This is a genomic window from Limnohabitans sp. TS-CS-82, assembly GCF_002943475.1.
Window position 1 is genome coordinate 1 of record NZ_PTQX01000018.1, and the last position, 57,022, is coordinate 57,022.

At 56.8% G+C, this 57,022-nt stretch carries 57 protein-coding genes and 1 tRNA gene (1 of these 58 cut by a window edge); 29 read left to right on the forward strand and 29 right to left on the reverse strand.

Features of this window, described 5'->3' with window-relative positions:
* The coding region (locus tag C5F52_RS25590) for an IS3 family transposase (RefSeq protein WP_146100162.1) at positions 1-151 on the forward strand (151 nt) is incomplete at its 5' end.
* A 150-nt stretch (positions 152-301) separates the two neighbouring features.
* Here C5F52_RS25590 and C5F52_RS25595 read toward each other — a convergent pair.
* Both C5F52_RS25595 and C5F52_RS25600 read right to left on the reverse strand, forming a co-directional pair.
* The gene (locus tag C5F52_RS25595; protein WP_104801206.1) at positions 302-1,105 is read right to left on the reverse strand and encodes a tetratricopeptide repeat protein; all 804 of its coding nucleotides are present in this window, start codon (positions 1,103-1,105) and stop codon (positions 302-304) included.
* A gap of 2 nt (positions 1,106-1,107) precedes the next feature.
* A complete protein-coding gene (locus C5F52_RS25600) occupies positions 1,108-1,383 on the reverse strand; it encodes a hypothetical protein (RefSeq protein WP_146100163.1) in 276 nt (91 codons plus the stop codon).
* Between the two features lie 1,630 nt (positions 1,384-3,013).
* Here C5F52_RS25600 and C5F52_RS25615 point away from each other — a divergent pair.
* From C5F52_RS25615 to C5F52_RS25630, 4 genes are all read left to right on the forward strand, one after another.
* A tRNA-Leu gene (locus C5F52_RS25615) sits at positions 3,014-3,098 on the forward strand.
* Positions 3,099-3,243: 145 nt separating this feature from the next.
* Positions 3,244-4,479, forward strand: coding sequence for a hypothetical protein (locus C5F52_RS25620; protein ID WP_146100164.1), 1,236 nt, complete (start codon positions 3,244-3,246; stop codon positions 4,477-4,479).
* 93 nt (positions 4,480-4,572) lie between these two features.
* Positions 4,573-5,694: an NADH:flavin oxidoreductase/NADH oxidase gene (locus C5F52_RS25625; RefSeq protein WP_104801210.1), complete on the forward strand. Its 1,122-nt coding sequence runs from the start codon at positions 4,573-4,575 to the stop codon at positions 5,692-5,694.
* A gap of 44 nt (positions 5,695-5,738) precedes the next feature.
* Positions 5,739-6,740, forward strand: coding sequence for a tripartite tricarboxylate transporter substrate binding protein (locus C5F52_RS25630; protein ID WP_104801211.1), 1,002 nt, complete (start codon positions 5,739-5,741; stop codon positions 6,738-6,740).
* Here C5F52_RS25630 and C5F52_RS25635 read toward each other — a convergent pair.
* Positions 6,732-7,646 carry an NAD-dependent epimerase/dehydratase family protein gene (locus tag C5F52_RS25635; RefSeq protein ID WP_104801212.1) on the reverse strand — a complete coding sequence of 305 codons (915 nt, stop codon included), beginning with the start codon at positions 7,644-7,646 and terminating at the stop codon, positions 6,732-6,734. The two genes, C5F52_RS25630 and C5F52_RS25635, sit on opposite strands and share 9 nt — an antisense overlap.
* A 34-nt stretch (positions 7,647-7,680) precedes the next feature.
* Between C5F52_RS25635 and C5F52_RS25640 the strand changes: the two genes are divergently transcribed.
* The 4 genes from C5F52_RS25640 to C5F52_RS25655 are packed head-to-tail and all read left to right on the forward strand — an operon-like array spanning position 7,681 to position 10,731.
* Positions 7,681-8,712 (forward strand): CDP-6-deoxy-delta-3,4-glucoseen reductase, encoded by a 1,032-nt coding sequence (locus tag C5F52_RS25640; protein ID WP_104801213.1) that lies wholly within the window; start codon positions 7,681-7,683, stop codon positions 8,710-8,712.
* A 19-nt stretch (positions 8,713-8,731) separates the two neighbouring features.
* Positions 8,732-9,742: a tripartite tricarboxylate transporter substrate binding protein gene (locus C5F52_RS25645; protein ID WP_104801214.1), complete on the forward strand. Its 1,011-nt coding sequence runs from the start codon at positions 8,732-8,734 to the stop codon at positions 9,740-9,742.
* Positions 9,743-9,747: 5 nt separating this feature from the next.
* Positions 9,748-10,524 carry a DUF2189 domain-containing protein gene (locus C5F52_RS25650; RefSeq protein WP_104801215.1) on the forward strand — a complete coding sequence of 259 codons (777 nt, stop codon included), beginning with the start codon at positions 9,748-9,750 and terminating at the stop codon, positions 10,522-10,524.
* A 6-nt stretch (positions 10,525-10,530) separates the two neighbouring features.
* A complete protein-coding gene (locus C5F52_RS25655; protein ID WP_104801216.1) occupies positions 10,531-10,731 on the forward strand; it encodes a DUF2788 domain-containing protein in 201 nt (66 codons plus the stop codon).
* Positions 10,732-10,750: 19 nt separating this feature from the next.
* Here the strand turns inward: C5F52_RS25655 and C5F52_RS25660 are convergent, their stop codons facing one another.
* Genes C5F52_RS25660 through C5F52_RS25695 form a run of 8 tightly spaced genes read right to left on the reverse strand, consistent with a single transcriptional unit; the run spans position 10,751 to position 19,226 of the window.
* The gene (locus C5F52_RS25660) at positions 10,751-11,479 is read right to left on the reverse strand and encodes an ABC transporter ATP-binding protein (RefSeq protein WP_236658012.1); all 729 of its coding nucleotides are present in this window, start codon (positions 11,477-11,479) and stop codon (positions 10,751-10,753) included.
* A 1-nt stretch (position 11,480) separates the two neighbouring features.
* Entirely contained in the window at positions 11,481-12,263 is a 783-nt protein-coding gene (locus C5F52_RS25665) for an ABC transporter ATP-binding protein (protein WP_104801218.1), read from the reverse strand.
* The gene (locus C5F52_RS25670) at positions 12,260-13,348 is read right to left on the reverse strand and encodes an ABC transporter ATP-binding protein (protein WP_104801319.1); all 1,089 of its coding nucleotides are present in this window, start codon (positions 13,346-13,348) and stop codon (positions 12,260-12,262) included. The genes C5F52_RS25665 and C5F52_RS25670 overlap by 4 nt, the downstream gene beginning before the upstream one ends.
* Positions 13,349-13,353: 5 nt before the next feature.
* Positions 13,354-14,283, reverse strand: coding sequence for a branched-chain amino acid ABC transporter permease (locus C5F52_RS25675; RefSeq protein ID WP_104801219.1), 930 nt, complete (start codon positions 14,281-14,283; stop codon positions 13,354-13,356).
* A 3-nt stretch (positions 14,284-14,286) separates the two neighbouring features.
* Positions 14,287-15,576, reverse strand: a complete 1,290-nt coding sequence (locus tag C5F52_RS25680) for a replication-associated recombination protein A (RefSeq protein WP_104801220.1) — start codon at positions 15,574-15,576, stop codon at positions 14,287-14,289.
* A 50-nt stretch (positions 15,577-15,626) separates the two neighbouring features.
* A complete protein-coding gene (locus C5F52_RS25685) occupies positions 15,627-16,148 on the reverse strand; it encodes a DNA-deoxyinosine glycosylase (RefSeq protein WP_104801221.1) in 522 nt (173 codons plus the stop codon).
* A gap of 8 nt (positions 16,149-16,156) precedes the next feature.
* Positions 16,157-16,837 carry an outer membrane lipoprotein chaperone LolA gene (lolA, locus tag C5F52_RS25690; RefSeq protein ID WP_369954349.1) on the reverse strand — a complete coding sequence of 227 codons (681 nt, stop codon included), beginning with the start codon at positions 16,835-16,837 and terminating at the stop codon, positions 16,157-16,159.
* A gap of 37 nt (positions 16,838-16,874) precedes the next feature.
* Entirely contained in the window at positions 16,875-19,226 is a 2,352-nt protein-coding gene (locus C5F52_RS25695; protein ID WP_104801222.1) for a DNA translocase FtsK, read from the reverse strand.
* A 102-nt stretch (positions 19,227-19,328) separates the two neighbouring features.
* Here C5F52_RS25695 and trxB point away from each other — a divergent pair, with 102 nt between their 5' ends.
* The 3 genes from trxB to rpmG all read left to right on the forward strand — a co-directional run bounded on the left by trxB (position 19,329) and on the right by rpmG (position 20,829).
* Entirely contained in the window at positions 19,329-20,285 is a 957-nt protein-coding gene (gene trxB, locus C5F52_RS25700; protein WP_104801223.1) for a thioredoxin-disulfide reductase, read from the forward strand.
* Positions 20,286-20,399: 114 nt separating this feature from the next.
* Positions 20,400-20,633, forward strand: coding sequence for a 50S ribosomal protein L28 (gene rpmB, locus C5F52_RS25705; protein ID WP_100131507.1), 234 nt, complete (start codon positions 20,400-20,402; stop codon positions 20,631-20,633).
* A gap of 25 nt (positions 20,634-20,658) precedes the next feature.
* Positions 20,659-20,829 carry a 50S ribosomal protein L33 gene (gene rpmG / locus C5F52_RS25710; protein ID WP_100131508.1) on the forward strand — a complete coding sequence of 57 codons (171 nt, stop codon included), beginning with the start codon at positions 20,659-20,661 and terminating at the stop codon, positions 20,827-20,829.
* Positions 20,830-20,891: 62 nt separating this feature from the next.
* Here rpmG and C5F52_RS25715 read toward each other — a convergent pair whose 3' ends face one another.
* Together C5F52_RS25715 and C5F52_RS25720 are read right to left on the reverse strand one after the other, a co-directional pair.
* Complete coding sequence (locus tag C5F52_RS25715; RefSeq protein ID WP_104801224.1) at positions 20,892-22,103, reverse strand: acyl-CoA desaturase; 1,212 nt, start codon at positions 22,101-22,103, stop codon at positions 20,892-20,894.
* Positions 22,104-22,155: 52 nt separating this feature from the next.
* Complete coding sequence (locus tag C5F52_RS25720) at positions 22,156-23,490, reverse strand: RsmB/NOP family class I SAM-dependent RNA methyltransferase (protein ID WP_104801225.1); 1,335 nt, start codon at positions 23,488-23,490, stop codon at positions 22,156-22,158.
* A gap of 20 nt (positions 23,491-23,510) precedes the next feature.
* Between C5F52_RS25720 and C5F52_RS25725 the strand changes: the two genes are divergently transcribed.
* Complete coding sequence (locus tag C5F52_RS25725; RefSeq protein WP_104801226.1) at positions 23,511-23,747, forward strand: DUF1653 domain-containing protein; 237 nt, start codon at positions 23,511-23,513, stop codon at positions 23,745-23,747.
* A 45-nt stretch (positions 23,748-23,792) separates the two neighbouring features.
* A complete protein-coding gene (gene purN / locus C5F52_RS25730) occupies positions 23,793-24,383 on the forward strand; it encodes a phosphoribosylglycinamide formyltransferase (RefSeq protein WP_104801227.1) in 591 nt (196 codons plus the stop codon).
* 134 nt (positions 24,384-24,517) lie between these two features.
* Here purN and C5F52_RS25735 read toward each other — a convergent pair whose 3' ends face one another.
* Positions 24,518-25,075: an HNH endonuclease gene (locus tag C5F52_RS25735; RefSeq protein WP_104801228.1), complete on the reverse strand. Its 558-nt coding sequence runs from the start codon at positions 25,073-25,075 to the stop codon at positions 24,518-24,520.
* A 109-nt stretch (positions 25,076-25,184) separates the two neighbouring features.
* Here C5F52_RS25735 and C5F52_RS25740 point away from each other — a divergent pair, with 109 nt between their 5' ends.
* The 4 genes from C5F52_RS25740 to C5F52_RS25755 all read left to right on the forward strand — a co-directional run bounded on the left by C5F52_RS25740 (position 25,185) and on the right by C5F52_RS25755 (position 30,447).
* Positions 25,185-26,159, forward strand: a complete 975-nt coding sequence (locus tag C5F52_RS25740) for a bifunctional riboflavin kinase/FAD synthetase (protein WP_104801229.1) — start codon at positions 25,185-25,187, stop codon at positions 26,157-26,159.
* Between the two features lie 117 nt (positions 26,160-26,276).
* The gene (gene ileS / locus C5F52_RS25745; RefSeq protein ID WP_104801230.1) at positions 26,277-29,168 is read left to right on the forward strand and encodes an isoleucine--tRNA ligase; all 2,892 of its coding nucleotides are present in this window, start codon (positions 26,277-26,279) and stop codon (positions 29,166-29,168) included.
* Between the two features lie 26 nt (positions 29,169-29,194).
* A complete protein-coding gene (gene lspA, locus C5F52_RS25750; protein WP_104801231.1) occupies positions 29,195-29,695 on the forward strand; it encodes a signal peptidase II in 501 nt (166 codons plus the stop codon).
* A gap of 2 nt (positions 29,696-29,697) precedes the next feature.
* Positions 29,698-30,447 (forward strand): 2OG-Fe dioxygenase family protein, encoded by a 750-nt coding sequence (locus C5F52_RS25755; RefSeq protein ID WP_104801232.1) that lies wholly within the window; start codon positions 29,698-29,700, stop codon positions 30,445-30,447.
* Positions 30,448-30,463: 16 nt separating this feature from the next.
* Here the strand turns inward: C5F52_RS25755 and C5F52_RS25760 are convergent, their stop codons facing one another.
* Entirely contained in the window at positions 30,464-31,447 is a 984-nt protein-coding gene (locus C5F52_RS25760; protein ID WP_104801233.1) for a quinone oxidoreductase, read from the reverse strand.
* Positions 31,448-31,561: 114 nt separating this feature from the next.
* Between C5F52_RS25760 and C5F52_RS25765 the strand changes: the two genes are divergently transcribed.
* On the forward strand, positions 31,562-32,482 hold the full coding sequence (locus C5F52_RS25765) for a DMT family transporter (RefSeq protein ID WP_104801234.1): 921 nt from the start codon (positions 31,562-31,564) through the stop codon (positions 32,480-32,482).
* 1 nt (position 32,483) lies between these two features.
* Here the strand turns inward: C5F52_RS25765 and C5F52_RS25770 are convergent, their stop codons facing one another.
* Positions 32,484-33,278, reverse strand: coding sequence for an SDR family oxidoreductase (locus tag C5F52_RS25770; RefSeq protein ID WP_104801235.1), 795 nt, complete (start codon positions 33,276-33,278; stop codon positions 32,484-32,486).
* Positions 33,278-34,186: a DMT family transporter gene (locus C5F52_RS25775; RefSeq protein WP_104801236.1), complete on the reverse strand. Its 909-nt coding sequence runs from the start codon at positions 34,184-34,186 to the stop codon at positions 33,278-33,280. Before C5F52_RS25775 ends, C5F52_RS25770 begins: the two co-directional genes overlap by 1 nt.
* Positions 34,187-34,268: 82 nt before the next feature.
* On the opposite strand from C5F52_RS25775, the gene C5F52_RS25780 reads away from it, so the two are divergent.
* The gene (locus C5F52_RS25780) at positions 34,269-36,038 is read left to right on the forward strand and encodes a cation:proton antiporter (RefSeq protein ID WP_104801237.1); all 1,770 of its coding nucleotides are present in this window, start codon (positions 34,269-34,271) and stop codon (positions 36,036-36,038) included.
* A gap of 40 nt (positions 36,039-36,078) precedes the next feature.
* Here C5F52_RS25780 and C5F52_RS25785 read toward each other — a convergent pair whose 3' ends face one another.
* The 10 genes from C5F52_RS25785 to C5F52_RS25830 form a co-directional block, all read right to left on the reverse strand.
* Positions 36,079-36,492 carry a hypothetical protein gene (locus tag C5F52_RS25785; protein ID WP_104801238.1) on the reverse strand — a complete coding sequence of 138 codons (414 nt, stop codon included), beginning with the start codon at positions 36,490-36,492 and terminating at the stop codon, positions 36,079-36,081.
* A gap of 3 nt (positions 36,493-36,495) precedes the next feature.
* On the reverse strand, positions 36,496-37,056 hold the full coding sequence (locus tag C5F52_RS25790; RefSeq protein WP_146100165.1) for an EndoU domain-containing protein: 561 nt from the start codon (positions 37,054-37,056) through the stop codon (positions 36,496-36,498).
* A complete protein-coding gene (locus C5F52_RS25795; protein WP_369954360.1) occupies positions 37,049-38,917 on the reverse strand; it encodes a gamma-glutamyltransferase family protein in 1,869 nt (622 codons plus the stop codon). The genes C5F52_RS25790 and C5F52_RS25795 overlap by 8 nt, the downstream gene beginning before the upstream one ends.
* 3 nt (positions 38,918-38,920) lie before the next feature.
* Positions 38,921-40,543, reverse strand: coding sequence for a gamma-glutamyltransferase family protein (locus C5F52_RS25800; protein ID WP_104801240.1), 1,623 nt, complete (start codon positions 40,541-40,543; stop codon positions 38,921-38,923).
* Positions 40,540-41,814: a DUF3422 family protein gene (locus tag C5F52_RS25805; RefSeq protein ID WP_104801241.1), complete on the reverse strand. Its 1,275-nt coding sequence runs from the start codon at positions 41,812-41,814 to the stop codon at positions 40,540-40,542. Before C5F52_RS25805 ends, C5F52_RS25800 begins: the two co-directional genes overlap by 4 nt.
* Before the next feature lie 111 nt (positions 41,815-41,925).
* Positions 41,926-43,437 (reverse strand): tripartite tricarboxylate transporter permease, encoded by a 1,512-nt coding sequence (locus C5F52_RS25810; RefSeq protein ID WP_104801242.1) that lies wholly within the window; start codon positions 43,435-43,437, stop codon positions 41,926-41,928.
* Between the two features lie 17 nt (positions 43,438-43,454).
* Entirely contained in the window at positions 43,455-43,940 is a 486-nt protein-coding gene (locus tag C5F52_RS25815) for a tripartite tricarboxylate transporter TctB family protein (RefSeq protein ID WP_104801243.1), read from the reverse strand.
* 116 nt (positions 43,941-44,056) lie between these two features.
* Positions 44,057-44,818: a spermidine synthase gene (locus C5F52_RS25820; protein WP_104801244.1), complete on the reverse strand. Its 762-nt coding sequence runs from the start codon at positions 44,816-44,818 to the stop codon at positions 44,057-44,059.
* A gap of 17 nt (positions 44,819-44,835) precedes the next feature.
* On the reverse strand, positions 44,836-46,545 hold the full coding sequence (recJ, locus tag C5F52_RS25825; protein ID WP_104801245.1) for a single-stranded-DNA-specific exonuclease RecJ: 1,710 nt from the start codon (positions 46,543-46,545) through the stop codon (positions 44,836-44,838).
* 4 nt (positions 46,546-46,549) lie between these two features.
* A complete protein-coding gene (locus C5F52_RS25830) occupies positions 46,550-47,602 on the reverse strand; it encodes a hypothetical protein (protein WP_104801246.1) in 1,053 nt (350 codons plus the stop codon).
* A 73-nt stretch (positions 47,603-47,675) separates the two neighbouring features.
* Here C5F52_RS25830 and C5F52_RS25835 point away from each other — a divergent pair, with 73 nt between their 5' ends.
* Together C5F52_RS25835 and lolD are read left to right on the forward strand one after the other, a co-directional pair.
* A complete protein-coding gene (locus C5F52_RS25835; protein WP_104801247.1) occupies positions 47,676-48,947 on the forward strand; it encodes a lipoprotein-releasing ABC transporter permease subunit in 1,272 nt (423 codons plus the stop codon).
* A gap of 8 nt (positions 48,948-48,955) precedes the next feature.
* Positions 48,956-49,639 (forward strand): lipoprotein-releasing ABC transporter ATP-binding protein LolD, encoded by a 684-nt coding sequence (gene lolD / locus C5F52_RS25840; protein WP_104801248.1) that lies wholly within the window; start codon positions 48,956-48,958, stop codon positions 49,637-49,639.
* 42 nt (positions 49,640-49,681) lie between these two features.
* On the opposite strand, the gene nhaR is transcribed toward lolD, so the two are convergent.
* Positions 49,682-50,578 (reverse strand): transcriptional activator NhaR, encoded by an 897-nt coding sequence (gene nhaR, locus C5F52_RS25845; protein ID WP_104801249.1) that lies wholly within the window; start codon positions 50,576-50,578, stop codon positions 49,682-49,684.
* A gap of 127 nt (positions 50,579-50,705) precedes the next feature.
* Between nhaR and C5F52_RS25850 the strand changes: the two genes are divergently transcribed.
* The 7 genes from C5F52_RS25850 to C5F52_RS25880 all read left to right on the forward strand — a co-directional run bounded on the left by C5F52_RS25850 (position 50,706) and on the right by C5F52_RS25880 (position 56,167).
* Positions 50,706-51,221 carry an Rrf2 family transcriptional regulator gene (locus C5F52_RS25850; RefSeq protein ID WP_104801250.1) on the forward strand — a complete coding sequence of 172 codons (516 nt, stop codon included), beginning with the start codon at positions 50,706-50,708 and terminating at the stop codon, positions 51,219-51,221.
* 30 nt (positions 51,222-51,251) lie between these two features.
* Positions 51,252-52,070, forward strand: coding sequence for a TatD family hydrolase (locus tag C5F52_RS25855; protein ID WP_104801251.1), 819 nt, complete (start codon positions 51,252-51,254; stop codon positions 52,068-52,070).
* Positions 52,071-52,074: 4 nt separating this feature from the next.
* Entirely contained in the window at positions 52,075-52,932 is an 858-nt protein-coding gene (locus C5F52_RS25860; RefSeq protein WP_236658013.1) for a 3',5'-nucleoside bisphosphate phosphatase, read from the forward strand.
* 66 nt (positions 52,933-52,998) lie between these two features.
* Complete coding sequence (locus tag C5F52_RS25865; RefSeq protein ID WP_104801322.1) at positions 52,999-53,634, forward strand: L-threonylcarbamoyladenylate synthase; 636 nt, start codon at positions 52,999-53,001, stop codon at positions 53,632-53,634.
* 46 nt (positions 53,635-53,680) lie between these two features.
* Complete coding sequence (locus C5F52_RS25870; RefSeq protein WP_104801253.1) at positions 53,681-54,352, forward strand: site-2 protease family protein; 672 nt, start codon at positions 53,681-53,683, stop codon at positions 54,350-54,352.
* A gap of 2 nt (positions 54,353-54,354) precedes the next feature.
* On the forward strand, positions 54,355-55,551 hold the full coding sequence (locus C5F52_RS25875) for a tryptophan--tRNA ligase (protein ID WP_104801254.1): 1,197 nt from the start codon (positions 54,355-54,357) through the stop codon (positions 55,549-55,551).
* Between the two features lie 22 nt (positions 55,552-55,573).
* Complete coding sequence (locus C5F52_RS25880; RefSeq protein ID WP_104801255.1) at positions 55,574-56,167, forward strand: response regulator transcription factor; 594 nt, start codon at positions 55,574-55,576, stop codon at positions 56,165-56,167.
* A gap of 105 nt (positions 56,168-56,272) precedes the next feature.
* Here the strand turns inward: C5F52_RS25880 and ccmI are convergent, their stop codons facing one another.
* Positions 56,273-57,022: the 3' portion of a c-type cytochrome biogenesis protein CcmI gene (gene ccmI / locus C5F52_RS25885; protein WP_146100166.1), read on the reverse strand. 591 nt of this gene lie beyond the right edge of the window; the window shows 750 of its 1,341 coding nt (coding positions 592-1,341); its start codon lies off the right edge, out of view; it ends in the stop codon at positions 56,273-56,275.

Genomic DNA, 57,022 nt, shown 5'->3' on the forward strand with positions numbered 1-57,022 from the left:
AGCCGAGTATTTTCATCTTGCACCACCAAATAGCGTTGATGAACTTGAAGCTGGCGTGCATGATTACGTCCGCTACTACAACCATGAGCGCATCAAGCTCAGATTGAAAGGACTCAGCCCGGTGGAGTACCGGCTGAGAAGGACCGCTTAGTTGGCGGAAGCGCAACCGTCCAAGTCTTGGGGGTCAGTTCAAACACGGGGCGATTCAGAGTTTGACCTGAGTCTGCCCTAGCGCCAGCACCCCGATAGACGCAGAGGGCTATGGCCTTGCTGGATTCACAGTAAAACCTACCGGCATCTCTCATAAATCGCATTTCTTGTAGTCACTAGTCGCACATTCATTAGCCATTCGTTGGGCTTCCATTACTTGCGCTGAAGTTAGCTTTTTAGCAGCGAGCGCCCTTGCTTCCACGCTCTCAGCATTTCCTTTAATGGCTGCCAAGTTAAACCACATGTGTGCCTTCAAGTAATTTCGCGTAATACCATTTCCTTGGTAATAAAGGATACCCAAGTTGAACTGCGCATCAGAGTTGCCTTGCTGAGCCGAAAGTTGATACCACTTTAATTCTCTTGAGTAGTCTTGGACTAGACCATGTCCGAGTCCATACATTCTCCCTAGGTTGAATTGAGCGTAATCATGCCCTTGTTCCGCCGCAAGTTGATACCATTTGATTGCCTCAGCATAATTTTGCAATACCCCATATCCGTTATCGTATGAAACACCTAAGTTGAATTGTGCGTTAGCATTTCCCTGCTGCGCAGCCAATTGATACCAATTGATTGCTTCCGAATGGTCCTGCACTACTCCATATCCGTATGCGTACATAGTCCCGAGAACATCTTGTGCAGACGCACTGTTTAGCGCTACTGCAAGATGAATCCATTTAAGCGATTCGGCATAGTCTTGCTTCGTACATTTACCAGAGCCGTACATAATACCTAGATTCACTTGGGCATCTATATTGTTTTGAATTGCCGCTTGTCGGAATTTCATAAGGGCCTCAGCGCAATTTCCACGTTTGTAAGCAGCAGAGGCATCCTCGAAATCGTTGGCAAAACTATTAATGCACAGTGTGATGAACCAAATTTTTAACAGCCATTTCATAGTTAATACCTGTTTTCAACTTTTACACCGTAACCTAGCAAAACAAATCTTGAATACTGTTCTGAACATGTACTTTTTGCGAGTTTTGTGGCTTCTTGCTTATTCGATATTACGACATCCCACAACGCTTGTACTTTAAAGGAGAATGAATTAGGGATACATAAAAAGATTATCTTGGAACTGTCTTGCGCCTCATACTGATCGAAAACACTAAGATTTCCTGCTGCGGATATTTTTTTCACATAGTTGTACCTATTATTTTTAGGCAAATCATCCATTACGTCTGCTAATACAAAAGACGAACTAGTTAGCAAAAGAATTGACAAAATAAAACGCATTACAGACTCGTATTTGTTCAAGTGAATTCTCACTACTATACTCATATTGAGTGTTAAATGCAAGGTGTTGTATTGCTGCAAGATCTAAGAAATAAGTAAAGCTCTCTAACTCAACACTCATTGGCCAAAGTACCAAATCGCACAGATCGCTGCGGCAAGCCCTTCTCTTCCCGATCCAAAACGCACAGCGTAATTTAGTGTGTGCAGTTGGGCGACCTGAGCCAGAGTAAATGGGCGGGACTTTGGTTAGGGGCTGTAGTGTCGTGTTGCACGACAGCAGCTAACTCTCATTTTAGAGTTACAAAAAGCAAAACGCACGATGGATTAGATCGTGCGTCTTCAAGCACAGGTTGAATTTATGCTTGGGCTAATTGAACAGCTGTCACATATGTCAATTCACAGAACGGCTTGCGTAATGCTTTTTTACACTGGGGGTTTTATTGATGTAACTGTTCAACCCTCGCCCAGCTGTGGCTAACTCCTTCATTTTGAGCAAGTTAGTTAGACCAATACTCTGCTGGGTGTATGTGTAAGTCGCCCGATCATTGAACTTGACAACAATTTGGTTATCACCGAGTTCATATGAGTGCACACCAGAATCGCGATTCAAGTTTCTATATAGCTCCATTGCCATTTTTATTCCTTTCAGGGTTAGCGTTTGCTGTTTGGGGTCGTCTTAATCGGTACCCAGCCATGTCCTGGCTTGGTAGTCGGTGGCAGCGGCTTACCGTCAGCTACGGTTGCAAAGTTTGGCTGCTTGCCTCCCTTTGGACCTACTTGTTGAAATATGCCGCCACTGTTGCCAGTGGACGAGCCGGGTTTGTGAGTTGCCATGGTTTTTCTCCAAATGTTGGCGTGTTAACCCGGTCATTGAATACCCTGAAAAATGGCGTAAGCGATGTCGTATAGACTTCACAGCACCAACTCCGAAACGAGAGGGCGACAGGTGACCGGTAAAAAAGTTTCCTGTCAAAGGCTGCATTGGGCTCTGAACCCCTTTGTGGCCTTTTTCTTTTTAACGCTCGTTGTAAGCGAACGTTAAGGTGACACTATATCTGGTGTTGAAAACAAGCTCAATACGCTACCGGCAGTGTTTTGGTAGGAAATACTTACTTTTCGAATTTCACTTAAAGAGCATTCGCAAATGCGTATTTTTTGAGCCTATTTGAAGACTAGTAATGGCGGCGAGTTGAATTCAAAATCCAGCTTTGACGCCATCTTTCAAGTAGTTTGAACCGCAAATGCTGGTGGCTCTTGAGCGTGAAATTGCGATGCACAAACTGTGTGCAGTAATAAAAAATTTTCAGCAATTAAAGAAAACGTCAACGATAGTGCCGCTGTTGCACATGTTCAATGCCAATCGAGTTGTTATTGCAGTTGTCGCGAGCGTAAAAACCTGCACAAGTTCTAGTAACTCGTGCCGATACAACAGACAAGCAAAATCTCCCAACTGTCCGACCTCTGCCCAACCCATCCTCACAGCCACCCGTCCACCACCATGACACAAGTTTTCTCACCGCAAGCTCGAACGATGGGAAATCTGTGTCATAATATTGCTCTTCTCTCCCGTGCCCGGGTGGTGAAATTGGTAGACGCAGGGGACTCAAAATCCCCCGCCGCGAGGCGTGCCGGTTCGATTCCGGCCCCGGGCACCATCGGTATCCTTTACCGTCCTGACTCGATAGCGACGCCTTCAAATTTATGAATGACGACGACTTTTCCAACATAGTCAGAAGTGGTGCTGAGCATCATGTCTCTGTTTCCGAGCACACCGGAAACGCCAAAACCCCAAAAAACATCGTGGTTTCTCATGAAGAAGAGACCGAAGCTCGCAAGCGCGCATTTGAAGAAAAAGCGCTTGCCGCTTTAGATGCTGAAAAAGCCCTTGCGGCAGCACTGGCAGAACACACAGAGCATATTGCAACTGACGACGGCGCTGCAGACGCCAACATCCAAAAAGTTGCAGCCAGTCAAGGCGCTGCTAACGTACAAAACGTCACCACCGACAAAATTCAAGACAACATTCAATCGGTTGGCAACGTCAAAGGAATCGCACCTAATGTGCAAAGTGTCTCATCAGACGCGATCGCGGCCAACCTGCAAAGCGTTGGCGGCAGCAATATCGCGGCCAACAAGCAAAACATCGCGGGTGAGAAAGCAATTGAGGCGAATCGCCAAGGCATCCCCACAGATGCCATTACCTCCAATGTGCAGAACATCCCTGTAGGGAACATCGTCGCCAACGTACAAGACATCGGCAACCAATCATTGGCTGCCAATAACCAGGCTATTGCGCAAGACGCGCCGGGGCTCAACCGCCAAGGCATCGCCAACGACCCAGCCGCCGCCGCTAATTTGCAAGCCATCCCCAAAGACGATGTGGCAGCCAATCGCCAATCGCTAGGCCAAGATGGCAACGCCAAAAGCCAACAGGGCATCGCGACAGATGCCACAGGCGCCAATGAACAAAAATTGGCTAACTTGGGTGGGCAAAACAACCAGCAAACGCTCAATCAAGACAGCTTCGCCAACAACCAACAAACCATTCCACAAGGCCCAGGCATAGCGCCCAATAACCAGCCCATCGCAACAGATGCTGCTTCGCTCAATCGCCAAGCCGCACCTCAAGATGGACCAGCGGGTATCAATCGTCAAGGCGTGGACAACAGCAAGATTGAGTCGCACTTCGAGCAACTCCCATCAGGTGAGGTTGAGCGTAAAAAAGTAGACTTTCCCACCGGCATGCAAAGCGGCAGCACTTCTGGTGCCCCAGCAAGCTCAGCCACATCAAGCGCCACCAAGCCCAGCACCCCTGCGGTGGCACCACATGCGCCATTGACGGCAGCGGAACAACAGCGACTGGCCAAGCTCAAACGCGAGCAGATGAACGACGCGTTTCATGGCCGTCTTGCAGGCATCAAACACAACGTAGAGGCCCTCAACGGGCGTTTGACGGATTTCGAAGAAAAAGTGCACAAAGAGGATGGCAAACTTGAAAAAGGCAATCCGGAAGATTTCGACATCGATCTCGACTAACGCCTTGTCACGCATATGCCAGCGTGCACGCTGAACTCTGATTAGGATCCATGCCTGCCTCATCCGCAGGCATTTTTGTTTCTGGAGCGCACCTTGAGTCACCTCTTTTCTGAATTCACCCTCACCTCGCCACGCGGCCCGCTCACCTTGGCCAACCGCGCCATCGTGGCCCCCATGTGCCAATACTCGGCAGACAACGGCCAAGCTACCGACTGGCACTTGGCGCATTGGACCAATCTGCTCAACAGCGGGGCAGCCATGTTCATCATTGAGGCCACAGCTGTGGTGCCCGAAGGCCGCATCACACCCTTGTGCTTAGGGCTTTGGGACGATGTCACTGCTGTTGCCCTGCAAGACAAACTGCATCGCGCACGCAAGCTTGCACCTAACGTGCCGGTGTGCATCCAGCTCGCGCACGCAGGCCGCAAGGCATCAAGCGCCGCGCCTTGGCAAGGCGGCCAGTTGTTAACGCCTGCACAAGGCGGCTGGGCCACAGAAGCGCCCTCTGCTATTCCTCACTTAGCGCAAGAAACTGCCCCACACGAGCTAGACGCTCAAGGACTAGAACGCATCAAACAAGCATTTGCCAAAGCCGCCCAACGCGCCGAAGCCATGGGCATTGACGCCATCGAGTTGCACGGCGCGCACGGCTATTTGTTGCACCAGTTCTTGTCGCCCATCGCCAACCATCGCACCGATGCCTACGGCGGAAACTTTGACAACCGCACGCGCTTTCCCATGGAAGTGTTTGAAGCGGTACGCGCCGTGTTCAAAGGCTCGCTGGGCATGCGCATCTCGGCCTCCGATTGGGTGGACAACGGCTGGACGCCTGAAGAAACGGCCGACTTCTCCTTGCGGCTGAAGCTTGCAGGCGCCGACTTTGTGCACATCTCCTCAGGTGGCGTCGCCGCCCAACAAAAGATTGCCTTGGGGCCAGACTACCAAGTGCCCTTCGCCAAATTGGTGAAACAAAAAACAAACATGCCCACCATCACCGTAGGCCTCATCACCGAACCACAGCAAGCCGAAGACATCTTGGTGCGCGGCGATGCTGATTTGATCGCCTTGGCTCGCGCCTTCCTCTACAAGCCCCGTTGGGTTTGGGAAGCTGCTGCGGCTTTGAACGGCAAAGTGCAAGCCAGCCCACAGTACTGGCGCTGCATGCCGCGTGAAGCGCAAGGCATTTTTGAGTCAGTGCACATGGGCCAGCGCTAAACGCAACCCATCACGGTCACGATAAAAAACAAACAGGAGACAACATGAAACACCTCACACGTCGCAGCCTTCATGCAAGCCTAGTGGCCACTGCGCTCATCAGCACGGGTGCGTTCTTAGCGCCCATCGCCGCACACGCTCAAGCAGACACGTACCCCAGCAAACCCATCACCTTGGTGGTGCCCAATCCACCCGGCGGTTTGGTGGACACCTCGGCCCGTTTGGTAAGCGAGCCTTTGGCCCGCCTCACAGGCCAATCGGTGGTGGTGGACAACAAGCCAGGCGGCAGTGGCAACTTGGCCTATGCCAACGTGGCACGCAGCGCCAAAGACGGCTATACCGTGTTGGTGTCGTACTCGGGTTATCACATTGCCAACCCCATCTTGATGGACAAGCTGCCGTGGGAGTTGAAAGACCTCACACCTGTGGGCCTCATCACCGTGGCCACCAACGTTATTGCGGTTCACCCTTCTGTTCCAGCCAACAACTTGAAAGAGTTCATCGCGTGGGCCAAACAAAATCCCGGCAAGATCAACTACGCCTCGCAAGGCAATGGCTCGGTATCGCACATCGGCACAGAAATTTTCAAGCAGCAAACCGGTATTGAAATGACGCATGTGCCCTACAAGGGTTCGGGCCAAGCCATTCAAGACGTGCTGGCAGGTCAAGTGCAGGTGTTCATTACCACGCCACCGTCTGTGATGGGCCATGTGCTCAACGGCAAACTCAAAGCGTTGGCGGTGACGGGCAAAACACGCCACCCACAACTGCCGCAAGTGCCCACCGCCTCAGAAGCAGGCTTGAGTGGCTTTGAATTGGAATCATGGGTGGCCTTGTACGTGGCCAGCGGCACACCCAAAGACGTGGTGCAAAAGCTCTCAGCTGATGTGAAGCGAAGCATGGAACAACCAGAAACCAAGCAACGCGCCGATGCTGCGGGCGTTGAAGTGCGCTACCTCACACCCGAGAACACCACCAAACTGCTAGAGCGCGACACCGCCAGCTGGGCCAAGGCCATCAAGGCGGGCAACATCAAGTCAGACTAAGCCGTCTTTGACGTCTGCATAGCGCAGCTGCAAACGCAGCTCGCGCTTCATGCGCGTGTTCACCATGCGGCGTGACTCGCTCATGAAACTGAGCTGCATAGCAGGCAGCTCGGTTTGCGCTTGGGCGCGGCTGATGCGTGGTGGCTTGGCCAGGTCATACAAGCCAGCCGCCATGTCAAAGTAATCGCCCATCAACATCTGACTGTCGTCGTTCACGTTGTACACGCGTTGCGGCTGGCCGCGCCAAAGAGCCATTTGACACGCACGCGCTAAATCGTCCGCATGGATGTGGTTGGTGAACACATCGTCAGCCTGCGCCAGCACAGGCGTGCCACGCAACAGGCGTTCACGCGGCGTGCCGCCTTCTCGGTCTGGTGCATAGATGCCGGGGATGCGCAGCACACTCACCCGTATCGCGCTAGAGCGCAAACGGCCCATATGACGCACACGCGCTTCGGCATCCACACGGCGCTGGGCTCTGGGAGTGATGGGGTTCACCATGCGGCTTTCATTCACCCACGCGCCGGCGCAATCGCCATACACGCCGCTGGTCGATCCGTACACCACGCTAAGCGGTGCGCTGCGGCGCATCAGCATTCGTGTCAGCGCCAAAGTGCGGGGGTCTGCGCTGCCCTGCAAGGGCGGCGGGGCCAAGTGCAACACACGCGTGGCCCAGCCTGCCAATCGCTGAAGCGAGGCAGGCACATCCAAATTACCCACGATTGGTGTCACGCCTTGGGCCCGCAAGGCCGCCACACGATCAGGGCTAGAGGTCAGCGCTGCCACCCGCACATGGCGCTGTACGCGCACCACGCGCTGGCCCACATCACCGCAGCCGATGATGAGCAAACGCTCGCGTTTGAAGCGAGAAGGCAAAGCGCCAAGGGGGGATTGATTGGAAGGCAAAATACACCCTATAAAAGTTCAAGGATACCCAAAGATGAGTTTCAACATCACGGTCCAACCCAGCGGCCGCGCATTCACCGCCACTTCTGATGAAACCTTGCTGGCCGCCGGCCTGCTCCAAGGCATTGGCCTGCCCTACGGCTGCAAAGACGGCGCTTGCGGCTCATGCAAGTGCAAAAAGATTTCAGGCGAAGTGACCCACGGCAAACACCAAGAAAAAGCCCTCAGCCCTGAAGAAGCGGCCAACGGCTTTGTGCTCACCTGCTGTGCCACTGCGCACAGCGATGTGGTGCTCGAGTCGCGCCAAGTGGTGGAAGAAGGCGCCTTCCCCATCAAGAAAATGCCCGTGCGTGTGGTCTCGCTGGAGAAAGCCTCACACGACGTGATGATCGTCAAGCTGCAACTGCCAGCCACTGACCCGATGAAATTCCATGCAGGTCAGTACGTGGACTTTCTGTTGCGTGACGGCGACCGCCGCAGCTACTCGATGGCCAATGCACCGCACACCTTTGTTGAAGGCTCTCCAGCGATTGAGCTTCACATCCGTCACATGCCCGGTGGCAAATTCACCGACCACGTGTTTGGCGCGATGAAAGAAAAAGAAATCCAACGCATCGAAGGCCCACAAGGTAGCTTCTTCTTGCGTGAAGACTCTGACAAGCCGTTGGTATTCTTAGCCTCCGGCACAGGCTTTGCGCCTATCAAGGCCATCTTGGAACACATGCAGCACAAAGGCATCACACGCCCTGTCAGTCTGTACTGGGGTGGCCGCCGCCCTGCCGACTTGTACATGCACGACTGGGTGCAAGCGCAAGTCGCTGCCATGCCCAACCTCACCTACGTCCCCGTGGTGTCTGACGCTTTGCCAGAAGACCACTGGACAGGCCGCACAGGTTTTGTACACGCTGCCGTGTTGCAAGACCACGCCGATCTCAGCGGCCATCAGGTGTACGCTTGTGGTGCGCCCATCGTGGTGGACTCAGCCCGCGCAGCCTATACACAAGCAGGTTTGCCGACGGACGAGTTCTATGCCGACTCATTCACCTCAGCGGCTGACAAAGCCTAAACACGAGAAAACCATGACTATGCAAAACCCTCACACATCCCCACGCCGCCAACTGCTTCGTCTCTTGCCTGCCTTGTTGAGTTTGAGTGCAGGGCTTTGCATGTCAAGCGCACATGCGCAAAACTTTCCCAACAAACAAATACGTTGGATCGTGGTCGCCCCCGCAGGTTCGTCGCTTGACGTCATTGCGCGCGCCATGCAAGACAAGCTCAAAGACAACTTGGGTCAAACCGTGGTCATTGAAAACAAACCACAAGCAGGCGGCACCTTGGGCACCAACGAAGTGGCCAAGTCAGCCCCCGATGGCCACACCTGGGTCATGTCGTACAACGGCCCTTTGTCGTTTGCGCCGCATCTGTACCCCAAGCTGCCTTATCAACCGCTGAAAGATTTGCAGCCGGTGATGACCACCACATCACAACCGAACGTGATTGCGGTCAACGCCCAGCTGCCTGTGAGCAATATGCGCGAAACCATTGCGCTGATGAAAACATCGCCAGGCAAATACAACTTTGCATCGGTGGGCAACGGCAGCTCGTCACATTTGACGATGGAGTACATCAAGGTCGTGACCAACACCTATGCGGTACACATCCCCTTCAATGGCAGCCCACCTGCTGTCATGGCCACCATGTCAGGTGAAACACAGTTCATGGCCTCGGTACCCACCGTGATTGCGCCGCAAGTCAAGCAAGGTCGTTTGAAATATTTGGCCGTCACCAGCGCACAACGCTACCCCTTGCTGCCAGACGTCCCCACCGTGGCTGAAAGCGGCGTGCCTGAACTCAAAGGCTTCGAAGCTTTGGCATGGAACGGTGTATTGGTAGCCGCAGGCACACCACGCGATGTGGTGGACCGCATCAACAGCGCACTGAACTCAGCCATCCACGATGCCTCCGTGAAAGAACGACTCAAAGCTGCTGGCCTTGAGCCTGTGGGCGGCACACCTGAGCAATTTGGCAAATTGATTCACGACGAGTCCGTCAAGTGGGCTCCCATCATCAAGCGCTCTGGCGCGCGCATAGACTAAACCCCATGCACCTCATCACCCCACACCCCGATCTGGAAGCCAAAGACATTGAAATGTTCAGGCCCATGCACTGGCTCGCGCTGGCATGGAAAGACATGGAACGCTGCCCCACAGCAGGTGTGACACATGGGTTGATCCTCGCCGTGATCAGTGGGGGTTTGTTTTGGTTTGCACGCCACGAGTTTTGGTGGATCGCAGCCATGCTGTCCGTCAGCATGATCGTGGCGCCCTTACTGGCCATGGGGCTGTACGACATCAGCCGCCGCTTAGAGCGCAACGAAGAAGCCACCTTGGCAGATGCGTTTCGCATTTGGACTTGCGGCGACAAACGTTTGATTCAATTCGGTTTGTTGCTGGCTTTGTCGAGCGCTGGTTGGTTGATTTGCTCAGCTGCTTTGATTCACTGGATGCTACCGGCCAGCGTCCACACACCCACCGACTTCATTCGCTTGGTGGTGTTGCAACCGAACTTTGGTTTGTTTGAGATTTGGGTGCTGATGAGCGCCCTGATTGCAGCCCCCATGTTTGCTTCTACCCTGGTGACCATCCCTTTGCTGATGGACCACCCCACACTCACCGTGCAACAAGCCGTGCTGACGAGTTGGCGCGTGGTGGCTTTGAACCCATTCGCCATGGCGTGTTGGGCTGGCATTTTGTGTTTGTTTACAGCGCTGGGCATTGGCTCAGCCTTTTTAGGCTTGCTCGGTGTGGTGCCCATGTTGGGACACGCCAGCTGGCACGCGTACCGGGACCTGGTTGCTTACGACGCTTCGGCCCACTGAGTTTTTATGACAGAAGAACAATTCGCCCAATTCGGGCTGACCTTTGGCGTGGGCGGCTTCATGCTGTACATGCTGTTCATTATTTTTCAGCTCGCACGTGAATCCAAAGCTGGCAAGTTCGGCACCTTTGTGTTGTTCTTGGTGCTGGCCTTTGGCATGCTGGGCTTTGTGGCCAAGCAAGTGTTGATTTGGATGATGGAGGGCTAAGCCCCTCATACGCAAAGACTTATTCGCCCAAATACGCTTCGCGCACTTTGGGGTCGTGCAGCATCTCATGCGCATCACCACTCAAGGTGATCAAGCCCGACTCCATCACATAGCCACGGTCGGCAATTTGCAGGGCACGGCTGGCGTTTTGCTCCACCAACAAAATCGTCACGCCTTGGGCTGACACCTCTTGAATCACTTCAAAGATCTTGTCCACCATGATGGGTGACAAGCCCATCGAAGGCTCATCGAGCAACAGCACTTTGGGGCGACTCATCAACGCACGGCCCATGGCCAACATTTGTTGCTCACCACCCGACATCGTGCCCGCCAATTGGTCGCGACGTTCTTTGAGGCGTGGAAAGGTGCTGAACACACGTTCGATGTCATCAGCAATGGCAGCGTTGTCATCGCGGATGTACGCACCCATTTGCAGGTTCTCAACAATGGTCATGCGAGTGAACACACCGCGGCCTTCCGGGACCATCGCTAGGCCTTGTTGCACCAAGTCCCAAGGACCTTGGCCGTCGATGGTTTTGCCCGCCAACTCAATGTGACCACCCCCCAAAGGCAGCAGCCCTGTGATGGCTTTCATGGTGGTGGTTTTACCTGCGCCGTTAGAGCCGATGAGCGAGACCAACTCGCCTTCGCGCACCTCTAAGCTCACGCCTTTGACGGCTTGAATGCCGCCGTAGCCGACCTTCACATCGCTGACTTTCAGCAACACAGTTGCGTTGTCGTGTTTCATCTCAATGCCCCTCATGCTCTGATTGCGTGCCTAGATAGGCTTCAATCACTTGCGGGTTGCGCTGCACCTCAGCAGGTGTGCCTTGGGCAATGACCTTGCCGTAGTCGAGCACGGTCACACGGTCGCACAGGCCCATGACCAACTTCACATCGTGCTCAATCAACAACACGGTGCGGTGGTCGCGGCGAATTTTGTCGATCAGCTCGCGCAGCTGCACTTTTTCGGTGGCGTTCATGCCAGCGGCAGGCTCGTCGAGGGCAATGAGTTGCGGATCGGTCGCCAAAGCACGGGCAATTTCCAAGCGGCGTTGATCGCCGTAGCTCAGCGTGCGTGCTTTGTAATCGGCCAAGCTGGCAATGCCAACATAGTCCAGCAGCTCGCGGGCGCGTTGCTCAATCGCCAGCTCTTCCGCTTTGAATTTGGCGGTTCTGAAAATTGCGCCTAGCAAGCCAGAACTGGTGCGCACATGGCGGCCCACCATCACATTTTCTAACGCGGTCATCTCAGCAAACAAACGGATGTTTTGAAACGTGCGTGCAATGCCCGCCTGCGCCACCAAATGCACCTCGGTCGGTTCATACGGTTTGCCAGCCAACTCAAATCTGCCGCTATCGGGCGTGTACAAGCCTGTGATGACGTTAAAGAAAGTGGTCTTGCCAGCACCATTGGGGCCGATCAGGCCATAGACCTGCCCGCGTTCAATTTGCATGCGCACATCGGTCAAGGCCTGCAAACCACCAAAGCGTTTGGAGATACCCGAGACATTCAACACGAGGTCGCTCATCGCGCACCTCCTTGTGGGTTGAGGTTCTTGCCATGTTCAGGTGTGGGCCACAAACCGCGTGGCCGCCACAACATGATGGTGACCATGGCCAAGGCAATCAACAACTGGCGCAAGATGGCAGCGTCTAAGCGGCCATCGGTCATGGCTTGCAAAGGGCCTGCCACATAGCGCAGCACCTCGGGCAAAGCTGCCAACAACACCGCGCCCAAGATGACGCCAGGCAAATGGCCCAAGCCGCCCAGCACCACCATCGCCACAATCATCACCGACTCCATCAGGCTGAACGACTCGGGTGATACAAAGCCTTGGAATGCGGCAAACATCGCACCTGAAACGCCACCAAACGAAGCGCCCATGCCAAAAGCCATGAGCTTTAAATTACGCGTGTTCAAGCCCATGGCCTTGGCGGCAATTTCGTCTTCACGAATCGCCATCCATGCGCGGCCAATGCGCGAATACTCCAAGCGATGACACACCACCACACTCACCACCACCAGCGTGAGGAACAGGTAGTAATACAGCGTGACCGAAGGCAACTCGATGAAGCCCAAATCCAAACGCTTGGACAGCGGGTAGCCAAACACGCTCACCGCATCAATCTGCCCCAAGCCCTTGGGGCCATTGGTGATGTTGACAGGGTGATCAAGGTTGTTCAAAAACACGCGAATGATTTCGCCAAAGCCCAAGGTGACGATGGCCAAGTAGTCACCACGCAGCTTCAAGGTGGGCGCGCCCAACAGCACGCCAAACAAACCAGCCAAACCTGCTGCCAACGGCAACACCAGCCAAAGGCTCAGATGCAAACCATCGGGAAACATCACCGCAATCCACGGAAACACTTCAGTCAAATGCGGCGAAGCCAACAGGCCAAACAAATACGCGCCCACGGCAAAGAACGCCACATAGCCCAAGTCAAGCAGACCTGCATAGCCCACCACAATGTTCAAGCCAAGCGCCAGCAATACATACAACAGCGACATGTCGGCAATGCGCACCCAGGCATTGCCAAAGCTTTGCAGCACCAGCGGCAACACCAGCAGCACAGCGGCCATGAGCCAACGGTTAGAAAAGAGTTTGTGTGTCATGGTGATCAAGCCCTGTCTGCCACGCGTTCACCCAGCAGGCCTGAAGGACGCAGCGTGAGCGTGACGATCAGCACCACAAACGCCAAGATGTCGGTGTAGTGGCTGCCCAGCACACCGCCGGTCAGCTCACCCAAGTAACCTGAACCAATCGACTCAATCAGGCCCAGCAGCAAACCGCCCAACACTGCACCGCCTAAGTTACCAATACCGCCAAACACCGCTGCTGTAAACGCTTTGAGGCCAGGTAAGAAACCCATGGCGTGATGCGCCGTGCCGTAGTTCATGGCCCACATCACACCGGCAATGGTGGCCAACACCGCGCCGATGATGAAGGTGGCAGAAATCACCACATCCGGCTTGACGCCCATGAGGCTGGCAACGCGTGGGTTCTCAGCGGTGGCGCGCATGGCGCGGCCTAACTTGGTGCGATTGACCAGCCACGACAACACGGCCAAGGCCACGACGGTCAGGCCCAAGATCATCAACTGCGTGGGCGTGATCACAGCCTCGCCAATTTCAAACGGCGTGGTGGGCAAGAGCGTGGGGAAGGGTTTGTAGTTGGGCTTCCACACAATCATGGCCAGCGTTTGCAACAAGATGGACATGCCAATCGCGGTGATGAGCGGGGCCAGCTTGGGCGCATTGCGCAACGGGCGGTACGCAATTTTTTCAATCGCGTAGTTCAATGCGGCCGCGGCGATAGACGCCACCACCATCGAAATCAGCAACAACACCCAACCCGGTGTGTCGGGCATGAGGGGTTGCAAAAGACCGATGACCGACCAGCTGCACAAAGCACCCACCATCAACACCTCGCCATGCGCGAAGTTGATGAGGTTGATGATGCCGTAGACCATGGTGTAACCCAAGGCCACCAGCGCGTACATGCTGCCGAGCACCAAGCCGTTGATGACTTGTTGAAGCAAGACGTCCATTTGTTATTTACCTGCTTGTTTGTTTTTGTCGCGCAAGTGGCGCAATTTGTCGGCTATTTTAATCTCTAAACCGCGCTCCACAGGGCGGTAGAAGCCCGTATTTTCCAGACCTTCGGGCATGTAGTTTTCACCTGCGGCAAAACCGTCTTCTTCGTCGTGGGCATAGCGGTAGCCCTTGCCCCAGTCCATGTCTTTCATCATTTTGGTGGGGGCGTTGCGCAAGTGCATGGGCACGGGGCGCGTGCCGTCTTTTTTGATGAGCGCTTTGGCTTCGTTGTAGGCCTTGTACACCGCGTTCGACTTAGGCGCCACGGCCAAATACACCACGCATTCAGCCAGCGCCAGCTCGCCTTCGGGTGAGCCCAAACGTTCGTACACCTCAGCTGCATCCAGCGCCAAACGCAAGGCGCGCGGGTCGGCCAAACCAATGTCTTCGGCAGCCATGCGAATCAAACGACGCGCCATGTATTTGGGCTCGGCCCCACCATCGAGCATGCGCACCAACCAATACAAAGCCGCATCAGGGTCTGAGCCGCGCACCGATTTGTGCAGCGCGCTGATGGTGTCGTAAAACTGTTCGCCACCTTTGTCATAGCGACGCATACGCTCGCCCAACACGCGCATGAGCCATGCATCGTTGATTTCTTCTAACTTCTCACGATTGGCCGCCACCGATAAGGTCTCAAGCGTGTTGAGCAATCGGCGGGCATCGCCGTCGGCATAGGCAATCAGGCGTTCAAGCGCTGCATCTTCTAAGGCTGGCACTGCACCAATGGCTTGTGCTTTGGCAATGATTTGCGTCAGGTCGTCCACACTGAGCGACTGCAGCACATACACCGCCGCACGTGACAGCAAAGCCGAGTTCACCTCGAACGACGGGTTCTCGGTGGTCGCGCCAATGAAAGTGAAAAGCCCTGACTCCACATGCGGCAAGAACGCATCTTGCTGGCTCTTATTAAAGCGGTGCACCTCGTCCACAAACATGATGGTGCGTTTGGGGTCGAGCGAATCGCGGGCGGCGATGGCTTGCTCGACCGACTCTCGAATTTCTTTCACACCGCCCAGCACAGCGCTGATGGACAGAAACTGCGCATCAAACGCATCGGCCATCAAACGGGCGATGGTGGTTTTGCCCACGCCGGGTGGCCCCCACAAAATGCAGCTGTGCGGCTGGCCCGATTCAAACGCCACCCGCAACGCCATGCCCTCACCCAGCAAATGCTGCTGACCAATGACGTCGCCCAGCGTGCGTGGACGCAAGCGTTCGGCGAGGGGAATGTGGGTGGAGGACACGCTTAAAAAGGCTTTGATTTGTACAGGCTCAGAGTGTAGCGAAGGGCTTGCTACGAAGGCAGCAAACCCGCCGCCTGAAACACCTCACGCCAAGCCTCTAACTTGCGTGCAAACGTCCAACTCGCATTCGCGGGACTGGTTGACGGCAAACGATGCACAGGCAAGCACAAAGCGCGGGTGAGCTTGGCGTGTTTGAAGCTTTCGCCGCCGTTGTGTGCAATCGCCACGAGCGCCGGGCAACGTGTGCGCAGGCTTTGCAAATCGTTGGGTTGTGCGTTGTGAATGTTGGTGTCTAGGCTGCCCTCGCGCTCGCAGGCGGCGTACACATCCCACAAGCCCACACCTTGGCTGAGCAACCACTGCGCACGTTCGGCATAGGGCATGACCAAGACCTCTGCCACATGGGGCGACAACAGCGTGCCCATGATTTTCCAAAACTGATTTTGCGGATGGCCGTAATACTGCTGCGCGCGCAGCGAGGCCACACCAGGAAAGCTGCCCAACACGACCAAGCGTGTGTTGACATCCAGCAAAGGCGGCAAGCCTTGCAACACGAGCGTGGCCTGTGTCATGTCGACGCTTAAGGGCGGATGACGCTCACGCCTTTGGGGACTGCAAAGTTGAACTGCGCTGCACCCAAGCTGGCAGGGTTGACCTCGAAGCGTTCAAAACTGAGCACCGAGCGTTGGCCCATGGCGTCAAAAATTTCGATCTTCCCGAGGCTCACTTGCGCACCCTCGGCACGCAAGCCTATGCGCACCGATTGGATGGTGCTCTCGCGGTTTTTGGGCGTGGCTTGCACCCACTGCAAACCATCGGTATCCGTTTGCGCTTCTAAGCTGAACTCTTTTTGCAAGGTGCTCAAATCCACGGCCGTCGCGACCAAAGCAGCAGGCGTGCTGCCTAAGGCGTGCGCTTGTTTACGTGCGGTCACTTGCTCTAGGTCGGCGTCGTACAACCACAGGGTTTGGCCATCGGCCACGATGACTTGGGGAAACGGTTTGACGTAATCAAAACGAAAACGTGTGGGGCGCACAAATGAAAACTGACCCGTTGATGTTTTGCTGCGCACCGTGGTTTGCCCAGCTTTGGCAGGCGGCGTGACCACTTGCGTGAATTCAGCGCGGCCACTTTTGGTGGACTTCAAAAACGTTTCAAGTGTGTCAAGGCTACTCGCATAGGCAACGCTTGCGCTAAACGCGCAGATAGCCAGGGCTGCACCACCATGACGCATGATGCGTTTTGAAAAAGCTAAATTCATTTTTATTCCACTCATCGTCTGAGCCCGTGAATGAAGCTCATTCATCCCGCTTAGGCACCAAAATTTCGCGTTGACCATTGCTGCTCATGGCGCTTACCATGCCGGCCTTCTCCATGTCTTCCACCAAACGTGCGGCGCGGTTGTAGCCAATCTTCAAGTGGCGTTGCACCAGCGAGATGCTGGCCTTGCGGTTCTTCAACACCACCTCAACCGCTTGGTCATACATCGGGTCTTTTTCGGCCGACACTTCACCAAACAAATCGGGACCTGATGGGTTGCCATCACCATCGACTGTGCCGCCTTCGAGCACACCCTCGATGTAGTCGGGTTCGCCTTGACTCTTCAAGTAGTTGACCACGCGGTGCACTTCTTCGTCACTCACAAACGCGCCATGCACACGCACGGGGAAGCCTGTACCACTGGCCATGTACAACATGTCACCCATGCCCAATAGTGCTTCAGCGCCCATTTGGTCGAGGATGGTGCGGCTGTCAATTTTGGAGCCCACAGAGAACGCGATACGCGTGGGGATGTTTGCTTTGATCAGACCGGTAATCACGTCCACGCTGGGACGTTGTGTAGCCAAAATCAAATGAATACCGGCAGCACGCGCCTTTTGGGCGAGACGTGCAATCAGCTCTTCAATCTTCTTGCCCACCACCATCATCAAGTCGGCCAACTCATCAATCACCACCACGATGTGTGGCAGGCGTTGCAATGGCTCAGGTTGCTCGGGTGTCAAGCTGAAGGGGTTGTAAATGAACTCTTCACGCGCAGCGGCTTCGTCAATCTTGGCGTTGTAACCCGCGAGGTTACGAACGCCCAATTTACTCATGAGCTTGTAGCGTTTTTCCATTTCGCCCACGCACCAGTTCAGGCCGTGTGCAGCTTGGCGCATGTCGGTCACTACGGGGGCTAGCAAGTGCGGAATGCCTTCGTAAACCGACATTTCCAACATCTTGGGATCAATCATCAGCAAGCGCACATCGCGGGCTTCGGCCTTGTAGAGCAAGGACAAAATCATGGCGTTGATACCCACCGATTTGCCTGAGCCCGTGGTACCCGCCACCAAGACGTGAGGCATTTTGGCCAAGTCGGCGACGATGGGGTTGCCCACAATGTCTTTACCCAAGCCCATGGTGAGCATGGACTTAGATTCGTTGTACACGTCCGAGCCCAAAATTTCACTCAAGCGAATGGACTGGCGTTTGGCGTTAGGCAATTCCAACGCCATGTAGTTTTTGCCAGGAATGGTTTCGACCACGCGAATAGAAACCAAAGACAAAGAACGCGCCAAGTCTTTGGCGAGGTTCAACACTTGCGAGCCTTTCACACCTGTCGCGGGTTCAATCTCGTAGCGGGTAATCACAGGGCCGGGCGATGCTGCCACCACACGCACTTCCACGCCAAAGTCTTTGAGTTTTTTCTCAATCATTCGGCTGGTCATTTCCAGCGTTTCGGGGGCCACGGTGTCTTGGCGAATCAGTGGGTCGTCCAACAAGTCGACCTGCGGCAAACGCGAATCGGTGGCGGCATCGGTGAACAAGGTCTTTTGACGCTCCTTGGCAACGCGGGCGCTCTTGGGCACTTCGATGATTTCAGGCTCGATGTGCACGGTGATGGGCGGATGCTCTTTGATTTCCACACGCTCTTCAAACACCACTTCTTCACGTTCTCGTGCAGCGACCAGACCGTAGGCCACGTCTTCTTCGCGCTCGCGACGCTCGCGCCATGTTTCGTACCAACCGTCTAGCAAAGCGCCAATATTTTCAGCAGTTTGCCCCCATGAGAAGCGAAACACCCACGACGCACCGACCACGCCAAAGACAATGAAAATCAAACCCGAGCCGTTAAAGCCCAACCAGTTCAAACTGGATGGCCCCACCAAGTAACCCAACACGCCGCCGCTGCTGTGGCCGGGCAAGCGGTCTTCAAAGCGATACATGCGCGTCCACTCAAGACCGGCACTGGAAATCAACAGCAAGGCCAAGCCCATCCAAAACGCAAAACGCGTGTAGCGCCAGCCGGTGTGCTCAGGGGCGGGCTCGTCTTCGTCGCGCAAGCGGTTGGCCAAAGCGGACAGCCAAGCCACCAAAGCAGCGGCGTAGCACCACCACACCGAATAGCCGAGCAAGAAAAAGCTCAGGTCGCCAAACAAAGCGCCCACACGGCCGCCAAAGTTGTGCACCATGCTGCCTGCACCCGACGTGGTCCAAGCAGGGTCTAGCGGTGAATGGGTGAGCAGCGCCAGCAACCAAAAGGTCATGAGCACGAAGCCAGCCGTCAGCGCAATTTCTTGGGCAAAGCGGCGAAAACCTGTGGGCTTGTGGTCCGCATCGGCACTCGAGGCGCGCGGGTCATTCTTTAATGTATTGAGCGAATAAGTCATGTCTAGAGGCAGAGCTTACCCGAGAGGCAACCTTGACTTCTCAGGGATAAAGCGAGGTTCTTACAATCTTGTCTTTATTGTCACTTCGATTGCGTCCCTCAGATGTCTACCACCCAACACGCCCAAGTTTTGATTCTCGGCTCCGGCCCTGCTGGCTACACCGCCGCTGTTTATGCAGCCCGCGCCAATTTGAAGCCCCTGTTGATCACCGGCATGGCCCAAGGCGGCCAATTGATGACCACCACCGAAGTGGACAACTGGCCAGCCGACGTGAACGGCGTGCAAGGCCCAGAGCTGATGCAACGCTTTCAGCAACACGCGGAGCGCTTCAACACCCAAATCGTGTTTGACCACATCAACAAGGTCGACTTCTCCAAGCGCCCCTTCACCTTGACCGGCGACAGCGGCACTTACACCTGCGACAGTCTCATCATTTGTACCGGCGCTTCTGCCAAGTACTTGGGCCTGCCTTCGGAAGAAACCTTCATGGGCCGCGGCGTGTCTGGTTGCGCTACATGTGACGGTTTTTTCTACCGCGACCAAGTGGTCAGCGTGGTCGGCGGCGGCAACACCGCTGTGGAAGAGGCCCTGTACCTCTCCAACATTGCTTCTAAAGTGCACTTGGTGCACCGCCGTGACACCTTCAAGGCCGAAGCCATCATGATCGACAAGCTCATGGAAAAGGTCGCCGCAGGCAAGATCGTGTTGGAGACCAACAGCACCTTGGACGAAGTGCTAGGTGACGCCTCAGGCGTAACCGGCATCCGTTTGAAGAGCACCGCAGACGGCAGCACCCGCGACATCGCCACCCAAGGCTGCTTCATTGCTATTGGCCACTCACCCAATACCGGCATTTTTGAAGGCCAACTGGCCATGAAAAACGGCTATTTGCTGACCAAGAGCGGCTCTGAGGGCTTTGCCACTATGACCAGCGTGCCCGGCGTCTTTGCCGCGGGCGACGTGCAAGACAACATCTACCGCCAAGCCATCACCAGCGCCGGCACGGGCTGTATGGCCGCCTTGGACGCCCAACGCTTCTTGGAGCAAGGCGCCCACTAAAACGCGCTACAATCTCAGGCTTTGCTGAATTCAGCGAAGAGATGGGTTACCGCCACCCTTTTTGGCGAGGTGAGGCGCTCGTGGGAACGACCGCCGTTGATATGGAGTGTCCACATGGCACGCGTATGTGAAGTAACGGGCAAAGGCCCAATGTCTGGGAACAATGTTTCCCACGCAAACAACAAGACAAAACGCCGTTTTTTGCCTAACCTGCAATACCGCCGTTTCTGGGTAGAGACTGAAAACCGTTGGGTTCGCTTGCGCGTTTCTAGCGCAGCTCTGCGTTTGATCGACAAAAACGGCATCGACGCCGTGTTGGCTGACTTGCGTTCGCGCGGTCAAGCTTAATTCCAGTTACTGAAAGGACACGATCATGGCATCCAAAGGCGGACGCGAAAAAATCAAGCTGGAATCGACAGCCGGCACAGGTCACTTCTACACGACCAGCAAAAACAAGAAAACAATGCCCGAGAAAATGTTGATCATGAAATTTGATCCCAAAGCTCGCAAGCACGTTGAATACAAGGAAACCAAACTGAAGTAATTCAGATTGGCCCAATAAAAAACCCGCCTAGGCGGGTTTTTTATTGTCTGTGCGTTGTGTGTTTACACGCGTGCAGCACGCAAGTGCATCGAGAACTCTTGCAAGGCAGCAATACCACTGGCCTCGGCGCGTTTGCACCAAGCTTGCAGGTCAAGCGCCAACTGCGCACGGTTGTGGTTGGTGTTGAGCCACAACTGGCGCAGCTCTTCACGCATCTTCACCATCGTGTCCACATCAGGCAAAGCTGCGCGGGCTAAGGCCAATTGGGCCACCACTGCTGCAGGCACCTTCTCGGCATCGCGGTGCATCCAACGCTTGGCAGCAGCCAACACTGAATCAGCAGGCAAAGTGGACATGCTGGACAGCTCTTGGTTCATGGCCAAGCGCAGCTGACGGGCGTAATTGGCCATCACTTCGTAGCGGTTGGCAATGACGGCTTCCAAGGTCTTTTCGTCGGCCACTGGCTTGATGTCGCCAAAGGCGAGCTTTGGTGGTGTCTTCTTAACAGTCGCCAAACCCACAGTTTCCAAGATGCGGATGTACAACCAGCCCAAGTCGAACTCATAGGGCTTGACCGACAACTTGGCCGATGTGGGATAAGTGTGGTGGTTGTTGTGCAACTCTTCGCCACCAATGAGGATGCCCCAAGGCGAAATGTTGGTGCTGGCGTCTGGCGCCTCAAAGTTGCGGTAGCCCCAGTAGTGAGCTGCACCGTTGATGATGCCGGCGGCTGTGACGGGAATCCACATCATCTGCACGGCCCACACGGTCAGGCCCAAAGCGCCGAACAACGCCAAGTTGATGACGAGCATCAATGACACACCCAGCACTGAATGCGGGGTGTAGACATTGCGCTCAATCCAATCGTTGGGTGTGCCGTGGCCAAAGCGCTCGAGGGTTTCAAGGTTTTCGGCTTCTTTGCGGTACAGCTCAGCGCCTGTGAACAACACGGTTTTGATGCCGTGCACGTGAGGGCTATGTGGGTCTTCCGCTTGCTCGCACTTGGCGTGGTGCTTGCGGTGAATGGAGGTCCACTCTTTGGTCACTTGGGCCGTGGTGAGCCACAACCAGAAACGGAAGAAGTGAGACGCAATCGGATGCAAATCCAAAGCGCGGTGTGCTGAGTGGCGGTGCAAATAGATGGTCACGCTGGCAATGGTGATGTGCGTGAGCACCATCGTGACGATGAAAACTTGCCAGCCAGAAAAATGCAGCAAGCCGTAGCTCAGCCAGTTCAACGTGGCGTCAAGCCAAGCCCAATTGGGTAACAACATGTAATGTCTTTCAACGTGTAGAGATCAACTGTCAATTTTAAGGTTTTGGGCCTTATTTAGCTACCCAAACCGCAGCAAAAAACCCGTCTGTCGCATGTATATGGGGCCAAAGGCGCAAATACAAACCGTCTGTCGTACACAAAGAGGCCGCATTGGCTACTTTTAGCTCTGTCAGAGTGTCGGCTGCTGACAACGGCACAAAGTTGGGGTGAGCTGCACTGAAGGCTTTGGCGATAGCCTCGTTCTCTTCGGGCAACACGCTACACGTGGCGTACACCAAGCGGCCACCCGACTTCACCAAACGCGCAGCGCTGGCCAAGATGGAGGTTTGCTTGACCGTCAACTCTTCAACGGCCTTGGGTGACTGACGCCATTTCAGGTCAGGGTTGCGGCGCAAGGTGCCTAGGCCCGAGCAAGGTGCATCCACCAACACGCGGTCAATCTTGCCGCTTAGGCGCTTCACACGCTCGTCACGCTCGTGCGCAATGGCGGAGGGGTGAACGTTTGACAACTTGCTGCGTGCCAAGCGGGGCTTGAGCGATTCCAAGCGATGACCAGAGGTGTCAAACGCATACAAGCGGCCAGTGCTGCGCATGGACGCGCCGATGGCAAGCGTCTTGCCGCCTGCGCCTGCGCAAAAGTCCACCACCATCTCGCCACGCTTGGCGTCGAGCAACAGGGCCAACAGCTGTGAGCCTTCGTCTTGCACTTCAATCGCGCCACGCGCAAACGCGTCTAGGCCAGACAAGGCGGGTTTGCCTTCGATGCGCAAACCCCAAGGCGAGAACGGTGTGTCCACAGCCTTGATGCCCGCGAGCTTCAACTCGTGCTGCACATCGGCACGTTTGTCGGTGAAGGTGTTCACGCGCAAGTCCAGCGGTGCGCCGCCGTTGAGGCGTTCGACCAAAGGCCAAAAGCCCTCGCCCACTTGGGCCTTGAGTGGCTCTACCAACCACTCGGGCATGTTGTGGCGATGACGTTCCATCAGGTCGGTGGGGTTCACCGCTTCGCAGGCTTCGAGCCATGCGGCTTCTTGTTTGTTCAACGCGCTGAACAAAAAGTCGAGCGGGCTGTTGTTGGCGTGCTTGGCGCTCTTGGGCGCATTATTGGCAGGCGCTTGGTCTTTCAAGTGCTGTGCAAAGCCAAGGATGGCCAAGCGGCGCTCTTTGGGGCCAGAGCCCGAAGGGGCAAAGTGGTCGTAACGCAGCTTGTTGCGCAACACGTTGTAGGTGGTTTCGGCCAAGGCCGCACGCTCGCGCGGGCCGAAGGCATAGGTTTTACGGTAGTCACGGAAAAACTTAGACACCACCGCATCAGCAGGGTGGTCAAACTTCAAAGTGAGGCGAACAAGCTCAGTACAAGCTTCGAGGAGGGCTTTTGGATGCATAGGGTGTATTGTCCCATCCTATGAACGACCAAGACCTCCCCCCAATGCAAGAAACTCCCATCGGCCTCTACCGCCACTACAAAGGCGGCCAATACGAGGTGATTGGCACCGTGCGCCACAGCGAAACGCTAGAACCCATGACCCTCTACCGCGCCCTCTACGGCGCACACGGCCTGTGGGTGCGCCCTGCTGCCATGTTTAACGAACAGGTGCTGATTGACGGCGTGATGCAGCCGCGCTTCGTCAAAACCAACTAAGCCTTGTATGCAGCGGTGTTACACACCCCGCGATAATTCGCGGCAATGAAAAACATCGTCATCTTGATCTCTGGCGGCGGCTCCAACATGGCCGCCATCGTGCGCACCGCGCAAGCCCAAAACTGGGCCAAGCAATTCAACGCACGGGTGAGTGCCGTCATCAGCAACAAAGCCGACGCCAAAGGCTTGGCCTTTGCCAAAGAACACGGTATTGCCACATCCGTCATCGACCACAAAGCCTTCGCCGACCAGCCCCAACCCCGCGAAGCCTTTGACGCCGCCTTGATGACCGAGATCGACAAACACCAGCCCCACCTTGTTGTGCTGGCTGGCTTCATGCGCATCCTCACGCCAGGTTTTGTGGCGCACTACGAAGGCCGACTGCTCAACATCCATCCCTCGCTCCTGCCCGCCTTCCCTGGCCTGCACACGCACGAGCGCGCCATCGAAGCCGGCTGCAAATTTGCCGGAGCCACCGTACACCGCGTCACCGCCGAGCTAGACCACGGCCCCATCCTCGCGCAGGCGATAGTGCCCGTGCTGCCCGACGACACGGCAGACACATTGGCTGCGCGGGTGCTGACGCAGGAGCATTTGATTTATCCGAAGGCGGTAGCGGAACTACTGGCGGATTAACGTAGACAGAGTGAGGAAGTTCGCAGCTGAGAGGGGGATGGGCAGCTGACGATTTCTGGTACTCCAGCATGAGGAAGCTGCCCATCCCCCTCTCAGCGGAGCAACAGCCCACTCGCCGGAACGAACGCAACAAATCAAACCAAGAGCCGAGAACTCTTAGGCACATGCGCCATCAAAAACTCCATCTGATCCGCCAAGATACGGCGGTTGCGCAAGATGAAGTCCTCCCACAACGATGGCTCATAAGGTGTGTACAGCAGCGGCATACGCGCTTGCTCTGGCGTGCGGTTACCTTTGCGATGGTTGCACGATTTACACGCCGTCACCACATTCATCCACACATTGGGGCCGCCTTGGCCCACGGGGCGAATGTGTTCGCGGGTGAGTTCTGACTCGTGAAAGTGGTCGCCGCAGTAGGCGCAAACGTTGCGGTCGCGGCTAAAAAGCTTGTCGTTGGTCAGACCCGATTTCAAATCAAACGGGTTGATATTGGGCACACCTTTCGTGCCGATGATGCTGTTGACCGTGATGATGGACTGCTGGCCCGTGATGGCATTGGTGCCGCCATGAAACACCGCCACCTCGCCGCCAGATTCCCAGCGCACTTCGTCGGCCGCGTAGTGGAGGACCGCTTCTTCCAGCGATATCCATGACTGCGGTAGCCCTTGGGCAGACAGTTTCAAGACCTTCACACCTCACCTCCATTCGCTGCAATAACGACCGTTCGGGAATGCACATCTATCGCTGACAATATACCTTTATCGGGTGACAGTTTTGTGTTCGTCGCCCCACACTTAAACCATGCAAATTTTTCGAGGTTTTCATCACCCCCAGTTGGCTTCAGCCTGTGCGCTGACGATTGGCAACTTTGACGGCGTGCACCGTGGCCACCAAGCCATGCTGGCCCTGCTGAAAAATGAGGCACGTCACCGCGGCGTACCCAGTTGCGTGATGACGTTTGAACCTCACCCGCGCGACTTCTTCGCCAAGCAACACCAACAGCCCGACCTCGCCCCCGCCCGCATCGCCACCCTGCGCGACAAGCTCAACGAGCTGGCAGCTTGCGGTGTAGACCAATGCGTGGTGCTGCCGTTTGACCAAAGCTTTGCCTCGCAAGAGCCACAGGCTTTCATCGAAGACGTGCTGGTCAAAGGCCTAGGCGTGAAATACGTGCTGGTGGGTGACGACTTCCGCTTTGGGGCCAAACGTGCGGGCGACTACGCCATGCTGGATGCGGCAGGCGGAAAGCTGGGCTTCGACGTGGCCCGCATGAACAGCTACGAGGTGAAGAACCTACGCGTGTCCAGCTCTGCCGTGCGCGAGGCCATGGGCCGTGGCGCGATGCAAGAGGTAGCGCAGTTGCTGGGCCGCCCTTATGCCATTTCGGGCCACGTGGTGCATGGCCGCAAGCTGGGCCGCGAGCTGAACTGCCGCACGCTCAACCTGCGCTTCAGCCATTGGAAGCCCGCCGCCAGCGGCATCTTCGTGGTGCAGGTACATGGTTTAGCCGACCAGCCCTTGGCAGGTGTGGCCAATTTGGGCATTCGCCCCTCGCTCGACCCGACCGATGTGAACGGCGGCCGCGTGCTGCTGGAAACCCATTGCCTCGACTGGCCCGCCAGCCTAGGCGCTGAGGGGGGCTACGGTAAAATCATCCGCGTGGAACTGCTGCACAAACTACACGACGAGCTGAAGTACGACGGTCTGGATGCCTTGATGCAAGGCATACACAAAGACTGCGACGATGCACGCGCCTGGCTCGCAGCCCGAATTTGACGGGGCGTGCAGCCCCCTCTTGCTGCACATTGCCCCGCATCTGCCTGATTTAGCTAGCTGCCCAGCTTTTGGGTTTAGCAGCCAGCCCCCTCTTAATGCCTCCGACCTGAGATAGCCATGACAGACAAAGCCACCCCAACTTCCACGGACTACCGTTCCACGCTAAACATGATGGACACCCCGTTCCCCATGCGTGGCGACTTGCCCAAACGCGAACCCGCTTGGGCCAAGCAATGGAACGAGCAAGGCTTGTACAAAAAACTGCGCGTGGCTCGCCAAGGTGCACCGCTGTTTGTGCTGCACGACGGCCCGCCCTACGCCAACGGCAAACTGCACATCGGCCACGCACTGAACAAAGTGCTGAAGGACATGATCGTCAAGTCCAAGCAATTGGGCGGCTTTGACGCGCAATACATTCCCGGCTGGGACTGCCACGGTTTGCCCATCGAGAACGCCATCGAAAAACTACACGGTCGCAAACTCAGCCGCGACGACATGCAGGCCAAGAGCCGCGCATTCGCCACCGAGCAAATTGACCAACAACGCGAAGACTTCAAACGCTTGGGCGTGTTGGGGGACTGGGAGCGCCCCTACCGCACCATGGACCCTGCCAACGAAGCCGGCCAACTGCGCGCCTTCAAACGCGTGATGGAACGTGGCTTTGTGTACCGTGGCCTGAAGCCCGTGTACTGGTGTTTTGACTGCGGCTCATCTTTGGCCGAGTTTGAAATTGAATACGCCGACAAGAAGAGCGACACGCTCGACGTGGCTTTCTTGTGCGCCCAGCCCGAAAAACTAGCTGCTGCGTTTGGTTTGCCCAAGCTCTACAAAGAAGCGTTTGCAGTCATCTGGACCACCACCGCGTGGACCATCCCTGCCAACCAAGCGCTCAACATGCACCCCGAAATCAACTACGCCTTGGTGGACACCGAGCGTGGTTTGTTCTTGTGCGCGGCTTCGTTGGTCGAGAAATGTTTGGAGCGTTGGAAGCTCGAAGGCAAAGTGGTGGCAACAGCTACCGGCGATAAGCTGGGCTTGATTGAATTCAACCACCCACTGTCACATGTGGACGCTGGCTACAAACGCACAGCCCCCGTCTTCTTGGCCGACTACGTGGGCGAGAGCGACGGCACAGGCATCGTGCACAGCGCACCTGCCTACGGCGTGGATGACTTCAACTCATGCATGGCCAACGGCATGAAGTACACCGACATCTTGAACCCCGTGCAAGGCAACGGCGCGTATGCCGCTGACTTCCCGTTGTTCGGTGGCCAGCACATTTGGAAAGCTGTGCCCGTCATTCTGGAAACCTTGCAAAACGCAGGCCGCTTGATGGCCACACAAACCATCACGCACAGCTACCCCCATTGCTGGCGTCACAAAACGCCCGTCATCTACCGCGCGGCAGCGCAGTGGTTCATCCGCATGGATGCGTTTGACAGCACCACCGAAAAAACCACGGGCAAGTTCATCACCGACAAGTCCAGCAAATCGCTGCGCGAACTCGCGTTGCACGCGATTGACCAAACGCACTTCTACCCAGAAAACGGCCGCGCACGTTTGCGCGACATGATTGCCAACCGTCCCGACTGGTGCATCTCGCGCCAACGCAGCTGGGGTGTGCCCGTGCCGTTCTTCTTGCACAAAGACAGCGGCGAGTTGCACCCACGCACAATGGCCATCATGGACCAAGCAGCCGACATCGTTGAAAAAGGCGGCATCGAAGCATGGAGCCGCGTGACGGTGGAGGACATCCTCAACCAGCCCGGCGACGATGCAGCCAGCTACACCAAGAGCACCGACATCTTGGAAGTGTGGTTTGACTCTGGCTCGACCTTCCAACACGTGCTGCGCGGCAGCCACAAAGATGCTTACGACCGTGCGCCGCACCACGACCAAGGGCCAGAAGCTGATTTGTATTTAGAAGGCCACGACCAACACCGCGGCTGGTTCCACAGCTCGTTGTTGCTCGGCTGCGCCTTGTACGACCGCGCGCCCTACAAAGGCCTGCTGACCCACGGCTTTGCCACCGACGGCCAAGGCCGCAAGATGAGCAAGAGCTTGGGCAACACCGTCGCGCCACAAGAAGTGAGCGACAAGATGGGCGCAGAAATCGTGCGCTTGTGGGTGGCCAGCACCGACTACTCGGGCGACCTGAACATCGACGACAAAATCTTGGCTCGCGTGGTCGATGCGTACCGCCGCATTCGCAACACGCTGCGCTTCTTGCTCGCCAACGTGAGTGACTTTGATCCAGCCAAAGACGCCGTGGCATTTGACGACTTGTTGGAAATCGACAAGTACGCGCTGTCTCGCGCTGCCCAAGTGCAAGCCGAAATTCGCGCGCACTTCGACGCGTATGAGTTCCACCCCGTGGTGTCGAAGTTGCAGCTTTACTGCTCGGAAGATTTGGGCGCGTTCTATTTGGACGTACTCAAAGACCGCCTGTACACCACAGCGCCTAAATCACTCGCACGTCGCAGCGCACAAACCGCGTTGCACCAAATCACCCACGCCATGCTGCGTTGGATGGCCCCGTTCCTCAGCTTCACCGCTGAAGAAGCGTGGACCACGTTTGGCAAGTCTGAGTCGATCTTCTTAGAAACCTTCACTGATCTCGGCGCAAGCAATGCGGTGTTGATGGACAAGTGGGGCAACATCCAACAAATTCGCGAAATCGCCAACAAGAAAATCGAAGACAAACGCACAGAAGGATCTGTGGGTGCGTCACTGCAAGCTGAACTCATCATTCACTGCGACGACGCAACATACGACACCTTGGCTTCATTGGGCGACGACTTGAAGTTTGTGTTCATCACATCAAAGGTTTCTTTGGTGAAGGTTGAGGGCGCAGGTTTGACCGTTGAAGTCAAAGCCAGCGAAGCCACCAAGTGCGAACGCTGCTGGCATTACAGCGACGACGTGGGCCACAACCCCGCTCACCCCACCCTGTGCGGCCGTTGCGACAGCAACTTGCACGGTGACGGCGAAGTGCGTCACTTCGCCTAAACGGCGCACGATAGAAAGCACAACACATGGCACGCCACACCTTCATTCGCAACACCACCTCTTACTGGGTGTGGCTAGGGCTAGCCGCTCTGGTGTTGATCGCCGATCAATTCACCAAAGTGCTCATCGTCAGCACGTATCAGTTGGGTGAAGGTTTTCCCGTCAGCAGCTTTTTCAACATCGTGCGCGTGCACAACGAAGGCGCTGCGTTTTCGTTCCTCGCCACGGCGGGCGGCTGGCAGCGTTGGTTCTTCACTGGCCTTGGCGTGGTGGCCACCATCGCCATGGTGTGGATGCTCAAAAAACACCCCGGTCAAAAACTGTTTGGCTTCGCCATTGCCTGCATCTTGGGCGGTGCCGTGGGCAATGTGATGGACCGCGTGTTGTATGGCTACGTGGTGGACTTTTTAGATTTTTATTACGCGGGCATTCACTTCCCTGCGTTCAACATTGCCGACTGCGGCATCAGCGTGGGCGCCGCCTGCCTCATCTTGGATGAAGTGCTGCGCGTGCGTCGCGGAAACTGAACATGCAAATACTCGCCCCCAGCACCGTGAGCGTGGCCGAGCTGCACAACGCCGTCACGCGCAAAGGCTACGGCATGCTCAATGCCGCCAGCGTGGCCGAATGGGCGGGATGCTCGCTGGAAGAGCTGCAAGCCCTGTCCCCCAGCTGGGACCACATGCCGCCAGACAATTACCTCAAGGATGGTGGCCGCTACCGTCGCCGCTTGCACAGCAGCTTTGTGTTTGAAAACGACGCACTGCACCCAGTGCCCCACCGCGCGCACTGGCAGTCACTCGACTACAACGCGCTGCACGGTGGCATGGAACGCTGGTTTGAACCCATGCACGAGGCCACAGTCAACACATCTGCATGGACCCAACTGCTCACCGCGTTTGCGCACACAGCAAGCCAAGTGCGCGGCACGCCCAACACCAAGTGGTGCATCGAAGCGCATCAGTTCCGCATTGACACCACCGATGGCATTGGCCGCCCCACACCCGAAGGCGCGCATCGCGATGGCGTGGATTTTGTGGCGGTGTTCATGGTCAACCGCACCCACATCAAAGGCGGCGAGACCCGCGTGTTTGAAGCCAACGGCCCACAAGGCGAGCGCTTCACCCTGAGCGAGCCTTGGTCCTTGATGTTGTTAGACGACACCCGCGTGATTCACGAAAGCACGCCCATCCAGCCATTGGCTGAGGGCGGCCATCGCGATACGCTGGTGCTCACCTGCCGCGCAGACAAGTTTCAGGACGCTGAACCCAGCGTCTGAAACCTCTGCGCTGTCATCACAAAGTGATGATGGTGCAACCCGTGGTCTTGCGGGCTTCCAAGTCGCGGTGCGCTTGGGCAATATCGGCCAAGGGGTAAGTTTGGTCGATGTGGATCTTCACCTTGCCGCTGGTCACGGCTTCAAACAAATCGTCAGCCATTTCTTGCGTGCTTTCGCGCGTGACGATGTGGCTGAACAAAGTTTGACGTGTGATGTAGATCGAACCTTTAGGGCCCAAGATGCCAGGAGCCATCGGCGCTGGTGCACCTGATGCGTTACCAAAGCTGGCCATCAAACCAAATGGTGCGATGCAATCGAGTGACTTGTCCCACGTGTCTTTACCCACTGAGTCGTAAACCACTTTCACGCCTTTGCCGCCTGTGATTTCTTTCACGCGCACCAAGAAATCTTCGGTGTTGTAGTTGATGACGTGCGCTGCACCGTTGGCCTTGGCCAATTCGCATTTGGCATCGCTTCCTGCCGTGCCAATCAGTTGGTAGCCCAAAGCCTTGGCCCATTGGCAAGCGATCAAGCCCACACCGCCAGCGGCTGCGTGGAACAAGATGAAGTCACCTTTGTGCAAGCCACCTTGTGGCAAGGTACGCTTCAACAAATATTGCGCGGTCAAACCTTTGAGCATCATGGCTGCGCCGGTTTCAAACGAAATCGCATCTGGCAATTTGCACACGCACTTGGCGGGCATCACGCGCTCTTCGCAGTAGCTGCCGGGTGGTTGGCTGGCATACGCTGCACGGTCGCCCACTTTCAAATGGGTCACGCCTTCGCCCACGGCTTCGATGATGCCTGAAGCTTCCATGCCCAAGTGCAAAGGCATAGGCAGTGCATACACGCCGCTGCGTTGGTACACGTCGATGAAGTTCAGGCCGATGGCTTTGTGGCGAATGCGGATTTCGCCAGGGCCAGGTTGGCCCACGGTCACGTCAACGAGCTTGAGCTCTTCGGGACCGCCGTTTTTTTCGATGATGACTGCTTTGGTCATGGATTGATGCTCCAGATATAGGTGAAATTTTTCAGACGCTGAATCCTGCCATGAAATGGGTGCCTCTCCTGTCGCACAGGTTATTGGGGGGGGCTCGGGTACAGTCTTGCCCTTATGTCAGTTGTTCCTCACACCCTCACGCTGCGCAATGCGGCGCTTTTATTGATCCCGCCTCTTTTGTGGGCTGGCAACGCCGTGATAGGCCGCATGATTGCGGACCTCATTCCGCCCATCACCCTCAACTTCTTTCGCTGGGCCTTGGCCTTTTTGCTGGTGCTGCCCTTGGCGCACAGCATGCTGCGCCGCGACAGCCCCTTGTGGGCGCACTGGAAGCGCTACACCTTGCTAGGCCTTCTGGGTGTGGGCTTGTACAACAGCTTTCTGTATTTAGCGCTGCAAACCTCCACACCCATCAACGTGACTTTGGTCGGCTCGAGCATGCCTGTGTTCATGTTGCTGGTGGGTGCGTTGTTCTTCAAGCAAACAGTGCGCAAGCGGCAAATGACAGGGGCAGTGCTGTCCATCCTCGGTGTGATGGTGGTGCTGTGCCGTGGTGACTGGCATGCACTGGCCAATGTGCATTTGGTCATCGGCGATGTGTTTGTGCTCATGGCAACGGCCGCGTGGTCTTGGTACAGCTGGTTGTTGTCGGGCACCCAAGAACCCACAGAAGCGCGCAGCAACTGGGCCAACTTCCTGATGGCGCAAATGGTGTTTGGCTTGTTCTGGTCTGCCGCGTTCAGCGGTGCTGAGTGGGCGGGCCTGACGGGCATTGCCGATGCACACATCAGCTGGAGCTGGCCGTTGGTGGCTGCGCTGGTTTATGTATCAGTCGGCCCAGCGGTGCTGGCCTACCGCTTTTGGGGCTTGGGCGTGCAACGCGTGGGGCCCAACATTGCGGGCTTCTTTGTGAACCTCATTCCCGTGTTCACCGCCACCTTGTCAGCCTTGGTGTTGGGCGAAATGCCGCAGCTGTATCACGCGGCAGCATTTGTGCTGATCATTGGCGGCATTGTGGTGTCGTCACGCAAGTAACTCAGAACGTGCCCGCGTAAGCGCCACCATCGGTCAAGATGTTTTGGCCCGTCATGTATCCCGCTTGTGCCGAGCACAAAAACGCGCAGGTATCACCAAACTCTTGTGGGTTGCCAAAGCGTTGGGCAGGAATGGTTTTCTTGCGTGCCTCGGCCACGGCATCCACAGATTGACCCGTTTTTTCTGCGGCACCTTTCATGGTGCCCTTGAGTCGGTCGGTGTCGTACGCACCGGGCAGCAAGTTGTTGATGGTCACATTGTTGGCCGCCAATTTTTGTGTGCGTGCCACGCCCGCCACAAAACCCGTCAAACCTGAACGCGCACCATTGGACAAGCCCAAGATGTCGATGGGTGCTTTCACCGCGCTTGAGGTGATATTGACGATGCGGCCAAAACCTCGCTCTGCCATGCCATCGACCGTGGCTTTGATCAGCTCAATCGGCGTGAGCATGTTGGCATCGACCGCCTTGATCCAATCCTCGCGCTCCCAGTTGCGGAAGTCACCGGGTGGCGGGCCACCTGCATTGGTCACCACGATGTCAAAGTTTTTACCAGGTCCACCTGCGACGGACCAAATGGCTTCGCGACCTTGCTCGGTGGTGATGTCTACCGCCACAGCGAGGATGGTGGTGCCCAGTTTGCGCAGCTCTGTCGCAGCAGCTTCTAACGCCTCAGCACCGCGCGCGACGATGACCACGTTGACGCCTTCGCATGCGAGTGACTGCGCACAGCCAAAGCCCAACCCTTTGCTTGCGCCACCCACCAATGCCCATTTACCTTTGAGACCTAAATCCATCACTTACTCCCATACTTCGAAACAATAAATACGCCACTCACCACAAGCAGTGTGCCTGCACCAATCCATACGTTCAATGGTTCGTCCAACAGCAACACGCCTAACGCAATGGTAGACATGGGGCCAATCATGCCGGTTTGTGCGGTCAACGCTGCGCCGATGCGCTCAATCGCCATCATCACCATCAACACAGGGGCCACAGTACAAGCCACCGCGTTCAGCACACCCAACCACAGCACCTCCACAGGTACCGCCGCCGCAGACAAGGGGCGCAACAACAAGAACTGCGCAATGCAGCACAGGCACGCCACACTGGTGGCCCAACCCACCAAGCGCAACGAGCCAATGCGCTGCACCAACTCACCGCTGTACAGCAAATACACAGCGTAGCTGATGGCGCTGGCCAAAATTAATCCACCGCCCAAGGCCACGTTGGCGCCAGACAGTGTGAGCTCATGCGCAAACACCAACAACACGCCGCAGTAACTCACCCCCATCGCCAAGATGCGAATGGGGCGAATCGGTTTTTTGTACAGCACCCATCCCAGCAACATCACCAACGTGGGGTTGAGGTACAGAATGAGTCGCTCAAGGCTGGCCGTGATGTATTGCAAGCCCAAGAAATCAAGGTAGCTCGACAAGTAGTAACCCACAAAGCCAAGACCCACGATGTCGATCACATCGCGACGCGTGAGCGGGTTTTCGCGCGCAATGGCTTGACGCTCCGCCCACAAGCCTATGGCAATGAAGAACGGCAGTGCAAACAGCATGCGGTACATGATGACCGTCACGGCATCGACTCCGTACACATAAGACAGCTTGACGATGATGGCTTTGCCGCTGAATGCAATGGCGCCGGCGGAGGCCAAAAGAAGGCCCGACAAAGCAGGACGTTGGACAGAATTCATTCGTAAAAATCACCAGTAAGTCATGAGTTTATGTGAGCAATAAGCACGGGCGTGTCACAAACGCTCGGTACCATTGAGGGGTATGTCATCCCTTGAACTCACCCTGCTGTATTTGTGCGCTGCCGTGGTCAGCGTGGTGGGTTGCCGGCTGCTGCATTTGCCCGCCATGTTGGGCTATTTGTTTGCAGGCGTGGTGATTGGCCCCAACGCTTTGGCACTGGCCAACGACTCGGCGGCAATTGAACACTTGGCAGAGTTTGGTGTGGTGTTTTTGATGTTCGTCATCGGACTGGAATTCAACCTGCCCAAGCTCATGCGCATGCGCAAGCTGGTGTTTGGTTTGGGACTGGGCCAAGTGGTGCTCACGCTGGTGGGTGCTTTGTTGTTCAACATCGCCGTGGGCTTTGCACTCAAAGAGTTAGGCTACATCTGGCGTTTGAGCTGGCAAGCAGCTTTGGCACTGGGCAGTGCGTTGGCCATGTCAAGCACCGCCATCGTGGTCAAACTCATGGCAGATCGTGTGGAGCTGGAGTCACCGCACGGCCAACGCGTGATGGGCGTGCTGCTGTTTCAAGATTTGGCCGTGGTGCCGCTGCTGGTGCTCATCCCCGCACTGGCCGATATGGGTGAACACAACCTGTGGAAAGTGTTGTCCATCGCCATGCTCAAAGCTGCGGTGCTGGTGGGCTTGCTGTTGTGGGGTGGCCAACGTGTGATGCGCAGTTGGTTGCACTTGGTGGCGCGCCGCAAGAGCGATGAGTTGTTCATGCTCAACCTCTTGTTCATGACGCTGGGCTTGGCGTGGCTCACCGAGTTGGCCGGTTTGTCACTGGCCATGGGCGCCTTCTTAGCCGGTATGTTGATTGCCGAAACCGATTTCAAACACAAGGTGGAGGCAGACATTCGCCCCTTCCACGATGTGTTGCTGGGCTTGTTCTTCATCACCATCGGCATGAAGCTCGATTGGGAAGTGTTGATCGACAGTTGGGCTTGGGTGCTGCTGCTGTCCATCGTGCCTTTGTTCCTCAAAGCAGGTTTGGTGTTTGTGTTGGCCCGCATCACCGGTGCGCCTGCAGGCGTGAGCCTGCGCACCTCGTTGTACTTGGCGCAAGCGGGTGAATTCGGTTTTGTGTTGTTGACACTGGGCCTGCAAAACGCGCTCATCCCCGCTGCGTGGATGAGCCCCATCTTGGCGTCCATGGTGTTGTCGATGATTGCCACGCCCTTCTTAGTGATGAATGCCGACCGCATCGTCAACCGCCTCATCAGCAACGACTGGCTGCTGCAATCGTTGGCCCTCACTGGCATGGCTCAGCGATCGCTCAAGGTAGAAAACCACGTCATCGTGTGCGGCTATGGTCGCAGCGGTCACAACTTGGTGGACTTGCTCAAGCTCGAGAACATTCCCTACGTGGCCCTCGACTCTGACCCCGATCAAGTGCAAATGGGCCGCGACCATGGCCACCATGTGGAGCTGGGTGACGCCACCCGTTTCTCAAGCCTCATGTCCGCAGGCTTGGTACGTGCCTCTGCGGTGGCGGTGACTTACCCCGACCTACCCTCGGCGCTCAAGGTGTTGGCATGGGTCAAAGAACACGCACCGCATGTACCTGTGATCGTGCGCACCCATGACGACGAACACCTTGAAGACCTGCGCGCAGCAGGTGCCGCCGAAGTGGTGCCCGAAGTGATTGAAGGCAGCCTCATGCTGGCCAGCCAAACCTTGGCCCACATTGGCATTCCCCTCAAACGTGTGATTCGTTTGGTGCAAGGCCAACGTATGACGCGCTATGCGCTGATGCGCGATGTGCTCAAGCACAAAGAGGGGTTGGGGGATACGGAACCGCGTTGACGTAGCGGATGTACGACAACTTGGGTGCCGCGCACACGAATCAATGCTTGATTGGCTGTGCCAAAAAATCACGCCATGCGAGCAACATGGCCTTCACTTCAGGCCAAGTGAATCGACCTTCGGGCTGGTTCCAATACGCCAAGTCATCTGAATCCACATTGCTCTGATTGAACTGCACGCCGTTGATGGCCATGTCCACATGGAACGCATTGCCATCGACAAACCATTTTTCTCGCGCGTCATCTTCGATTTGCGTCATCGCGTGCAGCACCTCATCGCAGTGCGCCACGTCAGCCATGTCACTGGTCAACCAACTGCACACAAAGCGGTTGAGCGGATGCTGGTGGTCTCCCGTGCCGTCGTCACTCACCCACTCACACGCGGGGTAGTGCACGGACTGTGCGGCGCTGCCGGGCACAGGCGCTTGTGTTTGGATGAAGCAACGCAGTGACATGAATCAGTTGCGTTTGCTGTACACGGGATACGCCGTGACGCGTGGTTCTAGATAACCTTCCACACGCACACCGCTGGGCGTGAGCGCGCTCCATTTCTCACCACGAATGGTTTTGGTGGGGCTGAACCATGCGGCATTCACCTCGCTCACCACTTGCTCAGCGGTCCAATCTTTGGGGAACATGGTGTTGGGCATGGGGTTGCCGTTGCGATCGGTCTTGGTAATCCACTGGCCTGCACGCTGTGGGTCTGCCATTTGCACTTGGGCGCGGTACACGCCGGTGGCATCAGGGGAAGAAGCACTGCCTTCAATCACGCGCACATCGCCATTGAGCAAGGTGTGGCCGCCTGTGGGCTCACCGGTGCGACGTTTGTAATCTGCACCGATGATGTGTTTGAAATCAATGGGGGAGTTGCTGGCAGGCATGGCCTCTTGCACCACGGCCACTGACTTGGCTTTTTCATGCGACGCCGTGTTCGATGAACTGTGCGACCCTTTGTAGGAAAAGAACGCCGACAGCGCGACGATCACCAAAGCCACTCCAACACGAATCAATTTATTCACCCATCACCTCACCTTCACGTCGTGGGTCAGCGCCGCTCACCCACACGAATTTTTCATTTCTGTTTTGTTTGACCACGGCTTGCAAGCCGCTGGTCAATGCAAGTTCCCTCACCTCGTGGCCGCGCTCGCGCAAAGCCGCAAGGGTAGCAGGCGCAAAGCGCCCGCCTTCCAACACCAGTGGGCCGCCCACGCTGCCAAAGTTGGGCAACGCAATGGCTTGCTGCGGGCTCAGGCCCCAGTTCAACACGCCCACCAAAGTTTTGGCGGTGAAGTGAATGATCATCGCACCGCCGGGGCTGCCCACACTCATCACCAACTGGCCCGTGGCTTTGTCAAACACCAAGGTGGGTGACATGGACGAACGCGGGCGTTTGTTGGGCTGCACACGGTTGGCCACAAGGCGGCCCTGCGTATCACGCGGGGCAAAGCTGAAATCGGTCAGCTCGTTGTTGAGCAAAAAACCTTTCACCATTTGGCGCGAACCAAACGCGTCTTCGATGGTGGTGGTCATGGCCAGCGCATTGCCGTAGCCATCGACGATGCTGATGTGTGAGGTGCCGTACTCAGGCTGATCCACCATGGGTGCCAAGCTGCTGCGTTGCGCACGCACGGGCACACCGGGCAAGGCTTGCGGCATGGCCGTGGGGCGAATGAGTTTGGCACGCTCGCGCAGATACGCAGGGGCCAGCAAGCTTTGCCATTCGCCGCTGGGGGCCGGCGCAAAGTCAGGGTCGGCCACATACAAGGCACGGTCGGCAAAGGCCAAACGCGAAGCCTCGGTGTACAGATGCAACCAGCGCGGGTCGGGTGTGCCATCCACGGCCTCAGTCGGTGGCGACATCAATGACGCGGGCGTGTGCTGCAACATGCCCAGTATTTGGCCAATGGCAATCGCACCCGAGCTGGGCGGTGGAAAACCACACACGCGGTACACACGGCTCGCGGCGGCATGGTCAAAACACACAGGCGTGCGCTCTTTGGCTTGGTAATTGGCCAAGTCGCTCAGTGCCAAGCGTCCTGGATTGCTGGGGTGCTGCTGCACTTTGCGCACCACGGCCTCGGCCACCTCGCCGCTGTAAAACGCTTGCACGCCCTCAGTGGCGATGCGTTGCAACACAGCGGCCAACTCTGGGTTGCGCAACACATGGCCGATCGCGTGCGGCTCGCCATTGGCTTGGTAAAAATAAGCGCGAGCGGTAGGGTCTGAACGCAAATACGCATCCGCCTTGAGTTGCGCGTGCAAACGCGGGCTGATAGCAAAGCCCTGATTTGCAAGCGCAATGGCAGGCTCAAACAATTTGGCCCATGGCAGTTTTCCGTGTTGGGCGTGCGCTTGCGCCAACATGCGTAACACGCCAGGCGTGCCCACCGAGCGACCACCCACCACGGCCGCGTGAAACGCCAGAGGCTGGCCCTCGGCATTGAGCAGCATGTCTTCGGTGGCTGCTGCGGGGGCAGTTTCACGGCCATCAAAGGCCTGCACTTTGGCATTTACAGTTGCGCCATCACCCGCTGTGCTGTGCAGCAAAAATGCACCGCCACCCAGGCCACTGGATTGCGGCTCGACCAAACCCAACACCATTTGCACGGCGATGGCGGCATCGACCGCCGAGCCGCCTGCTGTCAACATCTCAAAGCCTGCTTGTGTGGCCAAGGGGTTGGCCGCCGCCACTGCAAATTTTTGGGTGACGACATCGGCTTTGCGCGTGAAGCCTGTGGCGATTTCGGGTTGCAGTGGTGCACCGCTGACAGCGCTGGGCGATGTCCAACCACCAGGCTGCGTAGCGCATGCGACCAACAAGGCCAACACCGCGGCCAGCACAGCACCACGTTTCAAATGCACGTTGTCTTGCGCACCCACGGTTTAAAAGCCTGCCACCAAGCCATCACGCCGTGCATCGCTGGCGGCGACGTAGCCTTCGACCTTGGGATCGCCTGCACGCCAGATGAATTGACCCGCACCAAAGTCTTGGTAGCTGTCGTTGATGACCCCCACTTGGTGGCCACGCGCCTGCAAGCCCTGGACTGTGTCGTGGTTGAGCGACGCCTCGACGTTGATCTCCAAGCCCGCGTTGTAACGCCAACGCGGCGCATCACACGCAGCTTGCGGATTTTGTTGGTAATCCAACATACGCACCAGCGTTTGCATGTGACCTTGCGGTTGCATGTTGGCGCCCATCACGCCGTAGCTCATCACGGGCTGACCATCTTTGCTGAGGAAGGCTGGGATGATGGTGTGGAATGGACGCTTGCCAGGTGCCACCACATTGGCGGGGTTCAAACCCTGCGCGTTCAAGCTGAAACCGTGACCACGGTTTTGCAAGCTGATGCCAAAGTTGGGTTCGACACAGCCCGAGCCAAAGCCCATGTAATTGCTTTGGATGAAGCTGACCATCATGCCGTTCTCATCCGCCGTGCTGAGGTAAATCGTGCCGCCCTTGACGGGGTTGCCTGCACCAAAGTCTTGGGCGCGCTTCATGTCGATCAATCGGGCGCGGCTCTTGAGGTAAGACGGATCCAGCATTTGTGCGGGTGTGACGTCCATCGCGCTGGGCTCGGCCACGTAGCGGTACACATCGGCAAATGCCAGCTTCATGGCTTCAATCTGCAGATGTTGCGAATCCACGCCATCCACCTTCAAGCTCGCCATGTCAAAGTTTTCCAAGATGCCCAAAGCAATCAGTGCCGCAATGCCTTGACCGTTCGGTGGAATTTCATGCAGCGTGTAGCCGCGGTAATTTTGTGCAAGAGGTGTCACCCACTCTGCCTTGTAGTTGGCAAAGTCACGCGCCGTGATGCTGCCACCGTGTTCGGCTGAGAAACGTTCAATCGCTTGCGCAATCTCGCCGCCATACAAGGCTTGGCCTTTGCTTTTGGCAATGGCACGCAAACCTTTGGCAGCCGCAGGAAATGTGAACAGCTCACCCACCTTAGGCGCACGTCCCCACGGCAAAAAGTTTTGCGCAAAGCCGGGTTGCATGTGCAACTCCGGCGTCGCAGCCGCCCATTTTTGTTGCACCACCACGGGCAACAAATAACCGCGCTCAGCAATTTCAATCGCCGGTTGCAACAGGTCTTCAAAGGGCAATTTGCCAAAGCGTTCGCTCATCGCCACCCACGAAGCCACGGCGCCTGGCACGGTGACGGAATCCATGCCGCGCTTGGGCGGCGTTTGCGCATCGTTGCCGTATTTGCGTTTGAAGTACTCAGGCGTCCACGTTTGCGGTGCGTGGCCCGAAGCATTGAGCCCATGCAATTTTTGGCCATCCCACAAAATACAAAACGCATCCGACCCCAAGCCACAACTCACAGGCTCGGTCAGGGTGATGGCGGCTGCGGCTGCGATGGCTGCATCAACCGCATTGCCACCTTGCCACAACATGCGCAAGCCCGCTTGGGCCGCAAGCGGGTGCGATGTGGACACCACGTTACGCGCAAACACCGGCAAACGCGTGGAGGTGTAGGGGTTAGAAAAATCAAAATTCATTTTTTGAACACCTTGTTGTGTAAACGGCGCATCGACCACCAAACGACCAAGCCCACAAAAGGCAAAGCGCAAGCTGCGGTGACATCAGACGAAAAAGGCCAACCTATTTTTTCGGCGCCCTTGGCCAAATAGCTCACCAAACCCGTGAAGTAATAGGTGATCGCCGCCACGGACAAGCCCTCCACCGTGGACTGCATCTTGAGTTGCAAGTCTTGGCGTTGGTTCATGGTGGTGAGCAAGGCTTGGCTGCTTTGTTGTTGCTCAAAGTCGACCCGTGTGCGCAACAAATTGCTCATGCGTGAGACGCGTTCAGACAATGCGTTTTGACGACGCGAAGCCCAGTCACAGGTGCTGCGTGCGGGCGACAGGCGACGCTCCATGAATTCAGCAATGGTTTGCATGCCGGGCATGCGCGACTCGGCAATGTCACGGATGCGGCGATCGACCAGCTCAAAGTAAGCGCGCGTGGCCGAGAAGCGTGAATGCGTGCTGGCGTATTGGCCTTCCACTTCGCCGGCCAAACGCGTGAGACGGTCCAACAGCCCTGCTTCATCGGCACTTTTGGCATTGCGAATGGCGTTGGCGAGTGCAGCCAATTCGCGCTCAGCATCGGCCAGTGCATGCGAAGCCTCGCGTGCTGCCGGCACCCCCAACAAAGCGGCCATGCGGTAGGTTTCGATCTCTAGCAGCTGCTGCACCAAACGACCTTGGCGACGCGGCGTGAGTGAGCCCGTCAACAACACAATGCGTGAGTAGCCATCGGGGTGCAACTGAAAATCGGTGTACACCTCGCCGTGCCCTTCGGCCACGGTGGAAGCAACCAAGGTGTCCTCATGCAGCACCTTGGGCATGTCTGTGTGAATGTCCAAGGTAGACGACGGCACAAGCCACACATGCAAACGCGCCAAGCACTCACCAGGCAACTGGGCCAACCATTTTTGGGGGACAGCTTGCACAGCTGTCATGGGCTCTGACTGCGCAAACACATCCGAGCTCACAGGGCGCATGAAGGTCCATGACACAAACTCGGTGTGCAGCTCCCAGCGCATGCGAAACGAGCCCAAATCCATACGAACATGGTTGGTCTGGGCATCAGGCGCGGGTAAATGGTGATCGTGCAGCAACTGCGCCAAGTGGTCGCGACTCGCTTGCGCACTGGCACGGTCCACCCACATGACCACGCGCGAAATCACCTGCGGTGCCTGCATGGGCTCTGGGGGACGTGCGTGCACTTCGTTGTGCAGGGCCAGTCGTTGGGGGTGGTCGATCATTGATCACTTTCAAAAACGCATTGAACGGCCAATATAAACGAAGCTCAAGCTTGCCCCAACGAAAAACGGCACCCGAAGGTGCCGTTTGAAGGTGAAACAGTTTGAACTGAATTACTCTTCCACGAAGGCTTCTTCGCGTTTGGACTTGATGGAGGGCAGCAGCACGATCACCAAGAGCAAGGCCGCCGCCGCCAACAAACCAGCTGACAAGGGACGTGTACCGAACACAGTCCAGTCACCACGTGACAGCAACAAGGCGCGACGCAGGTTTTCTTCCATCATCGGCCCTAGGATGAAGCCGAGCAACAAAGGCGCAGGCTCTACACCTAACTTCATGAAGAGGTAACCAATCAAGCCAAAGCCAGCCACCATCCAGATGTCGAAGGTGTTGTTGTTGGTCGAGTACACACCGATCGCGCAGAACAGCACGATGGCAGGGAACAAGAAGCGGTAAGGCACTGACAACAACTTGATCCACATGCCAATCAAAGGCAAGTTCAAGATCACAAGCATCAAGTTACCAATCCACATCGAGGCAATCAGACCCCAGAACAACTCGGGGTTGCTGGTCATCACCTGTGGGCCGGGTTGGATGTTGTGAATGGTCATCGCACCCACCATCAAAGCCATCACGGCGTTGGGTGGAATACCCAAGGTGAGCAAGGGAATGAACGAGGTTTGTGCACCTGCGTTGTTAGCCGCTTCAGGCGCAGCCACACCGCGGATGTTGCCTTGACCGAAGGGCACTTCACCAGGTTGAAGTTTGGTTTTCTTTTCGATCGTGTAAGCGGCAAACGCAGCCAACAACGCACCGCCACCAGGCAACACACCGAGCATCGAACCCAAGGCCGTGCCACGGAGCACCGCAGGCATCATGTTCTTGAAGTCTTCCTTGGTGGGGAACAAACCTTCCACCTTGGCCGTGAACACTTCGCGGTCTTCTTCGGGACGCGACAAGTTCGAGATGATCTCGCCGTAACCGAACACGCCCATCGCCACCACCACAAAGCCCACACCGTCGGTGAGTTCAGGGATGTCAAAGCTGAAACGTGCCACGCCAGAGTTGACGTCGGTACCGATCAAGCCCATCAAAAGACCCAACACGATCATGGCAATAGCTTTGAGCAAAGAGCCCGAAGCCAACACCACCGCGCCCACCAAGCCCAAGATCATGAGCGAGAAGTATTCGGCAGGACCGAACTTGAACGCGAGTTCTGTCAAAGGAGGCGCGAAGGCCGCCAAGATCAAAGTACCCACAGAACCGGCGAAGAACGAACCCAAACCAGCAGCCGCCAAAGCGGGGCCTGCACGGCCTTTGCGGGCCATTTGGTAACCGTCGATGGTGGTCACCACCGACGACGATTCACCGGGCAAGTTCACCAAAATCGCGGTGGTCGAACCACCGTATTGAGCACCGTAGTAAATACCGGCCAACATGATCAGCGCCGACACAGGGGGCAGCGCGTACGTGGCAGGCAACAACATAGCGATGGTCGCCACTGGGCCGATGCCTGGCAACACGCCAATCAACGTGCCCAAGATACAACCGACCAAGGCGTACATCAGGTTAACCGGCGTGAAGGCCACGCCAAAACCTAGTGAGAGGTTTGCAATCAAATCCATTTTTTATTTCTCCCGGCTCAACCAGTGATGAAGGTGGGCCATACAGGCATTTGCAATTTCAGCAGCACGATGAAGGCCAAGTAGCTACCAGCAGACAAGATGGTGGCCAAGATGAGGACATCTTTGAACACAAAGGTCTCACCGGCTTTGCTGGCAATGATGACCAAGGCGTAGATCGCAGCAATCAAACCCATCGCTGGAATGCCAAAGCTGGGCAAGCCAGCCAACAAAATGCCAAACACAACGTTGGAACCCAAGATGTAAACAATGGGCTTCCACGCAAAAGCACCTACGGGCTCACCGTCTTCGGTGTGTTCCACCAACGAATAAAACGTGATGAAGGCACCCAACACGGCCAAGAAAATGCCGAGTAACAAGGGAAAGTAGCCAGGCCCCATGCGAGCGCCGGTACCGATGTTGTAGTTGGTTGCGCCCCAAGCGAAACCAGCACCGACCAATGTAAACATCAGGCCGGAGAAAAAGTCTTTTTGACTTTTGATCATTTCTTCTCCTCTATTCAAAAGCAAATATGCGATGAATTATGGAGTTGCAGAGGGGCCTAATCCGATGTGGGTTCCACCTATTTTTGAAGAAGAAAAATCAGGGGTAAACCCTTGCCTCATAAGGCTTTGAGAGGCTTGAACACACGCAGCCACTTGGTCGCTGGCAGCGGCCAACGCGCCTGAATCGCCTCGGCACGTGCCATCAATTCGGCGCGTTTGGGGCCGCTAGGTGTGCGTTGCGCCAGCACTACCGTGTTGCCCTCGCGTGTGGGCTTGAAAGCCCACAATGCATCCGCACCAAACGCAGCAGCCATCTTCTCGACACTTTGCGCAAAGCTGGAGCTGCGGCCAAACAGATTGACCGTCATGCAACCCTCGTCGGTCAACAGGCTGCGGCAGTCGGCATAGAACTCGGCACTGTCCAGCACGGGCGAAGCAGCTTCGTGGTCGTACAAGTCAACTTGCAGCGCATCGATCTGGCCACGCCAGTGGTCGTGCTTGGCCACCTCGGCGGCATCGCCCAACACCACTTGCAGCTTGGCGCTGTCAGCAGGCAACTTGAACCACAGGCGGCACGCAGCCACGACTTGCGGGTTGAGTTCAATCGCGGTGGTTTTCATGCGCAGGTGTTTGAACGAAAACTTGGTGAGCGATGCCGCGCCCAACCCCAACTGCATGGCGTGCAACTTGCCAACTTTGTCGATGTCCACAAACAAGAGCCACGCCATCATGCGTTGCACGTATTCAAGGTCGATGTCAAAAGGTTTGTCGATGTTCATCGAGCCTTGCACCCACGGCGTGCCGAGGTGCAGGTAGCGTGTGTCACCGTAGTCAGAGAAATTAACTTCTGGGAGTTGGATTTTTTTCTTAGTTGCCATTGCGTTGTCTTCGTTATTTATCCAGCCATGCCTTCGACCACAAAGCGCACGCGCTTGTTGCCCTGCCATTCATCCGCCTCTAAGCGAAACGCCAAATGCGCCAGAGGCGGCAAGGGATCCACACGGCCAAACCAAATGCCATCCACAGGCTGACCCTGGTGGCGCAGTTTGAGCGCCAAATGTTTTTCTCCCACCAAGCGCTGACCCAACACTTCGACCTCTTCGCTGAAGGTAGGCGGCGCAAAGCCTTGGCCCCACACTTCGCGAGCCAGTGTGTCGGCCAACTCGGGGCGGCGGTATTCGGGCAGCAGTGGGCCATCGGTTTCTAAGCGGCGTTGCAAGGTGGCTTCATCAAGCCACTCTTGCGCGACTTGTTGCAAGGCTTCTTCAAAGGTGGCGAGGTTGTCTTCTTCCAAAGTGCAACCCGCCGCCATGGCGTGACCGCCAAAGCGCAGCAACACGCCGGGGTGGCGTTTGGCCACGAGGTCGAGTGCATCGCGCAAATGAAAACCGGGGATGGAGCGGCCTGAGCCTTTGAGCTCGTGCCCTTTGCCCGCCGCTTGGCTGGGCGCAAACACAAAGGTGGGGCGGTGGTGCAAGTCTTTGAGCTTGGCCGCCACGATGCCCACCACACCTTCGTGAAAGTCGGGGTCGAACACACACAGGGCTGAGGGCGGCTCTTCTTCGGGGTCAAACATTTCTTGCGCCAGCTCTAGGGCTTGCTCGCGCATGTCGCCTTCAATCTCGCGACGCTCGCGGTTAATGCGGTCAAGCTGCGTGGCCAGCTCGGTGGCTCGGCCCACGTCATCGGTGGTGAGGCATTCAATACCCAGCGTCATGTCAGACAAACGACCGGCGGCATTGATGCGCGGCCCCACTGCAAAACCAAAATCTTGTGAGGTGCATTTCTCGCTGGTGCGGCCGGCCGCTGCAAACAACGCGGTCATGCCCGCAGGCATTTGACCTTTGCGCACACGCGCCAAACCTTGGGCTACCAGACGGCGGTTGTTGGCATCGAGCTTCACCACATCGGCCACGGTGCCCAGCGCAACAAGTGGCAACAAGGTGTCTAGTTTTGGCTGTTGTTCTGCCGTGAACACACCGCGCTTGCGCAGCTCTGCGCGCAAGACGAGCAACACATAAAACATCACGCCCACACCGGCGAGTGCCTTGCTCTCAAACGTGCAACCGGGTTGGTTGGGGTTGACGATGGCGTCAGCCTCGGGCAACACAGCCGCAGGCAAATGGTGGTCGGTGACGAGCACTTGCAAACCCAACTTACGAGCCGTGGCCACGCCCTCGACACTGGCAATGCCGTTGTCCACAGTGATCAGCACATCTGCGCCACTGGCTTTGACACGCTCGGCAATCGGTGGCGTGAGGCCATAGCCATCCACCACACGGTCGGGCACGATGTAGCTCACGTGCTTCGCGCCCAGCAAGCGCAGTCCACGCAGGGCCACAGCGCAGGCGGTGGCTCCATCGCAGTCGTAGTCCGCCACGATGCAGAGTTTTTTGTTGTCTGCCATCGCATCGGCCAACAACACGGCGGCGACTTCGATGCCTTTGAGCCCAGTGGGCGGTAACAGTTGCGCCAGCGACGCGTCGAGCGTGGCCGCATCTTGAATGCCGCGTGCTGCATAGAGACGCGCCAACAACGGATGCACGCCCGCTTGCTCAAGCGCCCAAATGCTGCGCGGTGGCATGTCGCGTGGGATGAATTGCATGGGCTTAGTCTTTCAGGGGCGCAACGGCCAACACGGTGTCTAAAGAAGTAGGAGCGAAGCGCGTACGCACGCGTTGCCACAGCGATGGCGCGGCGCTGTCGTACACATGAAACTCATGCTCGCCGCACAACACCAAACGCTGCGGTTCGCCTGCGGCCACACGCGCCAGCATGGGTGCGATGACGTGGGCATCGACGTGTTGCCACGAGTCCAGCCAACCAATAAGGTCTTGCTGCAACGCGCTTTGACGCAGGGTGTGAATGACAGCGGGCTCTTGCTGTGCGAGCTTATTCGCATTGCTGGGCAACGCGCCCGTGCCATGTACCCAAAACGAGTTGATGGTCAAACTGCGGCCGTCATTGACGGGATGGGTGTAAAGCAACATTTGCATTTCGTTTTGTAAACGACGCAACAGTTTGGCGGCAGGGCTGAGCGCATCGGCGGCCACATGGCTGCCCACCAACCACGGGTCGATGTTGCGACCAATCACACGGTCTAGCGAAGCGGTGGGCAAGTCAGCAAACAGTGGCGATTGCGCCAGCCACAGGCCTGGCTTATAGGGATGCAAGGCAATGCCATCTTCCGCGAAGAAGCTTTGCATGGCTTTGAATAGCGTGGCGTCTGTGGCTTCGTCGATTTGCAAATAGGCGGGGTCGCCCAGCGTGACTTGGCCATTGCTCACGTGCCAGTTGCACAGGGTGATGAAGGCCCAGCCGGATGGCGATGCGGTGGGCGCAACACTGGCGTGAGTGTCTTGTCCATCCAGCGCAGCCGCCGCTCGCGCAGCCCACGGTAAACAACCATCCTGCGCTAGCCAACCCATGGCGAGCGCCCAAGCACGTTCATGCGGCGGCGACAAGGTGGCGAGCAATGACTCTTGCACCTCATCTACTTGCACATCCACGCGTCGAGCCTGCGCCAGCCACGCACGCAAATTCGGCAACTCAGCCTTAGCCAACACCGAGGCCTCGGGGCCATGGGTGGTCCACAGCGAGAAGGGAATCAGGGTTGTGTCGCGCGCGGCGTTGGGTGGCACAGAGGTCAGCACAGAAGTCATAACCTCGATTGTCCGTGATGCCGCCAACCGGTTTAAAAAGGCATGCTTTTCACTACGGGATAATCCAGCCCACATGCAAACCACTTCTTCCAAACTCCCCTACGAACTGCTGATTGGCTGGCGTTACACGCGCGCTGGCAAAGTAGCAGGCCGCAACGGTTTTATTTCGTTCATCTCAGGCGTGTCCATGCTGGGCATCGCGCTGGGCGTGGCCGCGCTCATCATCGTGTTGAGCGTGATGAACGGTTTTCAAAAGGAAGTGCGCGACCGCATGTTGGCCGTGGTGTCGCACATCGAGCTGCTCGCGCCTGGTGGCGAAGGCTTTGCGGATGTGAATGCGCTCATCACCCAAGCCAAACAAAACACCGAAGTCGTGGCCGCAGCCCCGTTCGTGTCACAACAAGCCCTGATGGCACGAGGCGAAGACATGCGCGGTGCGATGGTACGTGGCATTGACCCCGAGCCAGAAACACAGGTGAGCGACTTCACCTTGCAAATTCCGCCCGAGGTACGCGCCACTTTGCAGCCCGGCAGCTTCAACGTGGTGTTAGGCGGCGAGCTGGCCATGGCTATGGGTGTGCGCGTGGGTGACCAAATCACCCTGATCGCGCCAGGCGGGCAGGTGACACCCGCAGGCGTAATGCCGCGCTTGAAGCAGTTGCACGTGTCTGGCATTTTTGATTCGGGCCATTACGAATACGACGCGTCTTTGGCGCTGCTCCACATTGACGACACACAGCGCATCTTCCGCCTCGAAGCGCCCACGGGCGTGCGCTTAAAAATCAAAGACAGCCAGCAAGCCCGCAGCGTGGCCTATGACTTGGCAATGCAACTCGGCCCGGACGTGATCGTGCGCGATTGGACACGCCAAAACCGCACGTGGTTTGCTGCAGTGCAAGTGGAAAAACGCATGATGTTCATCATCCTTACCCTCATCGTGGCGGTGGCGGCGTTCAACCTCGTCACCACGCTGGTGATGACGGTGACCGACAAACGCGCGGACATTGCCATCTTGCGCACACTTGGTGCGAGCCCCAAAAGCATCATGGCCATCTTTGTGGTGCAAGGCGCAACGGTAGGCGTGTTGGGCACATTGGGTGGTTTGCTGCTAGGCCTGAGCGTGGCCTTCAACATTGATGTCATCGTGCCTGCCATTGAAAACCTGTTGGGCGCCAGCTTCTTGCCACGCGATATTTACCTCATCAGCCGCATGCCCAGCGACCCGCAAGCGGGCGACATTTGGCCGATAGCCATCATCTCCTTAGTGCTGGCTTTCCTCGCCACCATCTACCCCAGTTGGCGCGCCAGCCGCGTCAACCCAGCTCAAGCCTTGCGCTACGAATGAGGCTTGCTATGACAAATACACCCGTTCTCACTGCCCACAACATCAGCCGCCGCTTCACCGAAGGGCCGCTGGATGTGACCGTGCTGCAAAACGTCGACCTGTCGGTGAATGCCGGCGAAACCTTGGCCATCGTTGGTTCATCGGGCTCTGGCAAAAGCACCTTGCTGCATGTGTTGGGTGGCTTGGATGAGCCCAGCTCTGGCAGCGTGTCGCTGATGGGGCAACCCTTGGCAGGCCTGAGCGCTGCAGCCTTGGGCGATTTGCGTAACCAACACTTGGGCTTTGTGTATCAGTTTCACCACCTGTTGCCAGAGTTCAGCGCACTCGACAACGTGGCCATGCCCCTGTGGATTCGCCGCATGGACCGCGCCGCTGCCAGCGCCCAAGCGCAGGCCATGCTCGAAGCCGTGGGCCTTGGCCCCCGCATGCACCACCGTCCGGCAGAGTTGTCAGGCGGTGAACGCCAACGCGTGGCGATTGCCCGCGCCTTGGTCACGCGCCCCGCGTGTGTGCTGGCCGATGAGCCCACGGGCAACCTTGATCGCAACACGGCTGACAACGTATTTGCACTCATGCTGCAACTGGCCCGCGAGCACAACACCGCCTTTGTGCTGGTGACACATGACAACGCCTTGGCAGCGCGCTGCGACCGCCAGCTGCACTTGAGTGCAGGCGTGCTGCAACCCAGCTAACGCACGGCAGGCGCTTCAAGCGTTCAACGAAGGTCTGCTAATTTAGCCGCTGAACAAACGGCCTCGCGCGTTTTGCGTGATCGCCGCCACACACGGGTGCGAAATGCGGCGCTCCACCGACACCGCAAAAAACTCTTCCACCAACTCATCGCTGCGGCCCATCACCTCTACCCCGTAATGGGCCACGGTCTCGTCTTCCAAAATGCCGGGCGACATGAACACCCCCCGCCCCTCGCGGCCAAACGCCGTCATCAGCGCGCCATCGTCAAACTCACCCACCACGCGCGGTTGAATTTTGTGGCGGACCAGCCAACCGTCCAATTGCTGCCGTACTGAGGACGATGAGCCTTGAATCAACATGGGCGCGTCATGCAAACACTGCGGAAACTTGCCTTTCAAAGTGGCGCGCAACGCTGGCGTGCAAAAAAAACTCATGGGCGTGGTGCCCAACTCGTGGTTAAACGCTTTCACGCTGATGCGCTTAGACAGCGGCTCATCGGCAATCACCAAATCGAGCCGGTGCAACGCCAGCTGCGCCAGTAGGTCTGGAAACTTGCCTTCGCTGCCAATCAAGCGCACCGGCTCGGCTATAGACAAAGCGGGCTCAAGCAGCCGGTAGGCCACTGACTTGGCCACTGAATCAGCCACGCCCACCCGAAACTCCAACGTCCTCACGCCCGCTTGGGTGTTGGCCATGGCGGCTTTCAGCTCGGAGCCCAAGGCAAAAATATCGTCGGCATAACTCAACGCCTTGCGCCCGTCTTCGGTCAGCTCCAGCTGGCGACCGCTTTTGCGAAACAGCTTGCGACCCAAGCTTTCTTCGAGCAACTTGATTTGCCCAGACAGGGTTTGTGGCGTGGTGTGCAACTGCTCACCCGCGCGCATGATGCCGCCCGCACGGGCTGTGACCCAAAAATAATACAAGTGCTTGAAATTCATAGACCCTATTAAACTTCGTTTTTTTCGAATAAATAAAACAATAAATACGAATTTACACGAAGTGTTTTTGTGTTTAAAGTCCCCCTCAGCTGACAGACGTCAGCACCAGAACCGATAGGAGGATTCCATGCGTTTGAGTACCAAGAGCCGTTTTGCCGTCACCGCCATGATTGACATGGGTTTGCGCCAGCACCAAGGCCCTGTGTCATTGGCCGCCATCAGCCAGCGCCAGCACATCTCGATCTCCTACCTCGAACAAATCTTCAGCAAGATGCGTCAGCACGGGCTGGTGGAAAGCACGCGCGGCCCCGGCGGCGGCTATACCCTTAACCGTGATGCCAACCACATCAGCGTGGCCGACATCATTTATGCGGTCAACAGCCCCGACGAGAAAGAGCAGCTGCCTGCCGATGCCGAGCAAAACGGCTATGTGTCGGCCGAAGAGCTGTGGTCCACGCTGAATCAAAAAATGGATGACCACATGCAGTCCATCAGCTTGCACAGCCTCATTGCGGCTCAGCTATCCAAAGGCGTCAGCGCGCCCACCAACAACTCGCCCAAGCGTGGTGTGTTTGCGCAAAAACCAGCTGCATCGCCCCTGCCCAAAGTGCCTAATTCAGTCTTTGCGCTGGGAAATGCCTAAGGCTAGCCAGCCTGGCCTTGGCACTGATTCATGTGGATTGACACGCACGCGCACTTAGACGCTGCCGAATTTGAGCCCGACCGAGCTACCGTGCATCTGCGAGCACGCGCGGCGGGCGTGACCATGTGTGTGATTCCCGCCGTTGAAGTAGCCAACTTTGACACCGTGCGCTTGCTGGCCCACGCCCAGCAAGACGCTTATGCCTTGGGCATTCACCCGCTCTACACCCCCCAAGCCACCGAGGCGCATGTGGCACAACTCGATGCGGCGCTGCACACCCACCGCCACGACCCACGTTTGGTGGCCGTGGGTGAAATTGGCCTCGATGGTTTTGTGCCTGAGCTCAACATCCCCGAAGCACTGGCCCAGCAGCAACGCTTTTACAAAGCCCAACTCAAGCTCGCGCAGCAACACCAGCTGCCCGTCATCTTGCATGTGCGCCGCAGTGCCGACCTGCTGCTGAAAGGGTTGCGCGACACGCCGGTGGTGGGCGGCATAGCCCATGCGTTCAATGGCAGCGTGCAACAAGCACAAGCCTTCATCGCCTTGGGCTTCAAGCTCGGCTTTGGCGGCGCACTGACCTATGACCGCGCCTTGCAACTGCGCCGCTTGGCCACCGAGCTGCCGCTCTCAGCCATCGTGCTCGAAACCGATGCACCCGACATTCCCCCGCATTGGCTGTACACCACCGCCGAGCAACGCGCTGCAGGCCAACCCCAAGGCCGCAACGAACCCGCCGAGCTACCGCGCATCGCCCAAGTGCTGGCCGAGCTGCGCGGCATTCCCTTAGAAGCGCTGGCCGCTGCCACCAGCGCCAATGCGCGAGAAGCCTTGCCACGCCTACAATGAAGGCGTGACTTCCTCCATCCTCAACGCTGACCTGCACTGCCACTCCGTGGTCTCGGATGGCACGCTCACACCTGAGCAGTTAGCTGCTCGTGCCAAAGCCAATGGTGTCGAGTTATGGGCCTTGACCGACCACGACGAAGTGGGCGGCCAAGACCGCGCACTCGCTGCAGCGCAGGCCGCTGGTATGAAGTACCTGACAGGCGTGGAAATCTCCATCACCTTCGCCAACAAAACCGTGCACATCGTGGGCCTCGGTTTTGACGCGCATGACGAGCAGCTCCAAAAAGGCCTACTCCAAACACGCGGTGGTCGCGGCGAGCGTGCCAAAGAAATGTCAGAAGGCCTAGCCAAAGTTGGCATTCACGGCGCGTACGAAGGCGCCCTGAAATACGCAGGCAACCATGAGCTGATTTCTCGCACCCACTTCGCCCGCTTCCTCGTTGAAACCGGCGCCTGCCAAGACACCAACGAGGTGTTTCGTCGCTTCTTGACCGAAGGCAACCCTGGCTTTGTGCCTCACCGCTGGGCCTCGCTCAAAGACGCGGTGCAATGGATCGTGCAAGCCAAAGGCATGGCAGTCATTGCTCACCCAGCACGTTACGGCTTCACGCCCAACGAGGAGTTTGCGCTGTTCACCGAATTCAAAAACCACGGCGGTCAAGGCGTCGAAGTGGTCACGGGCAGTCACTCGGTAGCTGAATATGTGACCTATGCCGACATGGCCAAAGAGTTTGATTTATTTGCCTCACGCGGCAGCGATTTCCACAGCCCCGACGAAAGTCGCATTGACCTTGGCACCCTGCCTTGGCTGCCAGGCCAACTCACCCCTGTGTGGGAAGTACTGGCTGACCGCATTCAATAAGCGCATTCCCTTCACAACTCAGTGGTGCTGGCCACCACACTTGCTCACTTTTCGGCTTACCCGCTCATGGCTCAGTTTCTTCAAGTCCACCCTGATAACCCACAACCCCGCTTGCTCAAGCAAGCCGTGCAACTGCTGGAGCGCGGCGGCATCGTGGCCGTGCCCACCGACTCCAGCTACGCCTTGGTCTGCCACTTGGACGACAAAGCCACTGTGGAGCACATGCGCCGTATTCGCCAAGTCGACGACAAGCACCACCTCACCTTGATGTGCCGCGACTTGTCTGAGCTGGCCAACTACGCCAAGGTCGACAACCGCCAATACCGCTTGCTCAAAGCAGCCACGCCCGGTGCTTACACCTTCATCTTGGAAGCCACCAAAGAAGTGCCCCGCCGCGTCAGCCACCCACAGCGCAAAACCATTGGCCTGCGCGTGCCGCTGAACAAAACCTTGCTCGACTTGCTCGAACTCCACGGCGCACCACTGCTCGCCACCACGCTCATCCCCCCCGGCGAGACCGAACCGATGAACGATGCCGAAGCCATTCGCGACCGCTTTGAGCACGACCTCGCCGCCGTGATTGATGCAGGCGCCTGTGCACTCGAACCCACCACCGTGGTGGACCTCACCCCCATGGACGGCGGCGGCGACCCCGAGGTCATCCGCGAAGGACGCGGCCCACTGAGCACTTTGGGCCTGTAAGCCGCTCCGCAGCTAGACCCAAAGTGTTGAATGCGACAATGACGTTGTGAATTTCCCTGACCTGATTCAAACCATTCTTATTTACGGCCTGCCCGTGGTGTTTGCCATCACGCTGCACGAAGCTGCCCACGGCTATGTCGCGCACTTACGCGGCGACAACACGGCTTGGATGATGGGCCGCGTGACGCTCAACCCCATGCCGCACATCGACCCCATGGGCACACTGGTCATGCCCATCGTGTTGTTTTTGGCCACGGGTGGTAACTTTCTATTTGGTTACGCGCGCCCTGTGCCTGTCAATTTTGGCCGTTTGCACCATCCCAAACGCGACATGATTTGGGTGGCGCTGGCTGGCCCTGCCATCAACTTCCTGCAAGCCTTTGTGTGGGCCTTCGCCATGTACGGCTTGATTGCTGCGGGTGTGGAAGAACGCTATTTCATTGAGGTTTGCAAAGCCGGTGTGAAGGTGAACGCCGTCATGTTTGCCTTTAATTTGTTCCCGCTGCCACCGCTCGACGGGGGTCGCATCGTGGTGGGCTTGCTGCCTTGGAAGCAAGCCGTGTGGTTCTCACGCGTCGAGCCTTATGGCTTTTACATCGTGATGGCCTTGGTGGTGTTGAAAGTCGTCGACAGCTTGTGGATGGCACCCATCATGACCCTGACCTTTGAGTTGCTGAGCCTCATGCTCAGTCCATTTGAATTTTTACTGAAGCCTTGAACATGAAAGAACGCGTTCTCTCCGGCATGCGCCCCACGGGTGCTTTGCATTTAGGCCACTACCACGGCGCTTTGAAAAACTGGGTGCGTTTGCAGTCTCAGATGGATTGCTTCTACTTCGTGGCCGACTGGCACGCCCTGACCACGCACTACGAAAACCGTGAGGTGATTGAGAAGAACGTGTACGAGATGGTGATCGACTGGCTCGCCGCCGGCCTAGACCCCAACGCTTGCACCATCTTCTTGCAAAGCCGCATTCCTGAGCATGCCGAGTTGTTCACGCTCTTGGCCATGGGTACACCGCTGGGTTGGTTGGAACGCGTGCCCACCTACAAAGACCAACAAGAAAAACTCAAGGACAAAGACTTGGCCACCTATGGCTTCTTGGGTTACCCCTTGCTACAAGCCGCAGACATCTTGATTTACAAAGCCAAGCATGTGCCAGTGGGCGAAGACCAAGCCAGCCATGTGGAGCTGACGCGCGAAGCCGCGCGCCGTTTCAATCACCTCTATGGCCGCGAAATCAACGCCGAAGAAAAAGTGCAGGCTTCGCTGGCCAAACTTCCCAAAGACAGCATCAAACGCTTTGAGAAGTCCCGCAAGGCCTACCAAGAAACAGGAGACGCCAAAGCCATGGAAGGTGCGCTCGGCTACATCGCTTCAGCGCCCGAACTCGACGGGCAAGACCGCGAGCGCTTGGAAGGCTACTTCAAAGGCACAGGCAAAGTCATCTTGACCGAACCCCACGCACTGCTGACCGAAGCCAGCAAGCTGCCGGGCCTGGACGGCGCCAAGATGAGCAAGAGCTACAACAACTCGATTGCCATTCGCGAAGACCGCGCCACGATTGAGCAAAAGGTCAAGCGCATGCCCACCGACCCCGCGCGCCAAAAACGCACCGACGTGGGCAACCCCGACAAATGCCCTGTGTGGCAATTCCACATGGTCTACAGCGATGCGGCCCAACGTGAATGGGTGACGCAAGGCTGCAAAACAGCTGGCATTGGTTGCTTGGAATGCAAACAACCCATCATCGAAGCCATCTTGCGCGAGCAGCAACCCATGCTCGAGCGTGCTGAGCCCTACATCAGCAACCCGAAAATTGTGCGTGAGATTGTGGACGCAGGTACTGAAAAAGCTCGTAAAACAGCGCGGGAAACCATGCAGGATGTTCGCTCCGCAATGGGGCTAAACTACTAATATTGATTCAGGAGTAATAAAAATGAGTATGTACATCATTGACGACCATCCTTTGGTTCGCCAAGCCATCGCCATGTTGTTGCGCCGTATGCGTCCCGCATCGAAAGTCATCGAATTAGAAAAGTTCAGCGAATTGCAAGCTGCCATCATCAAAAACGGTGAGCCTGAGCTGTTTGTGCTCGACTTGTTGTTGCCTGGCGTGAAAGGCACCTCAGCCGTCAAAGACATCAAGACCATGTATGGCACTGTACCTTTGGCTGTGATTTCTTCGATGCCTGCTGGCGAAGCTGAAGAGACCTGTATCGAAGCTGGTGCTGACATTTACATCGAGAAGTCCACCCCTGCCAACGAAATTTCTGCTGCCATCCATGGCTTGTTTGCGGCTGAAAACGGCGACGAAGAAGCTGTGGTGGCTGTGGGCGAGACCAAGCTGTCTAAGCGTCAAAAACAACTCATCGTCATGCTGGACCGTGGTTTGAGCAACCGCGATATTGCCGCCGAGTTGGAGATCAGCGAACACACGGTCAAAGTTCACTTGTGGCGTTTGTTCCGTCGCTTGGATGTGAAGAGTCGCACCCAAACACTGCACTTTGCCCGCATGAACGGTTTGCTGTAACTAGCTAACACCCATCAAACAAAGGCCCCGCAGTTTTTGACTGCGGGGCCTTTGTCATTGCGCAAACCTAAAAGTAAATTCAGGCGTGCGTTTTAAGCGTGTGATTTACGGCGTCGTCTGCAAGGTGTCACGCACCATCAAGTTCAGGCCTTTGCTGCCGGGCTTCACGGGCGTGAGGCTCACGCCATAGTCACCCGCTTGCGCAACCGCTTGACCGCTCTTTGAAATGCGAACACGCACAGTCACCTCGTCCATGCCCGAGAGCTTGGCGCTAGGGTTCATAGCGGTGCTGTCGTCGAGCACAAAGTCAAAAGGCAATTTATCCGCAGTGGTGCGCACGATAGCCACAGGCATGCGTGAGCCGGCCACTGGTGTGGCGTACACAAACACGGTGTCTGTAGGTGCTACCAAGCCTTGAAGCTCTTTGACCAAGGTCACGCGGCCACTGATGCTGCTAGTGGCCATGGCAACCTTGCTAGCTTGCGTTTCAACTGCACTGACAGCGCGTGGCGGAATGGCCGGTAAACCCATCTTGCTACGGGCTTCTGCAATGGCACGGTCTAGCTCGGGTGCATCGGGTGAATCAGCGGACACCACTTCTCGGGCACGCTCCCAGTAGCGCAAGGCGGTATTGAAATTCATCTCGGCATACGACGCACTGCCAGCCAAGAACAAGGCGTTCAAGTGGTGGGGATCAGCTGTGAGCACACGTTGAATGATGGACCAAGGCTCACCCGCAAAGCTGCCGCCATTTTTTTGCGCCAACACTTCGGCACGCTCAATAGACAGGTTGTCATCACGGCTCAGCGCCAAGGCTTTGGCATAAGCCTCTGCAGACTCTTCAAAGTGTCCACG

Excerpts from the sequence above, each read along its gene's own strand:
- C5F52_RS25595 (WP_104801206.1), bottom strand. The coding sequence starts at position 1,105 with ATGAAATGGCTGTTAAAAATTTGGTTCATCACACTGTGCATTAATAGT.
- C5F52_RS25600 (WP_146100163.1), bottom strand. The coding sequence starts at position 1,383 with ATGGATGATTTGCCTAAAAATAATAGGTACAACTATGTGAAAAAAATA.
- C5F52_RS25630 (WP_104801211.1), top strand. The coding sequence starts at position 5,739 with ATGAAACACCTCACACGTCGCAGCCTTCATGCAAGCCTAGTGGCCACT.
- C5F52_RS25640 (WP_104801213.1), top strand. The coding sequence starts at position 7,681 with ATGAGTTTCAACATCACGGTCCAACCCAGCGGCCGCGCATTCACCGCC.
- C5F52_RS25645 (WP_104801214.1), top strand. The coding sequence starts at position 8,732 with ATGCAAAACCCTCACACATCCCCACGCCGCCAACTGCTTCGTCTCTTG.
- C5F52_RS25650 (WP_104801215.1), top strand. The coding sequence starts at position 9,748 with ATGCACCTCATCACCCCACACCCCGATCTGGAAGCCAAAGACATTGAA.
- C5F52_RS25655 (WP_104801216.1), top strand. The coding sequence starts at position 10,531 with ATGACAGAAGAACAATTCGCCCAATTCGGGCTGACCTTTGGCGTGGGC.
- C5F52_RS25660 (WP_236658012.1), bottom strand. The coding sequence starts at position 11,479 with ATGAAACACGACAACGCAACTGTGTTGCTGAAAGTCAGCGATGTGAAG.
- C5F52_RS25665 (WP_104801218.1), bottom strand. The coding sequence starts at position 12,263 with ATGAGCGACCTCGTGTTGAATGTCTCGGGTATCTCCAAACGCTTTGGT.
- C5F52_RS25670 (WP_104801319.1), bottom strand. The coding sequence starts at position 13,348 with ATGACACACAAACTCTTTTCTAACCGTTGGCTCATGGCCGCTGTGCTG.
- C5F52_RS25675 (WP_104801219.1), bottom strand. The coding sequence starts at position 14,283 with ATGGACGTCTTGCTTCAACAAGTCATCAACGGCTTGGTGCTCGGCAGC.
- C5F52_RS25685 (WP_104801221.1), bottom strand. The coding sequence starts at position 16,148 with ATGACACAGGCCACGCTCGTGTTGCAAGGCTTGCCGCCTTTGCTGGAT.
- lolA (WP_369954349.1), bottom strand. The coding sequence starts at position 16,837 with ATGAATTTAGCTTTTTCAAAACGCATCATGCGTCATGGTGGTGCAGCC.
- C5F52_RS25695 (WP_104801222.1), bottom strand. The coding sequence starts at position 19,226 with ATGACTTATTCGCTCAATACATTAAAGAATGACCCGCGCGCCTCGAGT.
- trxB (WP_104801223.1), top strand. The coding sequence starts at position 19,329 with ATGTCTACCACCCAACACGCCCAAGTTTTGATTCTCGGCTCCGGCCCT.
- rpmB (WP_100131507.1), top strand. The coding sequence starts at position 20,400 with ATGGCACGCGTATGTGAAGTAACGGGCAAAGGCCCAATGTCTGGGAAC.
- rpmG (WP_100131508.1), top strand. The coding sequence starts at position 20,659 with ATGGCATCCAAAGGCGGACGCGAAAAAATCAAGCTGGAATCGACAGCC.
- C5F52_RS25715 (WP_104801224.1), bottom strand. The coding sequence starts at position 22,103 with ATGTTGTTACCCAATTGGGCTTGGCTTGACGCCACGTTGAACTGGCTG.
- C5F52_RS25720 (WP_104801225.1), bottom strand. The coding sequence starts at position 23,490 with ATGCATCCAAAAGCCCTCCTCGAAGCTTGTACTGAGCTTGTTCGCCTC.
- C5F52_RS25725 (WP_104801226.1), top strand. The coding sequence starts at position 23,511 with ATGAACGACCAAGACCTCCCCCCAATGCAAGAAACTCCCATCGGCCTC.
- purN (WP_104801227.1), top strand. The coding sequence starts at position 23,793 with ATGAAAAACATCGTCATCTTGATCTCTGGCGGCGGCTCCAACATGGCC.
- C5F52_RS25740 (WP_104801229.1), top strand. The coding sequence starts at position 25,185 with ATGCAAATTTTTCGAGGTTTTCATCACCCCCAGTTGGCTTCAGCCTGT.
- ileS (WP_104801230.1), top strand. The coding sequence starts at position 26,277 with ATGACAGACAAAGCCACCCCAACTTCCACGGACTACCGTTCCACGCTA.
- lspA (WP_104801231.1), top strand. The coding sequence starts at position 29,195 with ATGGCACGCCACACCTTCATTCGCAACACCACCTCTTACTGGGTGTGG.
- C5F52_RS25755 (WP_104801232.1), top strand. The coding sequence starts at position 29,698 with ATGCAAATACTCGCCCCCAGCACCGTGAGCGTGGCCGAGCTGCACAAC.
- C5F52_RS25760 (WP_104801233.1), bottom strand. The coding sequence starts at position 31,447 with ATGACCAAAGCAGTCATCATCGAAAAAAACGGCGGTCCCGAAGAGCTC.
- C5F52_RS25765 (WP_104801234.1), top strand. The coding sequence starts at position 31,562 with ATGTCAGTTGTTCCTCACACCCTCACGCTGCGCAATGCGGCGCTTTTA.
- C5F52_RS25770 (WP_104801235.1), bottom strand. The coding sequence starts at position 33,278 with ATGGATTTAGGTCTCAAAGGTAAATGGGCATTGGTGGGTGGCGCAAGC.
- C5F52_RS25775 (WP_104801236.1), bottom strand. The coding sequence starts at position 34,186 with ATGAATTCTGTCCAACGTCCTGCTTTGTCGGGCCTTCTTTTGGCCTCC.
- C5F52_RS25780 (WP_104801237.1), top strand. The coding sequence starts at position 34,269 with ATGTCATCCCTTGAACTCACCCTGCTGTATTTGTGCGCTGCCGTGGTC.
- C5F52_RS25785 (WP_104801238.1), bottom strand. The coding sequence starts at position 36,492 with ATGTCACTGCGTTGCTTCATCCAAACACAAGCGCCTGTGCCCGGCAGC.
- C5F52_RS25800 (WP_104801240.1), bottom strand. The coding sequence starts at position 40,543 with ATGAATTTTGATTTTTCTAACCCCTACACCTCCACGCGTTTGCCGGTG.
- C5F52_RS25805 (WP_104801241.1), bottom strand. The coding sequence starts at position 41,814 with ATGATCGACCACCCCCAACGACTGGCCCTGCACAACGAAGTGCACGCA.
- C5F52_RS25810 (WP_104801242.1), bottom strand. The coding sequence starts at position 43,437 with ATGGATTTGATTGCAAACCTCTCACTAGGTTTTGGCGTGGCCTTCACG.
- C5F52_RS25815 (WP_104801243.1), bottom strand. The coding sequence starts at position 43,940 with ATGATCAAAAGTCAAAAAGACTTTTTCTCCGGCCTGATGTTTACATTG.
- C5F52_RS25820 (WP_104801244.1), bottom strand. The coding sequence starts at position 44,818 with ATGGCAACTAAGAAAAAAATCCAACTCCCAGAAGTTAATTTCTCTGAC.
- recJ (WP_104801245.1), bottom strand. The coding sequence starts at position 46,545 with ATGCAATTCATCCCACGCGACATGCCACCGCGCAGCATTTGGGCGCTT.
- C5F52_RS25830 (WP_104801246.1), bottom strand. The coding sequence starts at position 47,602 with ATGACTTCTGTGCTGACCTCTGTGCCACCCAACGCCGCGCGCGACACA.
- C5F52_RS25835 (WP_104801247.1), top strand. The coding sequence starts at position 47,676 with ATGCAAACCACTTCTTCCAAACTCCCCTACGAACTGCTGATTGGCTGG.
- lolD (WP_104801248.1), top strand. The coding sequence starts at position 48,956 with ATGACAAATACACCCGTTCTCACTGCCCACAACATCAGCCGCCGCTTC.
- nhaR (WP_104801249.1), bottom strand. The coding sequence starts at position 50,578 with ATGAATTTCAAGCACTTGTATTATTTTTGGGTCACAGCCCGTGCGGGC.
- C5F52_RS25850 (WP_104801250.1), top strand. The coding sequence starts at position 50,706 with ATGCGTTTGAGTACCAAGAGCCGTTTTGCCGTCACCGCCATGATTGAC.
- C5F52_RS25855 (WP_104801251.1), top strand. The coding sequence starts at position 51,252 with ATGTGGATTGACACGCACGCGCACTTAGACGCTGCCGAATTTGAGCCC.
- C5F52_RS25865 (WP_104801322.1), top strand. The coding sequence starts at position 52,999 with ATGGCTCAGTTTCTTCAAGTCCACCCTGATAACCCACAACCCCGCTTG.
- C5F52_RS25875 (WP_104801254.1), top strand. The coding sequence starts at position 54,355 with ATGAAAGAACGCGTTCTCTCCGGCATGCGCCCCACGGGTGCTTTGCAT.
- C5F52_RS25880 (WP_104801255.1), top strand. The coding sequence starts at position 55,574 with ATGAGTATGTACATCATTGACGACCATCCTTTGGTTCGCCAAGCCATC.